Annotated in this window: 48 protein-coding genes, 1 tRNA gene and 1 riboswitch (2 of these 50 running past the window's edge); of the genes, 29 read left to right on the top strand and 20 right to left on the bottom strand. The window is 70.4% G+C overall.

The window, feature by feature from the left end:
• Positions 1-1,136: the 3' end of a phosphoenolpyruvate carboxylase gene (gene ppc, locus OG210_RS19015; RefSeq protein ID WP_328327384.1), read on the top strand. It extends 1,600 nt beyond the left edge of the window; only the last 1,136 of its 2,736 coding nucleotides appear in the window; its start codon lies off the left edge, out of view; it ends in the stop codon at positions 1,134-1,136.
• A gap of 50 nt (positions 1,137-1,186) precedes the next feature.
• On the opposite strand, the gene OG210_RS19020 is transcribed toward ppc, so the two are convergent.
• The 7 genes from OG210_RS19020 to OG210_RS19050 form a co-directional block, all read right to left on the bottom strand.
• Entirely contained in the window at positions 1,187-1,651 is a 465-nt protein-coding gene (locus OG210_RS19020) for a hypothetical protein (RefSeq protein WP_328327382.1), read from the bottom strand.
• 76 nt (positions 1,652-1,727) lie between these two features.
• Positions 1,728-2,324, bottom strand: a complete 597-nt coding sequence (pth, locus tag OG210_RS19025; RefSeq protein ID WP_328327380.1) for an aminoacyl-tRNA hydrolase — start codon at positions 2,322-2,324, stop codon at positions 1,728-1,730.
• Between the two features lie 181 nt (positions 2,325-2,505).
• On the bottom strand, positions 2,506-3,096 hold the full coding sequence (locus OG210_RS19030) for a 50S ribosomal protein L25/general stress protein Ctc (protein WP_328327378.1): 591 nt from the start codon (positions 3,094-3,096) through the stop codon (positions 2,506-2,508).
• A 179-nt stretch (positions 3,097-3,275) separates the two neighbouring features.
• Positions 3,276-4,253, bottom strand: coding sequence for a ribose-phosphate diphosphokinase (locus OG210_RS19035; protein ID WP_328327376.1), 978 nt, complete (start codon positions 4,251-4,253; stop codon positions 3,276-3,278).
• A 139-nt stretch (positions 4,254-4,392) separates the two neighbouring features.
• Entirely contained in the window at positions 4,393-5,886 is a 1,494-nt protein-coding gene (gene glmU, locus OG210_RS19040) for a bifunctional UDP-N-acetylglucosamine diphosphorylase/glucosamine-1-phosphate N-acetyltransferase GlmU (RefSeq protein ID WP_328327374.1), read from the bottom strand.
• Positions 5,887-5,995: 109 nt separating this feature from the next.
• Positions 5,996-6,066: transfer RNA gene (locus OG210_RS19045), tRNA-Gln, on the bottom strand.
• 11 nt (positions 6,067-6,077) lie between these two features.
• On the bottom strand, positions 6,078-6,944 hold the full coding sequence (locus OG210_RS19050) for a hypothetical protein (protein WP_371540369.1): 867 nt from the start codon (positions 6,942-6,944) through the stop codon (positions 6,078-6,080).
• A gap of 152 nt (positions 6,945-7,096) precedes the next feature.
• Here OG210_RS19050 and OG210_RS19055 point away from each other — a divergent pair, with 152 nt between their 5' ends.
• Positions 7,097-8,413: a histidine kinase gene (locus tag OG210_RS19055; RefSeq protein WP_328327372.1), complete on the top strand. Its 1,317-nt coding sequence runs from the start codon at positions 7,097-7,099 to the stop codon at positions 8,411-8,413.
• A 129-nt stretch (positions 8,414-8,542) separates the two neighbouring features.
• Here OG210_RS19055 and OG210_RS19060 read toward each other — a convergent pair whose 3' ends face one another.
• On the bottom strand, positions 8,543-9,061 hold the full coding sequence (locus OG210_RS19060) for an SUKH-3 domain-containing protein (protein ID WP_328327370.1): 519 nt from the start codon (positions 9,059-9,061) through the stop codon (positions 8,543-8,545).
• A gap of 10 nt (positions 9,062-9,071) precedes the next feature.
• Positions 9,072-9,632, bottom strand: coding sequence for a YwqJ-related putative deaminase (locus OG210_RS19065; protein WP_328327368.1), 561 nt, complete (start codon positions 9,630-9,632; stop codon positions 9,072-9,074).
• A gap of 263 nt (positions 9,633-9,895) precedes the next feature.
• Here OG210_RS19065 and OG210_RS19070 point away from each other — a divergent pair, with 263 nt between their 5' ends.
• The 3 genes from OG210_RS19070 to OG210_RS19080 all read left to right on the top strand — a co-directional run bounded on the left by OG210_RS19070 (position 9,896) and on the right by OG210_RS19080 (position 14,846).
• A complete protein-coding gene (locus tag OG210_RS19070) occupies positions 9,896-10,879 on the top strand; it encodes an SMI1/KNR4 family protein (RefSeq protein WP_328327366.1) in 984 nt (327 codons plus the stop codon).
• Between the two features lie 7 nt (positions 10,880-10,886).
• A complete protein-coding gene (locus OG210_RS19075) occupies positions 10,887-13,631 on the top strand; it encodes an SUKH-4 family immunity protein (RefSeq protein WP_371537828.1) in 2,745 nt (914 codons plus the stop codon).
• Positions 13,632-13,949: 318 nt separating this feature from the next.
• Positions 13,950-14,846 carry a cellulose-binding protein gene (locus tag OG210_RS19080; protein WP_328327362.1) on the top strand — a complete coding sequence of 299 codons (897 nt, stop codon included), beginning with the start codon at positions 13,950-13,952 and terminating at the stop codon, positions 14,844-14,846.
• A 75-nt stretch (positions 14,847-14,921) separates the two neighbouring features.
• Here OG210_RS19080 and OG210_RS19085 read toward each other — a convergent pair whose 3' ends face one another.
• Positions 14,922-15,179, bottom strand: coding sequence for a hypothetical protein (locus OG210_RS19085; RefSeq protein ID WP_328327360.1), 258 nt, complete (start codon positions 15,177-15,179; stop codon positions 14,922-14,924).
• Between the two features lie 523 nt (positions 15,180-15,702).
• Between OG210_RS19085 and OG210_RS19090 the strand changes: the two genes are divergently transcribed.
• Together OG210_RS19090 and OG210_RS19095 are read left to right on the top strand one after the other, a co-directional pair.
• Positions 15,703-16,491, top strand: coding sequence for an ABC transporter ATP-binding protein (locus tag OG210_RS19090; protein ID WP_328327358.1), 789 nt, complete (start codon positions 15,703-15,705; stop codon positions 16,489-16,491).
• Positions 16,488-19,061 (top strand): ABC transporter permease, encoded by a 2,574-nt coding sequence (locus OG210_RS19095; protein ID WP_371537832.1) that lies wholly within the window; start codon positions 16,488-16,490, stop codon positions 19,059-19,061. Before OG210_RS19090 ends, OG210_RS19095 begins: the two co-directional genes overlap by 4 nt.
• 130 nt (positions 19,062-19,191) lie before the next feature.
• On the opposite strand, the gene OG210_RS19100 is transcribed toward OG210_RS19095, so the two are convergent.
• Positions 19,192-19,641 (bottom strand): hypothetical protein, encoded by a 450-nt coding sequence (locus OG210_RS19100; protein ID WP_328327354.1) that lies wholly within the window; start codon positions 19,639-19,641, stop codon positions 19,192-19,194.
• Positions 19,634-20,125, bottom strand: a complete 492-nt coding sequence (locus OG210_RS19105; protein ID WP_328327352.1) for a SigE family RNA polymerase sigma factor — start codon at positions 20,123-20,125, stop codon at positions 19,634-19,636. The genes OG210_RS19100 and OG210_RS19105 overlap by 8 nt, the downstream gene beginning before the upstream one ends.
• A gap of 260 nt (positions 20,126-20,385) precedes the next feature.
• Between OG210_RS19105 and mfd the strand changes: the two genes are divergently transcribed.
• The 3 genes from mfd (at position 20,386) to OG210_RS19120 (ending at position 27,069) form a co-directional block, all read left to right on the top strand.
• A complete protein-coding gene (gene mfd, locus OG210_RS19110; protein ID WP_328327350.1) occupies positions 20,386-23,925 on the top strand; it encodes a transcription-repair coupling factor in 3,540 nt (1,179 codons plus the stop codon).
• A 120-nt stretch (positions 23,926-24,045) separates the two neighbouring features.
• Positions 24,046-26,337: an MMPL family transporter gene (locus OG210_RS19115; protein ID WP_328327348.1), complete on the top strand. Its 2,292-nt coding sequence runs from the start codon at positions 24,046-24,048 to the stop codon at positions 26,335-26,337.
• Positions 26,338-26,382: 45 nt separating this feature from the next.
• Entirely contained in the window at positions 26,383-27,069 is a 687-nt protein-coding gene (locus tag OG210_RS19120; protein ID WP_371537837.1) for an HNH endonuclease family protein, read from the top strand.
• Positions 27,070-27,174: 105 nt separating this feature from the next.
• Here OG210_RS19120 and OG210_RS19125 read toward each other — a convergent pair whose 3' ends face one another.
• The 6 genes from OG210_RS19125 to OG210_RS19150 form a co-directional block, all read right to left on the bottom strand.
• On the bottom strand, positions 27,175-28,365 hold the full coding sequence (locus tag OG210_RS19125) for an MFS transporter (protein ID WP_328335458.1): 1,191 nt from the start codon (positions 28,363-28,365) through the stop codon (positions 27,175-27,177).
• A 130-nt stretch (positions 28,366-28,495) separates the two neighbouring features.
• Positions 28,496-28,990, bottom strand: coding sequence for a GNAT family N-acetyltransferase (locus OG210_RS19130; protein ID WP_328327344.1), 495 nt, complete (start codon positions 28,988-28,990; stop codon positions 28,496-28,498).
• Positions 28,990-30,255, bottom strand: a complete 1,266-nt coding sequence (locus tag OG210_RS19135; protein WP_328327342.1) for a type III PLP-dependent enzyme — start codon at positions 30,253-30,255, stop codon at positions 28,990-28,992. The genes OG210_RS19130 and OG210_RS19135 overlap by 1 nt, the downstream gene beginning before the upstream one ends.
• Positions 30,245-31,552, bottom strand: a complete 1,308-nt coding sequence (locus OG210_RS19140; protein WP_328327340.1) for a DUF6271 family protein — start codon at positions 31,550-31,552, stop codon at positions 30,245-30,247. The genes OG210_RS19135 and OG210_RS19140 overlap by 11 nt, the downstream gene beginning before the upstream one ends.
• The gene (locus OG210_RS19145) at positions 31,534-32,598 is read right to left on the bottom strand and encodes a phytanoyl-CoA dioxygenase family protein (RefSeq protein WP_328327338.1); all 1,065 of its coding nucleotides are present in this window, start codon (positions 32,596-32,598) and stop codon (positions 31,534-31,536) included. The genes OG210_RS19140 and OG210_RS19145 overlap by 19 nt, the downstream gene beginning before the upstream one ends.
• Positions 32,599-33,017: 419 nt before the next feature.
• Positions 33,018-34,520 carry a glycoside hydrolase family 3 protein gene (locus tag OG210_RS19150; RefSeq protein WP_328327336.1) on the bottom strand — a complete coding sequence of 501 codons (1,503 nt, stop codon included), beginning with the start codon at positions 34,518-34,520 and terminating at the stop codon, positions 33,018-33,020.
• A gap of 774 nt (positions 34,521-35,294) precedes the next feature.
• On the opposite strand from OG210_RS19150, the gene OG210_RS19155 reads away from it, so the two are divergent.
• From OG210_RS19155 to OG210_RS19180, 6 genes are all read left to right on the top strand, one after another.
• Positions 35,295-35,483: a hypothetical protein gene (locus OG210_RS19155; RefSeq protein ID WP_328327335.1), complete on the top strand. Its 189-nt coding sequence runs from the start codon at positions 35,295-35,297 to the stop codon at positions 35,481-35,483.
• A 10-nt stretch (positions 35,484-35,493) separates the two neighbouring features.
• On the top strand, positions 35,494-36,180 hold the full coding sequence (locus OG210_RS19160) for a hypothetical protein (RefSeq protein ID WP_371537842.1): 687 nt from the start codon (positions 35,494-35,496) through the stop codon (positions 36,178-36,180).
• Entirely contained in the window at positions 36,177-37,226 is a 1,050-nt protein-coding gene (locus OG210_RS19165) for a hypothetical protein (RefSeq protein WP_371537845.1), read from the top strand. Before OG210_RS19160 ends, OG210_RS19165 begins: the two co-directional genes overlap by 4 nt.
• Positions 37,223-38,239, top strand: coding sequence for a hypothetical protein (locus tag OG210_RS19170; protein ID WP_371537848.1), 1,017 nt, complete (start codon positions 37,223-37,225; stop codon positions 38,237-38,239). Before OG210_RS19165 ends, OG210_RS19170 begins: the two co-directional genes overlap by 4 nt.
• A 62-nt stretch (positions 38,240-38,301) precedes the next feature.
• Entirely contained in the window at positions 38,302-39,435 is a 1,134-nt protein-coding gene (locus OG210_RS19175; protein ID WP_371537852.1) for a serine hydrolase domain-containing protein, read from the top strand.
• Positions 39,436-39,806: 371 nt separating this feature from the next.
• A complete protein-coding gene (locus tag OG210_RS19180; RefSeq protein WP_371537855.1) occupies positions 39,807-40,277 on the top strand; it encodes a winged helix-turn-helix domain-containing protein in 471 nt (156 codons plus the stop codon).
• Between the two features lie 13 nt (positions 40,278-40,290).
• On the opposite strand, the gene OG210_RS19185 is transcribed toward OG210_RS19180, so the two are convergent.
• Entirely contained in the window at positions 40,291-41,193 is a 903-nt protein-coding gene (locus OG210_RS19185; protein WP_328335456.1) for a class I SAM-dependent methyltransferase, read from the bottom strand.
• Positions 41,194-41,492: 299 nt separating this feature from the next.
• Between OG210_RS19185 and OG210_RS19190 the strand changes: the two genes are divergently transcribed.
• Positions 41,493-42,932, top strand: a complete 1,440-nt coding sequence (locus OG210_RS19190) for an ATP-binding protein (protein ID WP_328327330.1) — start codon at positions 41,493-41,495, stop codon at positions 42,930-42,932.
• On the opposite strand, the gene OG210_RS19195 is transcribed toward OG210_RS19190, so the two are convergent.
• A complete protein-coding gene (locus OG210_RS19195; protein WP_328327328.1) occupies positions 42,895-45,450 on the bottom strand; it encodes a YfhO family protein in 2,556 nt (851 codons plus the stop codon). The genes OG210_RS19190 and OG210_RS19195 overlap by 38 nt on opposite strands.
• 184 nt (positions 45,451-45,634) lie before the next feature.
• On the opposite strand from OG210_RS19195, the gene OG210_RS19200 reads away from it, so the two are divergent.
• From OG210_RS19200 to OG210_RS19255, 12 genes are all read left to right on the top strand, one after another.
• Positions 45,635-46,087: a GtrA family protein gene (locus tag OG210_RS19200; protein ID WP_328327326.1), complete on the top strand. Its 453-nt coding sequence runs from the start codon at positions 45,635-45,637 to the stop codon at positions 46,085-46,087.
• Between the two features lie 109 nt (positions 46,088-46,196).
• Positions 46,197-46,868, top strand: a complete 672-nt coding sequence (locus OG210_RS19205) for a SurA N-terminal domain-containing protein (RefSeq protein WP_328327324.1) — start codon at positions 46,197-46,199, stop codon at positions 46,866-46,868.
• A 9-nt stretch (positions 46,869-46,877) separates the two neighbouring features.
• Positions 46,878-47,936 carry a nucleoside triphosphate pyrophosphohydrolase gene (locus OG210_RS19210; RefSeq protein WP_371537860.1) on the top strand — a complete coding sequence of 353 codons (1,059 nt, stop codon included), beginning with the start codon at positions 46,878-46,880 and terminating at the stop codon, positions 47,934-47,936.
• On the top strand, positions 47,933-49,294 hold the full coding sequence (locus OG210_RS19215) for a cytochrome P450 (protein ID WP_328327322.1): 1,362 nt from the start codon (positions 47,933-47,935) through the stop codon (positions 49,292-49,294). The genes OG210_RS19210 and OG210_RS19215 overlap by 4 nt, the downstream gene beginning before the upstream one ends.
• A gap of 136 nt (positions 49,295-49,430) precedes the next feature.
• A complete protein-coding gene (locus tag OG210_RS19220) occupies positions 49,431-50,474 on the top strand; it encodes a transglycosylase family protein (RefSeq protein ID WP_371537863.1) in 1,044 nt (347 codons plus the stop codon).
• Between the two features lie 257 nt (positions 50,475-50,731).
• A riboswitch (cyclic di-AMP (ydaO/yuaA leader) is annotated at positions 50,732-50,918 on the top strand.
• A gap of 3 nt (positions 50,919-50,921) precedes the next feature.
• On the top strand, positions 50,922-51,632 hold the full coding sequence (locus OG210_RS19225) for a transglycosylase family protein (RefSeq protein ID WP_328327318.1): 711 nt from the start codon (positions 50,922-50,924) through the stop codon (positions 51,630-51,632).
• A 286-nt stretch (positions 51,633-51,918) separates the two neighbouring features.
• Complete coding sequence (gene eno / locus OG210_RS19230; protein WP_327297204.1) at positions 51,919-53,208, top strand: phosphopyruvate hydratase; 1,290 nt, start codon at positions 51,919-51,921, stop codon at positions 53,206-53,208.
• Between the two features lie 171 nt (positions 53,209-53,379).
• Positions 53,380-53,856: a septum formation initiator family protein gene (locus tag OG210_RS19235; protein WP_328327316.1), complete on the top strand. Its 477-nt coding sequence runs from the start codon at positions 53,380-53,382 to the stop codon at positions 53,854-53,856.
• A gap of 148 nt (positions 53,857-54,004) precedes the next feature.
• Complete coding sequence (locus tag OG210_RS19240; RefSeq protein ID WP_328327314.1) at positions 54,005-54,553, top strand: DUF501 domain-containing protein; 549 nt, start codon at positions 54,005-54,007, stop codon at positions 54,551-54,553.
• 57 nt (positions 54,554-54,610) lie between these two features.
• Positions 54,611-55,540: a Ppx/GppA phosphatase family protein gene (locus OG210_RS19245; RefSeq protein WP_328327312.1), complete on the top strand. Its 930-nt coding sequence runs from the start codon at positions 54,611-54,613 to the stop codon at positions 55,538-55,540.
• Between the two features lie 468 nt (positions 55,541-56,008).
• Complete coding sequence (locus tag OG210_RS19250) at positions 56,009-57,406, top strand: NAD(P)/FAD-dependent oxidoreductase (protein WP_266856287.1); 1,398 nt, start codon at positions 56,009-56,011, stop codon at positions 57,404-57,406.
• Between the two features lie 215 nt (positions 57,407-57,621).
• A protein-coding gene (locus OG210_RS19255) for a class I SAM-dependent methyltransferase (RefSeq protein WP_371537867.1) crosses the window boundary here: on the top strand, positions 57,622-57,671 show its beginning. It continues 1,246 nt past the right edge of the window; only the first 50 of its 1,296 coding nucleotides appear in the window; the start codon lies at positions 57,622-57,624; its stop codon lies off the right edge, out of view.

Below are 57,671 nucleotides of genomic sequence, written 5' to 3' on the forward strand. Positions count from 1 at the left end.
CCGACGTCATCCTCGACGAAATGCTCGCCGACCCCTCCTACCGGCGCCTCGTCTCCCTGCGCGGCGACGTCCAGGAGGTCATGCTCGGCTACTCCGACTCCTCCAAGTTCGGCGGCATCACCACCAGCCAGTGGGAGATCCACCGCGCCCAGCGCCGACTGCGCGACGTCGCCCACCGCTACGGCGTACGGCTCCGGCTCTTCCACGGCCGCGGCGGCACCGTCGGCCGCGGCGGCGGCCCCTCGCACGACGCGATCCTCGCCCAGCCCTGGGGCACCCTCGAAGGCGAGATCAAGGTCACCGAACAGGGCGAGGTCATCTCCGACAAGTACCTCGTGCCGTCCCTTGCCCGCGAGAACCTCGAACTGACCGTCGCCGCCACCCTCCAGGCATCCGCCCTGCACACCGCGCCCCGCCAGTCCGACGAATCACTCGCCCGCTGGGACGCCGCCATGGACGTCGTCTCCGACGCCGCGCACGCCGCGTACCGCAAGCTGGTCGAGGACCCGGACCTGCCGACGTACTTCCTCGCCTCCACGCCGGTCGACCAGCTCGCCGATATGCACCTCGGCTCCCGGCCCTCCCGTCGCCCGGGATCGGGCGTCTCGCTCGACGGCCTCCGCGCCATCCCCTGGGTCTTCGGCTGGACCCAGTCCCGGCAGATCGTGCCCGGCTGGTACGGCGTCGGCTCCGGCCTCAAGGCGCTGCGCGAGACCGGACTCGACACCGTCCTGGATGAAATGCACGAAAAGTGGCACTTCTTCCGGAACTTCATCTCCAACGTCGAGATGACCCTCGCCAAGACCGACCTGCGGATCGCCAAGCACTACGTCGACACCCTCGTGCCCGACGAACTCAAGCACGTCTACGCCGACATCGAGGCCGAACACGAACTGACCGTCCGGGAAGTACTGCGCATCACCGGCGGCCAGAAGCTGCTCGACTCACACCCGGTGCTCCAGCAGACCTTCGACATCCGCGACGCCTACCTGGACCCGATCTCGTACCTCCAGGTCTCCCTGCTCGCCCGCCAGCGGGCAGCGGCCGAACGCGGCGAGGAGGCGGACCCGACACTCGCACGGGCACTGCTGCTCACCGTGAACGGAGTCGCGGCCGGTCTCCGCAACACGGGGTGACCTCCGGTCGGGGGCCGGGGGCGCACGCCGCCCCCGGCCCCCTCGGGCACTCACAGCGCCACGAACGCCGCCACCAGCAGCCCCGCCCCCGCCACTCCCACCGCCCACGCCGTACGCGTCAGCCGTAGCCCGCCGCCGATCACCAGCGCCGCCAGCAGCAGCGCGCCACCCAGCGGCACCCACGCGTGCAGCGCCCCCGCCCAGCCCGTCCTGATCGCCTCATTGCTCCCGGGACGGACCACCACCGGCAGCCGCTCGCCCTTCTCCGCCGCCGTCGACTTGTCGATCACCAGCCCGCTGTGCGCAGCCGAACCGGCCGACGGCACGAACGGCCCCGAGCACGTGGCGCCCGCACACGAGGCCACCGTCAGAGTCCCGTGGTCGCGGCCCTTCGCGAGAATCACATGCTGAGCCGTGCCCCACGAGGACCAGAAACCGGCCACCAGGATCAGCACCGTGACACAGCCCATGGCTGCCCGGCGCGCGTACATCAGGACGCCGCGACTCCGCTTCATGGGGCGCGATCCTTGGCCATGGGACCACGCCAGGTCAACCCGTCAGGGCGGCGCCGGGATCACATCAGAAGCAGCGTCAGGAGTTGTACGTGGTCTGCGCCCGGTCCAGACCCTCGATGATCAGGGCCTCCACCGCGTCCGCCGCCCGGTCCACGAAGTACCCCAGCTCCTTGCGCTCCGCCGACGAGAAGTCCTTCAGCACGAAATCCGCGACCTGCATCCGGCCCGGCGGACGGCCGATACCGAACCGGACCCGGTGGTAGTCGGGACCCAGCGACTTGGTCATCGACTTCAGACCGTTGTGGCCGTTGTCCCCGCCACCCAGCTTCAGCCGCAGCGTCCCGTAATCGATGTCCAGCTCGTCATGGACGGCCACGATGTTCGCCGTCCCCACCTTGTAGAAATCGCGCAGCGCGGTGACCGGGCCACCCGAGAGATTCATGTACGACATCGGCTTGGCCAGCACCACCCGCCGATTGGCAGGACCCGGCGGACCCAGCCGGCCCTCCACCACCTGGGCGCGGGCCTTGTGCGCCTTGAACCGGCCCCCGATGCGCTCGGCGAGCAGATCGGCCACCATGAAGCCCACGTTGTGGCGGTTGGCCGCGTAGTCGGGGCCGGGATTGCCCAGGCCCACGACAAGCCAGGGAGCGGTCGGGTCGGGCGTCGTCATCTGCACGTCTCCCTCTGCACGTGTCCGGCCACCCGTTGAGCCGGCAGGCCGGTGAAGCCGGTGAACAGCCAGCCGCCGCCCGCGCCTTGCGGCACGGACGGCGGTTTTGGACACACTCCGGGAACTCTGCGACAAACAGGCCCCGGACCGCCGGAACAGCCGGCGGAAATCAGCGCGAGGCTCAGGCCTCGGCGCCCTCGGCCGCCTCGGCGGACTCCGCGGCCGGCTCCTCGGCCTGCGCGGACACGACCTGGATGACCACCGCGTCCTCGTCGGTCGCAAGGGTCGTACCGGACGGCAGCGGAACATCCTTGGCCAGGATCGAGTCGCCCGCGTCCATGCCCGCGACCGAGACGGTGACCGACTCGGGGATGTGGGTGGCCTCGGCCTCGACGGTCAGGGTGTTCAGCACGTACTCCAGCAGGTTGGCGCCCGGCGCCAGGTCGCCCTCGGCGTGCACCGAGACCTCGACCGTGACCTTCTCGCCCAGCTTGACCGCGAGCAGGTCGACGTGGGTCAGGTTGCGCTTGATGGCGTCACGCTGGATCGCCTTGGGGATGACCAGCTCGGTGCGGCCCTCGATGTCCAGACGGAGCAGCGCGTTCGCGGTCTTGAGCGCCATCATCAGCTCGTGGCCCGGAAGCGTGATGTGCACGGTGTCGGCGCCGTGGCCGTAGATGACCGCGGGAACCTTGTTCTCACGACGGATCTGGCGGGCAGCGCCCTTGCCGAACTCGGTACGGACTTCAGCGGTGAGCTTGACCTCAGCCATGTGGCACTCCTCGGAGGTGACGAAAACGGATGGGTCACCCGGCCACGTATCGCGGCCTGCTACGAAGAGCGCGTCGATAACGGAGTCCCGTACCCATGAGTACGGCCTCCCTCGCCGAGCAACTCCGTGAGTCTACCCGGCGGGGAGGCCGTCCCAGAAATCGATCTTTCAGACCGCTGTCACGCCTGCTCCTCGAAGAGGCTGGTGACCGAACCGTCCTCGAAGACCTCGCGCACCGCGCGGGCGATCGTCGGCGCCATCGAGAGCACCGTGATCTTGTCGAGCTCCAGGTTGTCCGGGTCCGGCAGCGTGTTCGTGAAGACGAACTCGCTCACCTTGGAGTTCTTCAGACGGTCCGCGGCCGGACCGGACAGCACGCCGTGCGTCGCCGTCACGATGACGTCCTCGGCACCGTTCGCGAACAGCGCGTCCGCAGCGGCGACGATCGTGCCACCCGTGTCGATCATGTCGTCGACCAGGACGCAGACGCGGCCCTTCACCTCACCCACGACCTCGTGCACGGTGACCTGGTTGGCGACGTCCTTGTCACGGCGCTTGTGCACGATGGCCAGCGGCGCACCCAGCCGGTCGCACCAGCGGTCGGCGACCCGCACCCGGCCGGCGTCGGGCGACACGATGGTCAGCTTCGAACGGTCCACCTTGGCGCCCACGTAGTCCGCCAGTATCGGCAGCGCGAACAGGTGGTCCACCGGGCCGTCGAAGAAGCCCTGGATCTGGTCGGTGTGCAGATCGACCGTGAGGATGCGGTCCGCACCCGAGGTCTTCATCAGGTCCGCGATCAGACGGGCCGAGATCGGCTCACGGCCACGGTGCTTCTTGTCCTGCCGCGCGTAGCCGTAGAACGGCACGATCACGGTGATGCTCCTGGCCGAGGCCCGCTTCAGAGCGTCGATCATGATCAGCTGTTCCATGATCCACTGGTTGATGGGGGCCGTGTGGCTCTGCATCAGGAAGCAGTCCGCGCCGCGGGCCGACTCCTGGAAGCGGACGTAGATCTCGCCGTTCGCGAAGTCGAAAGCCTTAGTCGGCACCAGGTCGACCCCCAGCTGGGATGCGACCTCCTCGGCCAGCTCGGGGTGGGCGCGGCCGGAGAAGAGCATCAGCTTCTTCTCGCCGGTCGTCTTGATCCCGGTCACAGCACAGTCTCCTCAGACGTGTTGATCGCTGCTGGGCGAGCCAGCCGGCGGTATGTACGGGGGCGTATCCCGGAGTCCCGGCCCATGAGCCGAGCATGCGTCTATCACGGTACGCGCAGATGAACGCACGTGTTTCCGGTCAGCTTTCGCCACCGGGCTCATCAGAGGCGGCCTGAGCGGCCCGCGCGGCGGCACTTCCCGGCCGCTTCCTGGCCACCCAACCGTCGATATTCCTTTGCTGGCCCCGGGCGACGGCCAACGCACCGGCCGGCACGTTCTTCGTGATCACGGAGCCGGCAGCGGTGTAGACACCGTCCCCGACCGTGATGGGAGCCACAAACATGTTGTCCGAACCGGTCCGGCAGTGCGACCCGATCGTTGTGTGGTGTTTGTCCTGTCCGTCATAGTTCACGAAGACACTCGCCGCACCGATGTTGCTGAACTCACCGATCGTCGCGTCACCGACATACGACAGATGCGGCACCTTCGAACCCTCACCGATCGTGGCGTTCTTCGTCTCCACATACGTCCCGATCTTGCCCCGCGTACCCAGCCGCGTACCGGGCCGCAGATAGGCGTACGGACCCACCGTCGCATGCTCCCCGACCTCCGCGCCGTCCGCCACCGTGTTGTCCACCCGCGCGTACGCACCCACCACGGTGTCCTTCAGCCGCGAGTTGGGACCGACCTCCGCGCCCTCGGACAGATGCGTCGTACCCAGCAGCTGCGTACCGGGATGGATCACCGAATCCGGCTCGAAAGTCACCGTCACATCGACGAACACCGACCCCGGATCGATCACACTCACCCCGGCCAGCATCGCCCGCTCAAGCAACCGGGCATTCAGCAGCGCACGCGCCTGCGCCAACTGCACCCGGTTGTTGATCCCGACGATCTCCCGGTGATTACCGGCCACCGACGCCCCGACCCGGTGACCGGCCGTCCGCAGGATGCCGAGCACATCGGTCAGATACTCCTCACCCTGGCTGTTGTCGGTGCGCACCTTGCCCAGCGCCTCCGCCAGCAGCCGCCCGTCGAAGGCGAACACCCCCGAGTTGATCTCCCGGATCGCCAACTCCGCCTCGGACGCGTCCTTGTGCTCGACGATCGAGATCACCGCACCGGTGGCATGGTCACGCACGATCCGCCCGTACCCGGTCGCGTCGGGCACCTCGGCGGTCAGCACGGTGACGGCGTTGCCGTCGGCGGTGTGCGTGGCGGCGAGCGCCGCCAGCGTCGCCCCGGTGAGCAGCGGGGTGTCGCCGCAGACGACGAGAACGGTGCCTTCGGGGGCCGCGCCCAGCTCTTCGAGGGCGGTACGGACGGCGTGCCCGGTGCCGTTCTGTTCGAGCTGCACGGCGGTCCGTACGTCCGTGTCGGTCTCGGCGAGATGCGCTTGGACCTTCTCGCGCTCGTGCCCGACGACCACGACGAGCTGCTCCGGCTCCAGCTCACGGGAGGCGGCGACGACATGCCCGACGAGCGAGCGCCCGCTGACCTCGTGCAGGACCTTCGGCGTGGCCGACTTCATCCGGGTGCCCGCACCTGCCGCGAGAACGACGACGGCGGCGACCGAGGGAGCCTCTCCCCCTGTTCGCGCGGATCCGAGACCTTGGGGGGGATTGGCGCTCACGGTGGTGCCCTTCGGGTGCGGGTGGGTGGATATCCGCAGAATACCGGGGGGCGAGGGGGTGGAAATGGGGGCGGGTCCTGACCTGGCAGGTCAGGACCCGAACCTTGTGCTCCCGGAGAAGGAATCGAACCCTCATTCATCGGACCAAAACCGATTGTCCTGCCTTTAGACGATCCGGGATGGAACGCCCTCTATGTCCGATTCGAGTGACCGGCTGATTGGGCAGCCCCTACTATGCCGTACCACCAGCCTTCGATGCGACGGTAGAGGTCGGCGCTTTGGTTCACGCGGACCACCAGGCAGCCGTGATAGCGCTCACCCATGTTCTTGCGGTTGGTCAACGGGTTGTGTTTCTTGACGGTCGTCTTGCCGAACGAGCCGACGCCGCCCACCGCATCGGCCCAGTACCGCTCGGACGCTGAGGCGTCAGCCGTCTCGTGAATGTGTACGTGAAACCTCAGGTTGTCCGGGTCGACTTTCAGCAGGCGCAGCCATGCGAGGAAGACCTTGATCATGTGGGGGTCGCTATTGATGAAGGTCACCCGCTCCTGGGGCCGGTGAGGCTTGCTCTTGGTCCCCTCGGCCCAGTAGAGCGCGGCCCCCGTGATCATCAGCTCCCGCTCGGAGAGGTCGCCGATCTCGTCCCTGGCCGCTTGCTTGGTCTTCTGGCGCTCCACCTCGCGCCGCTGGAGCGTGAGCTCCCAGCCGCGCTTGGCGATCGCCGACGCGTCCTCGCGGGTGCGGCGCGGCGGTTTCGGCAGATCCCGCACCCACAGCGAGATCGAACTCTTCGAGCAGCCCAGTTCCAGCTGTATCTGGTCGTACGTCATGCCCTGTCGTCGGAGTTCGCGGGCCGCTGTCCGCAGGTCGTCCTTCGCGTTCGGGCGCTTGGTCCAGTCAGGGGCGGGCTCGCCGTCCAGCAGGCGGTTGAGGATGTCGTTGTTGTCGACGAAGAGCCGGTCGCGGATCTGGCGGCGGCTGAGCCCCTCGCGGCGCAGCGCCATGGCCTGTTCGCGCAGTCCTTCGAAGTCGGAGTACTTGCTGTTTTTGTTGCGGATACCGGTCACGGAATCAGCATCGTCCGGAATGCGGACGTCCGGTTCGAATGTCTGCTCGATTCACTGGATCGAGTGATCCGGGCGTATTGCGCGTAACCTCCCACATCGAAATTCGTGGGGCAGGGGGTGCGCCCGCCCGTACGCTGGTTGCCATGACCGCAACGGGGGCGCACGACGCCACGGCCACAGGGCTGACCGCCCGTGGCTGGTGGTGGTGGGAACGGCGACGCAGTGCCGTGCTGGATGTGGGGCTGGGTGTCGTCTCGGCTCTTGAGTGTGCGTTGGAGGGTGTCGATTTCTCCGGGCAGGCCGGGCTTCCCGTGCCGTTCGGGGTGGTGTTCGGGCTGTTGGCCGGATTCGTACTGGTGCTTCGGCGGCGGTGGCCGATCGCGGTGGTGCTGGTGTCGATCGCCACCACGCCCGCCCAGATGGGTTTCCTGATGGGCATCGTCGGGCTCTACACGCTCGCCGCGTCCGATGTGCCGCGCCGGCTGACCGGTGCGCTGACGGTGATGGCGACGCTCGGCACGCTCATCGTGACGTTCGTGCGGCTGCGGCACGGCATGGGGGCCGAGGACGGCAGTCCGGGATCGCAGTTCGTCGTGCTCGGGTCCGTCTTCATGTCGCTGGGGCTGACGGCCCCGCCCGTGCTGCTGGGGCTGTACACCGGGGCGCGCCGCCGGCTCATGGAGAGTCTGCGGGAGCGGGCGGACAGTCTGGAGCGTGAGCTGTCGCTGCTGGCGGACCGGGCCGAGGAGCGGGCGGAGTGGGCGCGTACGGAGGAGCGGACGCGGATCGCGCGGGAGATGCACGATGTGGTCGCGCACCGGGTGAGTCTGATGGTGGTGCATGCGGCGGCTCTGCAGGCGGTGGCGTTGAAGGATCCGGCGAAGGCGTCGAAGAACGCGGCGCTGGTGGGGGACATGGGGCGGCAGGCGCTGACGGAGCTGCGGGAGATGCTCGGGGTGCTGCGTTCCGGTGAGCCGGTGAGGGCTCCGGCGGCGGTGCCGCTGGCGGCGGTCGGGGTGGCGGCTGCTGCGGCTGCCGCGGCGGTGGAGGACGGGCCGTGCCTGGATGAGCTGGATGTGCTCGTGGGGCAGTCGCGGGCGGCGGGGATGGTGGTGGAGCTGCTGGTGGAGGGTGCGGCCGGGCCGTATGACGCGCTGGTGGAGCAGACGGCGTACCGGGTGGTCCAGGAGGCGCTGACGAATGTGCACAAGCATGCTGCCGGGGCGAAGACCCGGGTGCGGCTCGCGCACCGGACCGCGGAGGTCGCGCTGCAGATCGAGAACGGTCCTTCGGGCGCGGGTGCGGCCGATGCGGGGCTGCCCAGTGGGGGGAACGGGCTGCTGGGGATGCGGGAGCGGGTGACGGCGCTGGGTGGGGTGTTCGTGTCGGGGCCCACGGAGGCCGGGGGGTTCCGGGTGTCGGCGGTGTTGCCGGAGCAGCGGCCGGCCGGACCGAGCTGACCTGACCGGACTTCACTGACCTGACCTGACCTGACCTGACCTGACCTGACCTGACCTGACCTGACCTGACCTGACCTGACCTGACCTGACCTGACCTGACCGGACAGGGGCTTTCTGTTGCCGCTTCCGTTACCCAGAGCCCAGTCTGACTGCCTGGAGTCCGGTGATGAGGGTGACGAGGCCCTGGTCGATGTCGTGGCCGAGGTACCAGTCGCCGGTGTGGTCGATGCTGTAGATGCGGCCTTCGGAGTCGATGGCGAGCAGTGCCCGGCCGTCTCCTTCGTCGCCGAGCGGGGCGATCTCGGTGTCGAGGGCGCGGCCGAGGTCGGCGAGGGTGCGGGCGAGGTGGAGGCCGCTGAGCGGGTCGATCAGGACCGGGGCGGGGGCTGTCTGGCGGCCGGGTGCGGGGCCGGTGATGCGCAGTCCGCCGAATTCGGCCCAGGCCTCGACGGCTGCGGGGAAGACCGCGTGCTGGTGGCCGGCGGGTGAGACGTGGGCGCGGAGGGTGTCGGCCCACTGTTCGGCGCCCCGGATGTCCCAGCGGCCGGGCAGCCAGCCCGCTTCGCGCAGTGTGGTGTCCACGGTGTCGGGGAAGCGGGTGCTGGGGGCGGCGGGTGCGTCCGGCGCGTCCTGCGGGTGCGGCGGCATGGGCGGTGGTTCAGCCCTTCTCGGTGGTCGGGTCGACTGCGCGTACGCCGAAGTGGGCGAGCATCGCCGTACAGGAGCGGCAGGGTGGTGCGTAGCTGCCGTGGAGCGGGTCGCCGTCCTCGCGGATGTGGCGGGCGGTGATTTTGGCGTGCTTGAGGGTGCGGCGGGCTTCGCCGTTGGTGAGGGGTTTGCGGGAGGCCCGTTTGGAGCGGGTGCCTTCTACGGCGGTGAGGTGGCGGGAGAGCAGGATCGCTTCGGGGCAGCGTCCGGTGAATCGTTCGCGCTGGCCGCTGGTGAGGGTGGTGAGGAAGTCGTGGACCAGCGGGTGGAGTGTGGGTGGCTGGTCGGCCTTGCCCGCGGTGGAGGTGAGGGTGTCGGCGCCGCGGACGGAGAGTGCGGCGGCGACTGTGGGGAGGATGCCGTCTCTGCGGTGGCGGAGTTCGGGCGGGCGGGTTTCCGTACTGCTCCAGCGCAGGCGTGGGTCGCCGGCGGGCCCGGTGTGCGGTGACGGCGCTCCGGACTGCGGTGACGGTGCTGTCTGTGGCGTGTGCGGTGTCTGTGCGGTGTGCATGGTCGTGCTGCCCCTCCCACCCCCGCGGCGGCTGCCGCCGGTGTCGCGCCCCCGTGTTGCGGGGTCAGCCTGCCAAATGGGGCGCCGGATGGGGAAGCTGGGGCCGGTGATCGGGGTGGTGTGTCGGCTGCGGGTCACTCGAACGTGACCGTCCGTTACGTCGGCGGACGGGGCGCAGGACTGTGCGGTGACGGGGCGGGACCGCCTCTTGCACCACCGCATAGGCTGTCGTTCCAAGCCATTCGCAGCAGGGGGCAACCGCCATGACGACAGGTCGGCTCGGGCAGCAAGCCGCGCCACCGAACGCGGCCTATGCCGGGCAGCTCGTGAGCTTCCCGGACCCGGTCCGGGCCGCGCGCCACCCTCGCGGGGTGCGGGTGGACGGGAACGGCTTTCCGGATTTCTCGCCGTACGCGCGCGCGGCCGCGGAGATCGCGGAGCCTCCGGAGGGGTTCGGCGTCGACGAGTTGAGGCTGACGGACTATGTGTCGGCCAATGCCGCGCTGGCGGCCTCGGGGCACGAGTTGTGGGACACGATCCCGGCTGTTGCCACGCCGCACGGCTGGACCTGGCACCACGTGCCTGGTGGTCGGCGGCTGGAGCTCGTACCGGTCGAGGTCAAGGCGCTGCTGCGGCACCACGGCGGGCTCGCGACGGCGGCCGTCGACCAGAACAAGCGGGGTACGCGTCCGCTGCAGGACACCCGGCCGGTCCATTTCGGGCTGCCCAGGGGGGCGGTGGCGGTCGGCGAGCAGCTGGTTCTGGGTGCCGAGGAGGATCTGGGGTACCGGTTGCCTGCCGCGTACCGGTCGTTCCTGAAGGCGGCGGGTGGCTGTGCGCCGGTGGGTACGGCGCTGGACGCGGAGTTGGGCCTGCTGGTGGACCAGCCGTTCTTCACGGTGCGCGACGAGGCCGCCGTCAATGACCTGGTGTACGTGAACAAGTGTCTGCGGGACCATCTGACGAAGGATTATCTGGGCGTCGGTTTCGTCCAGGGCGGGATCGTCGCCGTGAAGGTGAAGGGCGGCGGTGTCGGCACGGTCTGGTTCTGTGCGTACGACGATGCCCGCGACCAGGACGCGTGGCCGCCTGCGGAGCGGGTGGAGCGGTTGCTGTTGCCGTGCGGTGAGGATTTCGACGCGTTCCTGGAGCGGCTCGCGGGGAATCCGCCGGAGCTGGAGACAGTGGCGAACCTGATGGTGGACGGCGGCTTCGCGCAGGCCGTCCCGGTCTCGGCCGAGGAGTGAAGAGCCGATGGTGACCTTTGCGCAGGCGCAGGAGCGCGCGGAAGAGTGGGTTAACGGCGACGTTCCCGCGTATCAGCACCGTGAGGTGCGGGTACGGGAGTTCGAGCTCGGTTTCGTGGTGTGGGCGGAGGACCGCGCGGAGGGCCCTTCGGGTGGTGGCGGCCGTCAGCGGCTGGTGATCGCGCGGGACGGCGGTGAGGCGACGCTGTGGCCCGGGCTGCCGGTCGGCGAGGTGGTGCGGCGGTACGAGGAGGAGTACGGGGCGGCGGGCGATGCGCCTGCGGCGCCGGAGCCGCCGCAGCGGATCGATCTGAACCAGACATCGTTCCTGCTGACTCCGCCGGAGTGGCTGCAGGACGCGGCGGACAAGCTGGGCATCCCTGACCGGCGGTCGGGGTCCGGTGCTGATTCCGGCTCGGGGTCCGGTGCTGATGCCGGCGCTGGATCCGGTTCGGGTGTCGGCGCGGGTGCGCCTGCTGCGGGCGGTAGTTGGGGTACGCCGGGTGGGACCCCGGCTGACGGTGAGGGCGTTCCCGCGGACAGGACTCCCTGGGCCGGGACCGACACCAATGGGGCGCCGGGCGGGCAGGACGGTTCGGTTCCGCTGCCCGCGACCGTGTTCGCGCCGCCGCTGGCCGGTTCGGACGATGAGGAGGCCCCGCCGCCCGGTGTGGCGCCCGAGGCCAAGACGACGCTGATGTCCGGCGGCAGCGGGCTGCCGAGGACGACCATCGCGCCCGCGCTGGACGAGTCCCAGCCGCAGCAGCCTCAGCCACCGCAGCAGTCCCAGCCGCAGCAGCCGTCGATGGGTGGTCAGCCACCTCAGCCGCAGCAGCCTCAGCAGTCCCAGCCGTCCGCGCCGCCGCATCAGCAGCCGTCGATGGGTGGTCAGCAGCCGCCGCAGCCGTTGCCGCAGCCCCCGTCGCAGACGCCGCCGGGGCAGGGTGCGCCTCTGCCGCCCGCGGCCGGTCAGGTTCCGGGCCAGGGCGCCGGTGTCGGTCCTGGTCCCGCTGCCGGCCTCGGTGCCGGTGACATCGCCGACGCCGCGACCAGCAAGGCCACGGCGCCCCCGCGGTCGGCGCGCGGCAGTGGTGTGACCACGCCGCCCCCGCCCGGCGCCCCGGGCACCCCGGGTGCGCGGCCCGATGCGCCGCCGCTGCCGCCGGGTGTTCCGGCCGGTGGTTACGTACGCACGCAGGTGGTCTCGCACCTCGGCCCCGGGGGCCCGCAGCCGCCCGGCCCGCCCGGTGCCCCGGGTGCGCCGCAGGCTCCCGGGCAGCAGCCCCCCGGTCAGCCCGGTCAGCCCCGTCAGCCCGGCGTGCCGCCGGGGCCGCCGGCGCCTCCGCCGCCCGGCGGGAGCATCGGTGGCGATGTGCACCACGCGGCGACGATGCTGGCCGGTCCGAGTCTGGGCGGCCAGGGCAGTCTGGGCGGCGGTCACGGCGGTCACGGCGGTCACGGCGGTCACGGCGGTCACGGCAGTCTCGGCGGTTCCAGGCCTGCCGGTCCGCCCGGTGCGCCGCAGCCGCCGGGTCCGCCCGGTGTGCCCGGCGCGGGTGTGCCGCAGCCGCCAAGTCCGCCGGGACGGCCCGGTCAGGCCGGTCCGCAGGCGCCTCCGCCGCCCGGCGGGAGCGTCGGTGGCGGTGTGCACCAGGCGGCCACCATGCTGGCGGGTCCCGGGAGCACGCCGCCGCCCGGCCGGATGCCGCCTCCCGGTCAGGTGCCGCCGCCGCAGGGTGCCGCGTACGGGTATCCGCAGCAGCCCCCGGGCGGGCTGCCGACGGTGGGCCCCGGCTACCAGGCCGTGCTGCGCTACCGCGCGCAGGACGGCTCCGAGCAGCAGCTCATCCGCCGTTCCGCGCCCGGCACCCCGCACCCCGAGTGGCAGATGCTGCACGAGCTGCGGGGCATGAACGTGCCGCCGCAGCAGGTCATCGAGCTGCACACGGAGCTGGAGTCGTGCGAGCTGCCCGGTGGGTACTGCGCGCGGATGATCCGGGAGACCTGGCCGCAGGTCCGGATCACCAGCGTCGCCCCGTACGGCAGTGATCACGCCGGCCGCCAGCAGGGGATGCAGCATCTGCTGACCCATCAGGGCGAGCTGCACCAGGTCGCGGACGGCCCGGCGCGGCCGGCGCCGGTGCGGGCTCCGCTGCCGGCGGTGCAGCCGGTGCAGCCGATTCCGCCGCAGGGTGTCGCGCACGAACTGGCGCAGGCCTTCGGGCCGCAGGGCGTCTTCCGCTTCGACCAGCGGGCGGTGTCCCGTCAGGGTGTGCCGGACGCGGTGGCGCAGACACTGGTGTGGGCGGGGCTGCCGGTCGATTTTGGCCCGTTCTTCTGGGCGCAGGCGGTGCCGGGCCAGCCCGTTCCGACGCTGGCCGAGCTGGCAGCGCAGCGCCAGGTGCAGCCCGCGTCCGACGCGGGGTCGTATCTGGTGATGGGCTCCGACTTCGGACGGGCGATCTGTGTGCAGTACGGCACGGCGAACATCGTGGCCGTGCCGGTGGAGGCGGGTCCTGGCGGCCGGCCGGTGGCGCCGCAGTTCGTGAACTCCGGACTGCCCGAGTTCGTACGGTCGCTGGCGCTGCTCGGCCGGATGTGGCGGCTGCGCTTCGGCCTCACTCCGGAGCAGGCGGGCCGGTGGACGGTCGACTTCCAGGCGCAGCTGCTGATGCTGGATCCGGCGGCGCTCGGTTCGCCGGAGAGCTGGTGGTCGGTCCTGCTGGAGCAGATGTGGGACGGGCTGCTCTGACGTAGTCCCTGGCACGGCCCCTGCGGGCTGTACGAGGCGCCCGACCGCGAGCCGCGGCCGGGCGCCTCTGCTGTGTGCGCACGTGCGGGGTCACCGGTCCGTCCGTACGTGGGGCCCCTCCGTACGCCGGTCACGCGGGGTCCGAAATCAGCCGTCCCGGACGGCGGTGCCGACTTCCCGCGCCGAGTGACGCATCCTGGGTGGATGGGATGGGCGGAGTGTCGCGGTATGGGCACTTCGCGATGATCTACGAAGATGTGCGCCGGGACGCGTGGGGCGGCCCGTCGCACATCGTGTTCGAAGAGGGGCTTGAAGAGGATGAGTTCAGCAGCGGTGTCACCTCATGGCTTCACGGGCGTCCGGGGCCGTGGGTACCGGCCCGAGCAGGTCGACCGGTTCGTCGCGGAACTCTCGGAGGACCGCGACGGGGCCTGGGAGCGAGCGGCGCGCCTGACCGTCCTCATGAAGGAGATGGAGGCCGCGTCCGCCGCGCTGGCCGAGCAGGTGGCCGGGCTCGCACCGCAGACGTACGAGACGTTGGGGGAGCGGGCCCGGACGCTGCTCACGCTGGTCACCGAGGAGGCGGCCGGGCTGCACAGTGAGGCGCTGGCGGCGGCCCAGCAGCTCCACGACGAGGCGGGCGTGGCCGAACGGGGGCTGCGGGACGCGGCGCGGGCGGACGCGGACGCGGCGCTGGCGGCGGCCGAGGCGTATGCCCAGCAGGTGCTGGCCGCCGCGCAGGGTACGTCCGACGAGCTGCGCATCGGTTCGCGCAAGGACGCGAAGCAGTGGCGCGGTGAGGCGCTGGGTGTGCTGCGGGAGATGCGGGAGCGCACGTCGGCGGCGCTGGCGGAGCTGGAGAAGGAGCACGGCGTGCGCGCCGATGCGGCTCAGCGTGAACTGGCTGCCAGGGAAGCCGACTTCGCCGCCCGTCACACAGACCTGGTCGCCCGTGCCGAGGCCCGTCTGGCGGAGGCGCAGCGGGCGCTGTCGGTGACGGAGGAGGCGGCGCGGCACGGCCAGGAGGACGCGGAGGCGCAGGCGGCGCAGCTGGTCTCGAACGCCAGGGCCCGTGCGGAGCGTACGGAGCGCGAGACGGAGCGGGTCCTGCGCGAGAACGGCGAGGCGCAGGACGAACTGCGGGCGCACATGTCCCATGTGAGGAGCAGCCTGGCCTCACTGACGGGAAGGGCCCCGGCGACAGAGGGCAGCTGACCGACGGCCCTGCCCTCCCGCCGCGGTGCCCCCTGCGGCGGGAGGGCGGGGCCTCACAGGCGGTGCGGCAGGGTCTCAGGGCCGGGTGAAGAGTTCCTCGGCCGCGCCGGCCGTCCAGGCCCGGTCCAGCCAGTCGGCGAGCGTGGCGAGGTCCGTGCACGCGGTGACGCGGGCCCGTGTCGCGGGGGAGACGGCGACACCGCGCCGTTCCAGCACCATGAGCACCGCCCCGGCCTGCGCTTCCGCGCGGCCTTCCTGCAGCCCTTCTTCGCGCCCTTCCTCACGGACCTGCTGGGCGGCCTCGGACTGGAAGAAGTAACTCAGGGTGGTCATCAATTCTCTCCAGATCTGTCGCGCCCGGGTGTTTCCCAGGCCGGCCTCGGTGAACTCGGCGAAGATCGCCGCCGTGTCCGGGTTTGTGCTGAACGCTATGCCGCTGGCATGTGCCCGTACGCATTTCATGGCCCTCCTTCACCCCAACGGGCCTCGCACGCCCCCAGGTTGACGTCTCGACGCCCTGCGGACGCGTTCCCCGTACACCTTGTGCGGTCGGGCGGCCGCCCCTTGCGTCTTCAGTGGTGCCGGGGTTCGGCCTTCCCTGAGAGGCGGGGCTCCCGGGGGTGGAAACCCCCTAGGGACCGACCCCTACTTACGGCCCGGGCGCGTTCGTCCGGCCGGAGGAGGTGGTGGGCCGGGCCGGTCCTTAACGTTTGTTTATGGCCGCCCGTAGCAGTGGGGGTGGGGAAAACCCCAGGGCGGATGCGGCTACGTGCACCAGTGTGCTGCGCGCTTCGGATCGACAGACTTCAACCATGCCTGCTGACAAGCAGGGCAGGACCGACATAGGAGACTTACCGTGACAACGGCTGTGACCATTCCCAGGCACGGGGGTACTGGAGGGCGTACGGCCGTTGCCGCGCGAGCGCGGCAGGTCGTCAAGGCGTACGGATCGGGCGAGACCCGGGTCGTCGCGCTCGACCACGTCGACGTGGACATCGCCCGTGGTCAGTTCACCGCGATCATGGGCCCATCGGGCTCCGGCAAGTCGACGCTGATGCACTGCCTCGCCGGCCTCGACACGGTGAGCGGCGGCCAGATCTACCTGGACGAGACCGAGATCACCGGGCTCAAGGACAAGAAGCTCACCCAGCTGCGCCGGGACCGTATCGGCTTCATCTTCCAGGCGTTCAATCTGCTGCCCACGCTCAACGCCATGGAGAACATCACGCTGCCGATGGACATCGCGGGGCGCAGGCCGGACGCGCAGTGGCTGCGGCAGGTGGTGGAGACCGTGGGGCTCGCGGACCGGCTCAAGCACCGGCCGACGCAGCTCTCCGGCGGTCAGCAGCAGCGGGTCGCCGTGGCACGCGCCCTGGCCGCGCAGCCCGAGATCATCTTCGGTGACGAGCCGACCGGGAACCTCGACTCCCGTGCGGGGGCGGAGGTGCTGGGCTTCCTGCGCAAGTCCGTCTCCGAGCTGGGCCAGACCATCGTGATGGTCACCCACGACCCGGTGGCCGCCTCGTACGCGGACCGGGTGCTCTACCTCGCAGACGGCAGGATCGTGGACGAGATGTACGGTCCGACGGCCGACCAGGTCCTCGACCGGATGAAGGACTTCGACGCGCGCGGGCGGACGTCATGACCGTCTGGAAGACCTCGATGCGCAACTTCTTCGCGCACAAGGGGCGGATGGCGCTCTCCGCCGTCGCGGTTCTGCTGTCGGTCGGCTTCGTGTGCGGCACGCTCGTCTTCACCGACACCATGAACGCCACGTTCGACAAGCTCTTCGCGGCGACCGCGGCGGACGTCACGGTCAGCCCCAAGTCCGCCAAGGGCACCGACAACAGCACCCAGAACGGCAAGCCGGATTCGCTGCCCGCCTCCGCCGTGCGGCAGGTCGAGAAGGCCGACGGGGTGCGGTCGGCGCAGGGCGGCGTCAGCAGCATGAGCGTGACGGTCGTCAACAGCCACAACACGGACATGGGCTCCAGCAGTGGCGCTCCGACGATCGCCGGCAACTGGACGGCCGGCGACAACAAGTCGATGGAGATCACCTCCGGCCACGCACCGCACGGTGCCACCGAGGTGATGGTCGACGCGGACACCGCGAAGAAGCACCACCTCAAGCTGGGTGACGAGCTGCGCACGATCACCGTCAGCGGTGACATCAGGGCCCGGATATCCGGTATCGCCACGTTCAAGGTGACCAACCCCGGTGCGGCCATCGTGTACTTCGACACCGCCACCGCGCAGCACGAACTGCTGGGCGGCCCCGGCCTCTTCACGAGCATCTCCGTCAACGCCGAGTCCGGTGTGAGCGATGCCCAGTTGAAGCAGAACGTGCAGGCGGTGCTGCACGGCCCGTACAAGTTCGAGACACAGAAGGAGAACGCGGACGCCAACCGCTCGGAGGTCGGCTCGTTCCTCGACGTGATGAAGTACGCGATGCTCGGCTTCGCCGGAATCGCCTTCCTCGTCGGTATCTTCCTGATCATCAACACCTTCTCGATGCTGGTCGCCCAGCGCACCCGTGAGATCGGCCTGATGCGGGCCCTCGGCTCCAGCCGCAAGCAGGTCAACCGCTCGGTGCTGGTCGAGGCGCTGCTGCTCGGTGTCTTCGGCTCGGTCCTCGGTGTGGGCGCCGGTGTCGGTCTCGCGGTCGGGCTGATGAAGGTGATGAGTTCCGTGGGCATGGACCTGTCCACGGAGGATCTGACGGTCAAGTGGACGACTCCGGTCGTCGGCATGCTGCTCGGTGTCATCGTGACGATCGTCGCCGCGTACATCCCGGCCCGCCGGGCCGGGAAGATCTCCCCGATGGCGGCGCTGCGGGACTCCGGTACGCCTGCCGACGGCAGCGCCGGCCGGGTCAGGGCGGCGATCGGTCTGGTGCTCACCGGAGGCGGTGGGGCGGCGCTGTTCGCCGCGGCCGCTGCGGACAAGTCCGGCCAGGGTTCGGCCTACCTCGGCGTGGGCGTGGTCCTCACGCTCATCGGCTTCGTGGTCATCGGCCCGCTCCTCGCGGGTGTGGTGGTCCGGGGGATCAGCGCGGTCGTGCTGCGGTTCTTCGGCCCGGTCGGGCGGATGGCCGAGCGCAACGCGCTGCGGAACCCGCGGCGTACGGGAGCGACGGGCGCCGCGCTGATGATCGGGCTCGCACTGGTCGCCTGTCTGTCGGTGGTCGGCTCGTCGATGGTGGCCTCGGCCACCGATGAGCTCGACAAGTCGGTCGGCGCGGACTTCATCGTCCAGAGCGGCAGCGGCCAGCTGATCGTGCCGCAGGCCCAGAAGGCCCTGGAAGCAGTGCCGGGCATCGAGCACGTCACCAACTACAAGGCGGTCGACTCCAGGCTGACCGCGCCCGACGGGAAGAGCGAGGACGAGTCGGTCATCGCGGCCGACCCGACGTACTCGCAGGACCTGCGGCGCGAGACCGTCTCGGGCAACCTCTCGGCGGCGTACGGCAAGGACGCCATGTCCGTCGGTGACGCCTACGCCAAGAAGCACCGCATCAAGGTCGGCGACACCATGTCCGTCGCGTTCAAGGGCGGCCGGACGGCGAAGCTGAGGATCGCGGCCATCACCTCGGACGATACGAACGTCGACAAGGGTGCGATGTATCTGAACATCACGACGGCCGCGCGGTATGTGCCCGCCGACAGGATGCCGCCGAACGTCATCATGTTCGCCAAGGCCAAGGACGGCCAGGAGAAGGCCGCCTACGCCGGGCTGAAGAAGTCCCTGGCCAAGTACCCGCAGTACAAGGTGCAGAACCAGACCGACTTCAAGCAGGACCTGAAGGACCAGATCGGGCAGCTGCTCAACATCGTCTACGCGCTGCTGGCCCTGGCGATCATCGTCGCGGTGCTCGGTGTGGTGAACACGCTGGCCCTGTCGGTCGTCGAGCGGACCAGGGAGATCGGCCTGATGAGGGCGATCGGCCTCTCGCGCCGGCAGCTGCGCCGGATGATCCGGCTGGAGTCGGTGGTCATCGCGCTCTTCGGTGCGCTGCTCGGCCTGGGGCTCGGGATGGGCTGGGGCACATCGGCCCAGAAGATCCTCGCCCTGGAGGGCATGGGGGTTCTGGAGATCCCGTGGCCCACGATCATCACGGTCTTCGTCGCCTCGGCGTTCGTGGGTCTGTTCGCCGCCCTGATCCCGGCGTTCCGGGCGGGCCGGATGAACGTACTGAACGCCATCGCGACCGACTGACGCGGTCCGTTCCTGTTCAGCCCCGGTGGACGCCAGACGCGTCGGCCGGGGCTGGATCGCGTCCGCCCCGGACGGGGTGTGTGCGGCGTGCGGTGTGTCCGGGCGTGCGGTGTGTCCGGGCGTGCCGTCATCAGGGGGGAGGGGGTGACCACCGGGGCGAGGTGGCCGGGGCGGTGGGCTTCTGCCGCACTGTGCCGACGTGTGTGGCGCCGGGCGGGGCGGACAGTGAGGGCGAGCCGAACCCCATTGACGGGCCCGGGCGCTCGCTGTCCGCGGAGTGCCGGGGGCTCGGCGGCGCGGCGGGCAGCGCGGGAGCGCTGGGCTGGAACTGCAGCACCGCCGCCACGACCCCGCTCGCCAGGACGCACACCGTGCCGGCGGCGGCCGAGGCCAGGACCCGGCGCCTGCGTCCGGCGCCCCGGGCCGAGACATACGCGGCCGGTGCGGGTGCGGCCGTCCGGCCCGCCGATTCGGCGGCCTGCTTCATCGCACGGGCCAGTGCGTGATCGGATGCGCCTCCGTGCCAGGAGCCGCCTCCGGGCCCGTTCTCGTACGTGGGCTGGTACTCGGTCTCAGACACCGTGTTCCTCCTCGGAGAGATGCGGCGCGAGCGAGGCGCGGGCGCGGGAGAGATGGGTCTTGACGGTTCCCGCCGCTATCCCCGTCTCGGCGGCCACCTGCTCGACGGTGAGGTCGCACACGTAATGCAGGACCGCCACCCGCCGCTGCCGCTCGGTCAGCTGCCGCAGCGCGGAGACCATCGCGACGGTGCCCGGATCGGGCTCGGGCACGGTCGAGGGGCGGGAGTCGCTGTGCCGGCGCCAGGCCTCGGCGCTCCGGCCCCGCCTGCGCCAGCGGCTCACCGCGAGCCGCCAGGCCACGGTCCGTATCCACGCCTCGGGGCCGGCTTCCCGGTACAGCGCGGAGCGCCGGCCCCAGGCCCGTACGAACGCCTCCTGCACCACGTCCTGGGCCTCATGGAGGTCGCCGGTCATCAGGTAGACCTGTCCCACCAGCTGTTTCGCGGAGTGAGCGTAGAACTCCTCGAACTCCTCGACGGTCATGCGGCTCCCAGGCGTGGACAGATCTCAGACGTGGACAGGTCTCATGGATGAATACGACGAGGAGGCCGGTCCGGTTGACATGGGACGCCGACTTCTTCGTGAGGTCGTACGCTGGAGAGCCCCCGGCCCGTAAGACGTGTCGGGCCCTTCGCGTTGTACACCGCACCACCTGAACCACCCGCACCACCCCCGCCCGATGCCAGCCCGCCCCTGCCCGCCACCATCTGATTTCCGGATCCACCGGACGGAAAGCGTTCTTCATGAGCCTGCACGGTCTGCTCGATGCCGCCATCTCGGACCCCGCGCTCGCCGAAGCGGTGAAGGCCGCCGGCGACGGGCACCGGATGCATGTCGACCTGGTCGGCCCGCCCGCCGCCAGGCCCTTCGCCGTCGCCGCGCTGGCTCGCGAGACCCGCCGCACGGTGCTGGCGGTCACCGCCACCGGCCGCGAGGCCGAGGACCTGGCCGCCGCGCTGCGTTCGCTCTTCCCCGCGGACCAGGAGGACGCGGTGGTGGAGTACCCGTCCTGGGAGACGCTGCCGCACGAGCGGCTCTCGCCCCGGTCCGACACGGTGGGGCGGCGGATCGCGGTGCTGCGCAGGCTGGCGCACCCGAGCGCCGACGACCCGTCCGCCGGTCCGGTCAGCGTGGTCGTCGCGCCGATCAGGTCCGTACTCCAGCCACAGGTCAAGGGGCTCGGCGACCTGGAGCCGGTGGCTCTGCGCCAAGGTTCGTCCACCGATCTGGGCGAGATCACCGAGGCGCTGGCGGCCGCCGCGTACGCGCGGGTGGAACTGGTCGAGAAGCGCGGCGAGTTCGCCGTCAGGGGCGGCATCCTCGATGTGTTCCCGCCGACCGAGGAGCACCCCCTCCGGGTGGAGTTCTGGGGTGACGAGGTCGAGGAGATCCGTTACTTCAAGGTCGCGGACCAGCGCTCCCTGGAGATCGCCGAGCACGGGCTGTGGGCGCCGCCCTGCCGCGAGCTGCTGCTGACCGACGACGTACGGGAGCGGGCGGCCGCGCTGGCGCTGGCCCACCCCGAGCTGGGCGAGCTGCTCGACAAGATCGCCGAGGGGATCGCAGTCGAGGGCATGGAGTCCCTGGCTCCGGTTCTGGTCGACGACATGGAGCTGCTGATCGATGTGCTCCCCGCCGGTTCGATGGCCGTGGTCTGCGACCCGGAGCGGGTCCGCAGCCGGGCGGCGGACCTGGTGGCGACCTCGCAGGAGTTCCTGCAGGCGTCGTGGGCGGCCACCGCAGGTGGAGGGGACGCGCCCATCGATGTGGGCGCCGCCTCGCTCCGGGGTATCGCCGACGTCCGGGACCGGGCGCGGGAGCTGGGCATGATGTGGTGGGCGGTGAGCCCGTTCGCCGCGGACGAGGACATCGCCGACGACACGATCAAGCTGGGGATGCACGCCCCGGAGACGTACCGCGGCGACACCGCGCGGGCCCTCGCCGACACCAAGGGCTGGATCGCCGACGGCTGGCGCACGGTGTATCTCACCGAGGGGCACGGCCCCGCGAGCCGTACGGTCGAGGTCCTGAGCGGCGAGGGCATCGCCGCCCGGCTCGACGCGGACCTGGCCGAGCTGACGCCCTCGGTCGTGCACGTCTCGTGCGGCTCCGTCGACCACGGGTTCATCGACCCGGCGATCAAGCTCGCGGTGCTCTCCGAGACCGACCTCACCGGACAGCGCACCACGTCCAAGGACCTGGGCCGGATGCCGGTCAGGCGCCGGAAGTCCATCGACCCGCTGACGCTGGTGACGGGCGACTTCATCGTCCACGAGCAGCACGGCGTGGGCCGCTACATCGAGATGGTGCAGCGCACGGTGCAGGGTGCGACCCGTGAGTATCTGCTGGTCGAGTACGCCCCGGCCAAGCGCGGCCAGCCGGGGGACCGGCTGTACATCCCCACCGACCAGCTGGAGCAGGTCACCAAGTACGTGGGCGGCGAGGCCCCCACGCTGCACCGGCTCGGCGGCTCCGACTGGACGAAGACCAAGGCGCGCGCCAAGAAGGCGGTCAAGGAGATCGCCGGGGACCTCATCAAGCTCTACTCGGCGCGGATGGCGGCGCCCGGCCACTCCTTCGCCCAGGACACCCCGTGGCAGCGCGAGCTGGAGGACGCCTTCCCGTACGTGGAGACGCCCGACCAGCTCTCCACCATCGCCGAGGTCAAGGAGGACATGGAGAAGACGGTCCCGATGGACCGGCTGATCTGCGGCGACGTCGGGTACGGCAAGACCGAGATCGCGGTGCGCGCCGCCTTCAAGGCCGTCCAGGACGGCAAGCAGGTGGCGGTCCTCGTGCCGACCACCCTCCTCGTACAGCAGCACTTCGGCACGTTCACCGAGCGGTACGCGCAGTTCCCGGTGGTCGTCAGGGCGCTGAGCCGTTTCCAGTCGGACACCGAGGCGAAGGCGACCCTGGAGGGCCTGCGGGACGGCTCGGTCGACATGGTCATCGGTACGCACCGGCTCTTCTCGTCGGAGACGAAGTTCAAGGACCTGGGCCTGGTCATCGTGGACGAGGAGCAGCGGTTCGGTGTCGAGCACAAGGAGCAGCTGAAGAAGCTGCGCGCCAACGTCGACGTCCTGACGATGTCCGCGACGCCCATCCCCCGTACGCTCGAAATGGCCGTGACCGGCATCCGCGAGATGTCGACCATCACGACGCCCCCGGAGGAGCGGCACCCGGTGCTGACCTTCGTCGGCCCGTACGAGGAGAAGCAGATCGGCGCGGCCGTCCGACGTGAACTGCTGCGCGAGGGGCAGGTCTTCTACATCCACAACCGGGTCGACTCGATCGACCGTGCCGCCGCCCGGCTGCGCGAGATCGTCCCGGAGGCGCGCATCCAGACCGCGCACGGGCAGATGGGCGAGAGCGCCCTCGAACAGGTCGTGGTCGACTTCTGGGAGAAGAAGTTCGACGTGCTGGTCTCCACGACGATCGTGGAGTCCGGGATCGACATCGCGAACGCCAACACACTGATCGTGGAGCGCGGCGACAACTTCGGCCTCTCCCAGCTGCACCAGCTGCGCGGCCGGGTCGGCCGTGGCCGCGACCGCGGGTACGCGTACTTCCTGTACCCGCCGGAGAAGCCGCTCACCGAGACCGCGCACGAGCGGCTCGCGACGATCGCCCAGCACACCGAGATGGGCGCGGGCATGTACGTCGCGATGAAGGACCTGGAGATCCGCGGCGCGGGCAACATGCTCGGCGGCGAGCAGTCCGGCCATATCGCGGGCGTCGGCTTCGACCTGTACATCCGGATGGTGGGCGAGGCGGTGGCCGACTACCGTACGGCGGTCGACGGGGGAGCCGAGGAGGAGCAGCCGCTGGAGGTCAAGATCGAGCTCCCGGTCGACGCGCACGTCCCCCACGAGTACGCGCCCGGCGAGCGGCTGCGCCTCCAGGCGTACCGCTCGATCGCGTCCGCGACCACGGACGAGGACATCAGGGCGGTACGCGAGGAACTCACCGACCGGTACGGCAAGCTGCCCGAGCAGGTCGAGAACCTGCTCCTCGTGGCGGGGCTGCGGATGCTGGCGCGGGCCTGCGGGGTCGGCGAGATCGTCCTCCAGGGCCCCAACATCCGGTTCGCGCCGGTGGAGCTGAGGGAGTCCCAGGAGCTGCGCCTCAAGCGGCTCTATCCCCGTACGGTCATCAAGGCGGCGGCCCACCAGATCCTGGTGCCGCGCCCGACGGCCGGGAAGATCGGCGGCAAGCCGGTGGTGGGCCGCGAACTCCTGTCGTGGACCGGGGAGTTCCTGGCGTCGATCCTGGGGTCGTGAGGCCCGTTCCCCCGGGCGGGACGCGCCCGACAGTCAGGCAAAGCGGTCATTGAGCCCTAAAAAGCTATAATCGCCGCATTTATCTCTGCTGTCGGATCTCCGCACCCTCCAGGGGAACGTATGAGCGCGCAGAACGGTACGGACACGGGGGCGACAGCGGCGCCGGGCGCCGGGGCCCGGAGGGGCCGGCTGTACCGGCTCGGTACGTGGTGCGCCCGCCATTTCGTCATCGTCATCGTGGCCTGGCTGGTCGTACTCGGCGTGCTCCACGCCCTCCAGAGCAGCTTCGGCGGCACGTACTCGGACGACTTCTCGCTGCCGGGTACGCAGTCGAACAACGGCGCCGAGGTGCTCAGCCACCACGACCCGGCGGCGGGCGGGATCGGCGCGCAGGTGGTGCTGCACGACGGGCAGAAGTCCCTGACCGGCTTCCAGAGCCAGATCGACCAGACCGTCAGCTCGCTGCAGAAGCTCCCGCACGTCCTGTCGGCGGTGAACCCGCTGCCCGCCTCGCCCTCGTCGCCGCCCACCGGTGCGCTGTCGTCCGACGGGAAGACCGGCTACATCACTGTCCGCTTCACCGCGAACCCCACCTCGTTCGGGACGTCGTACCTCCACGGCGTGGACTCCGCGGTGCAGCCGCTGCGGGCCGCGGGCGTCGAGGTCGAGTACGGCGGGCCGCTCGGGGAGCTGGCCCGGCCCAAGGCCACCGATCTGACCAGCGAGGGCATCGGGTTCGCGGTGGCCGTGGTCGTCCTGCTCATCGGCTTCGGCAGCGTCATCGCCGCGGGGATCCCGCTCGTCACCGCGCTGATCAGCGTCGTCGTCGGGCTGAGCTGCCTGGCGCTGCTCGCCGCCGCGTTCACCTTCGCCAGTGTCTCGCCGACCCTCGCCACGATGATCGGGCTCGGCGTCGGGATCGACTACGCACTGTTCCTGATCACCCGTCACCGGCAGCAGCTCATCGACGGCGCCGACCCGGTCACCGCGGCGGGGCGGGCGGTCGCCACCAGCGGCCGGGCCGTCCTGGTCTCCGGCTGCACGGTCATCGTCGCGCTGGCCGGGCTGTATGTGTCGCAGGTCAGCTTCATCGGCAAACTCGGGGTCGCGTCCGCCGTCACGGTCGTCACCGCGGTGATCGGCGCGGTCACCCTCGTACCGGCGCTGCTCGGGCTCGCGGGATGCCGGATCGACCGCCTCCACGTACGGAAGCCGGTCGCCGAGGGCCTCGCTGTACCCGGGGCAGAACCGGCACCGGAGTCCGCGGGGTCCGGGGGCAAGGGAGGCGGCTGGCACCGCTACGCGCAGCGCGTGGAGCGCCGCCCGTGGTGGTTCCTGGTGACCGGAGTGGTGATCGCCGGGGTGCTGGCGATTCCCCTGTTCTCCATCCGGCTCGGCCACATCGGCGACGGCGCCGACCCCACCAGCTTCACGGACCGGCGCGCGTACGACCTGATCGCCAGCGGGTTCGGACCCGGCGCCAACGGCCCGCTGACCCTCGTCGTCGACCAGAGCAAAGTGCCGTCGAGCGACCGGTCCGCGCTGGCGGACAGCCTCAAGAAGGCGCTCACCGACGTCCCTGGCGCGGCGAGCGTCAGCAGCCTCATGCCTACCAGCGACGGCCAGGTGCTGACGGGTACGGCGGTCTCCCGCACCTCACCGCAGGACGCCGGAACCAGCACGCTGTTCAAGAACCTCAAGAACACCATCCTGCCCAACGCGGTGGCCGGGACCGCCGCCACGACCTATGTGACCGGCACGACCGCGGCCCAGCAGGACTTCCTCGACATCATCGCCGCCCGCCTCCCGCTCATCATCGGAGTTGTCGTCGCGGTCGCCTTCGTCATCATCCTGGCGGTGTTCCGCGGGCTCCTCGTGGCGCTCAAGGCCGCCGTGCTCAACCTCCTGTCCATCGCGGCGTCCTACGGGGTGGTCGTCGCCGTCTTCCAGTGGGGGTGGGGCGGCCCCTCGCTGGGCGTCCACGGGACGGTGCCGATCGAGAGCTACGTCCCGATGATGATGTTCGCCATCGTCTTCGGGCTCTCCATGGACTACGAGGTCTTCCTGCTCTCCCGGGTGCACGAGGCCTGGGTGCGCACCCGCGACAGCAGGGGCAGCGTCGCGCACGGCCTGGAGATCACGGCACGTGTCATCAGCTGCGCGGCGCTCATCATGGTCAGTGTGTTCGCCGCGTTCCTCCTCAGCGACAACATCGTGGTCAAGATGCTCGGTCTCGGACTGGCTGTCAGCGTCCTCATCGACGCCACGGTCGTCCGGCTGCTGCTGGTCCCGGCCGTGATGACCCTGCTCGGCAGGAGCGCGTGGTGGACGCCGCGCCGGCTCGACCGGGTGCTGCCGCACATCGACACCGAGGGCGAGCAGCAGGGGGCTGCCGGGGCCGGCCGGGCGTAATTAGGATTGTGCGGTCCCGACCCCAATCCGCCAGGACGGCTCTCCTTGATACGTACGCGCTCCGCCCTCCCCGCAGTTGTGGCCGTCGCCACCGCACTCGCCCTCGGCGGCTGCAAGGCCGGCGACGGCTCCTCCGGTTCGTCCGGGTCCGCGGGGAAGGCGCCGCACGGCTCCGCGCTCGCCGCCGCCGACGCCCTGACCGTCAAGGGGCGTGCGCCCAAGACCGGTTACGCGCGCAAGGAGTTCGGCAGCGCGTGGTCGGACACCGACCACAACCACTGCCCGACCCGGGACGACGTGCTCAAGCGCGATCTCCGGGACATCCGGTACAAGAGCGGTGACTGCCAGGTCACTTCGGGAACGCTGGTCGAGGACCCCTACACCGGGACGACGATCAAGTTCGTACGCGGGCACAGCAAGGTCGACATAGACCATGTCGTGGCACTCTCCGACGCCTGGCAGAAGGGCGCGCAGCAGTGGGACAAGGCCAAGCGGACCGCCCTCGCGAACGACCCGCTGAACCTGCTGGCCGTCGACTCCTCCACCAACCGCAGCAAGGGTGACGGTGACACGGCGACCTGGCTGCCCGCGTACAAGCCGGCGCGGTGCGGCTATGTCGCACGGCAGGTGGCGGTGAAGAAGAAGTACGGGCTGTGGGTGACGGGCGCGGAGCAGAACGCGATGAAGCGGGTCCTCTCCGGCTGCCCGTCCGAGAAACTGCCCACCGGCTGACGCGACTGTCGGCGGCCGTGACCGCCGGCTGACGCGACCACCGGCGAGCGCGCGACCGCCGGGCTGTCGCGGGGGCCGGGTGACGTAACCACCCGGCCCCCGCCGTCAGTTCTCGGCCACCGGCACCCAGCGGATCCGGGTCGCGCACACGGAGACCAGGAGGGCCGCGGCCGCCACCGCGCCCATGCCCCACACCAGGCCGCCGGCGTTCGCGATGAAACCGATCACCGCCGGTCCGGCCAGCAGTCCGACGGTCCCCATCGCGGCGACCAGCGCCAGCGCCTCCGGGCCCTGCCGCGCGGCGGCGACGTACACGCAGGGCGTCACGGCCGCCACCCCCAGGCCGACACAGGCGAACCCGATGAGCGCCGGTACCACCCCGCCGGCCAGCAGGGCGACCGCGAGGCCCGCGCCCGCCAGCACGCTGCCGGTCAGCACGATCCGCCCGTCGCCCCAGCGGGTGCGCCAACCGTCGGCGAAGACACGGGCCAGCACCATCATGACCGAGACGACGGCGATGCCCAGCGGGGCCACCGAAGCCGCCGCCTTGAGCACGTCCTTCATATAGAGCGCCGACCAGTCGTTCATGGCGCCCTCGGTCACGGTGCCGAACGCCATCGCGCACCCCATCCACAGCGTCATCCGCGACGGTACGGACAGCCGGCGGCGGGCCGTCGCCTTCTTCTTCTCCGGCTGACGGCTCTCCGGCTGTCTGCCCTCCGGTTGCTGGTCCTCCGTCAGCAGCCCGGTCTGGGCGAACCCGACCAGCAGGAGCAGGACCACGGCCGCCACACCGAAGTGGGCTGCCAGCGATGGGGTCACCGTGTTCATGCCTGACGCCAGCAGCGCCGCGCCCAGCGACCCGGCGCTGAACGTCGCGTGCAGTTTGGCCATGGCCGTACGCCCGTACGCGGTTTCGAGCGCGGCTCCCTGCGCGTTCATGGCCACGTTCAGACAGCCGACGGCGATTCCGTCGCAGCCCACGATGACCACGGCGACCGGATAGTCCGGCACCGCGGCAAGCGCCAGCAGGAGCAGTCCGAGGCAGAGCGCGGACAGCGAGGCGAGGCGGCGGGAGCCCAGACGCCTCATCAGTACGGTGACGAGCGGGAACGAGACCGCCGCACCCGCACCGCAGGCCATCAGCAGCAGGCCCAGTTCCGCCTCGGTCAGATGGAGTTGCGCCTTGAGGGTGGGCAGCCGCGATGCCCAGGTGCCGTACTGGAAGCCCAGGAAGCAGAACAGCGCGGCGATCGCCACTTGCGCCCGGCGGAACGGATCGCGCACCCGGATCAGGTCGAGCGGCCGCCGCCGGGCTCCGGCGGTGATGGCGGTGGTGGCGGCAGGGCCGGCCGGACTCGGCTCGATGACCGAATCGGTGACCGGTTCGATGACCGGCTCGGTTCCGACGTCTTGGTGGGTCATTTCATACCGCCTTGGACATGTACACCGCGTTCGTCCCGTAACTCCCCGGGAGTGCGATGTCGCGATGGGCCGCGTATCCGTTCGCCGACCAGAAGGTCTCGCTGCCCGCGACGGAGATGAGGGAGATGCGTTCGTGCGTCTTCGACCTGGCGGTCGCCGTGAGGCGGTGCAGCAGACGCTTCGCCAGCCCTCTGCCACGGAGGTGTTCGGCGATGACGAGATCGTGCAGATGCAGGTTGGGCGAGTGGAAGACGGTCCTCTCCGCCCGGTTCAGGTCGGGGTACTGGAACAGCGGGTAGGGCAGGGCCAGCAGATAGCCCGCGATCTGCCGGTCGAGGCGCAGCACGAAGCAGGTGGCGGGCGAGGGGCGGGCCCGGGACTCCAGCGCGGCCCGGCCCTCCGAGAGGGCGCTGTCGGTGTACGTACTGGCTTCCAGCGCCGCGATGCCGTTCCAGTCGTCGGCGGTGATGTTCCGTATCTGAACGTCCTGGCCCATTACGGCAGATCCTCCGTGGCTGTCCCGGTGGCCGGTGTCCCGGCAGCCGCGTTCCGGGCACCGGACGGCAGCCCGCGAATCACGGTGTACGGAAGCGGGCTGAAACCGTTGAAGCCCTGCGTCGCGTAACTGGTGGCGTAGGCGCCGGACGAGAGGACCCAGACCGGGTCCCCCGACGCCACGGCCTCGGGCACCTGGACGAGGCGGTGCTCATGGGCGTAGGCGTCGTCGCTGTCGCAGGTGGGTCCCGCGACCACGGCCGGTACGGAGGGCGCTCCCGGGTGGGAGGGGAAGACCAGCCGGTACTGGAGCTGGTCCATCTCGTACAGGCCGTTGAACTTTCCGCAGCTCAGGTACAGCCAGTGCTGACGTTCACCGTTCAGCTGCTCCCGCGTGGACAGCCGCGCCACATGGGCCCGGATGGCGCCGTGGTCGGCGACCAGGTGGCGCCCCGGCTCCATGACGAAGTCCAGCGGGGTGTCGGAGACCGCCCGCAGGTGCCGGGTGCCCTCCCGGATCGCCGCGAAGATCTTGTCCAGCGGCGGATCCAGCGGCCTGCCCCGGCTGTCGAGATATCCGAGTGCGGGCAGCCCGCCGCCGAGATTGATGTGGTCGAGGTGGATCCCCCGGTCCCGCAGGGCCCCCAGCACGCCGGCGATGCTCGCGAACGCGCTCTCCCAGGCCTCGGCCGTCATCTGCTGGGAGCCGACGTGCACGGAAAGACCGGCAGGCGTCAGCCCCGCGGCCCGCGCTGTCTCCAGTACCCGTACGGCATCGGTGCCCGAGCAGCCGAACTTCTTGCTGAGTCCCCACAGCGCGCCCTCGCCGCTGGTGGCCAGCCTGCAGAACACCCGTGCGCCGGGGGCGTGCGCCGCGATGGCGGCCACGTCCTCCACGCTGTCGGTCGCGAAGTCCCGGATGCCGAGCCGGTGCGCGTCGCTGATGTTCCGGTCGGACTTGATGGTGTTGCCGTAGTGGATCCGGCCGACCGGCACGCCGGTCCTGATGGCCCGCTCGATCTCGTGGGGGCCCGCCGCGTCGAACCCGGCACCCTGCTCGGCCAGACAGGCGAGCACCTCGTCCACCGGGCAGGACTTCATCGCGAACCGGACGGCGATGTCCGGCAGTTCCCAGGTGAGCGTCTCGTACTGCTGCCGGATTCCGCCGAGATCGTAGACGATCCGGTCGTCGGAAGCCGCCGCCAAGGCTTCGTGCAGGGGGGTGTTGAGGTGCCCGATGCTGTTGTTGAGGGGGCTAGTGCTCATGGATGCCTGCTTCCCTGCTCACCCGTATCAGTGGTTCCCAGGCCTGGATCAGCAGCGCGAAGTCCTCCATGTCCCGCTGGGCCTCGTTGAGCAGCCGGTCGCCGCGTGCCGCCAGCGCGTCGGCGAACTCCGCGTACCGGCCGCCGAGTTTCCGGTAGGAACGGTCGAGGCTGCGCAGCCGCTCCTCGTTCTCCTCCCGGTCCAGCCAGCTGCTCTCCCGGGCGAACTCGGCCACCATGTCGGCACGCAGCCGCAGCCGGTCGTCGAGCAGCGAGTCGCCGGCCTCCGCCATCCGCTCGTACACCGAGTTGAAATAGAGCATGGACAGGAAGAACTTCACCAACCGCAGCTGGTACGCCATGAATCCGGCGTCGGTGCGCCGTTCCCCGGTGTAGAAGTTCACGATGTGGCGGTTGTGCAGGACGCCGGGCAGTCCGGCGTCGTGGACCAGGTGCATCAGGAAGTAGTCGCTGCCGATGGTGTCGGTCGCGGGCGGCAGCGGCACGCTCTCGTACACGTCGCGGTGGAAGCTGATGTTGCACATGTCCACCCGCATGGGATCGACCAGGCCGACGGCCGAGTGATCGTACGTGAACGGGTCGGTGCCCGCGCCCTTGAACGCCTCGGCGACCAGCTGTTCCCTGGCCTCGTCCGACCACGTACGCGGGGCCCACAGGCTGACGACGTCGTGGTAGACGGCGGGGTCGAGCTGTTGGATCTCACTGATGTCCACGGACAGTTCGCCCACGAAGGAGCTGCCCACCAGGGACACCGTCCGCTGTGCGTGGGCGGGGTCGAGGCGGGTGTCGGACACGTTGTCCACCGTGTCGATCGCGCGTTTCCCGAGCGACATCAGCTCGTGGTGGACGGGGAACAGCGGCACGCCGTTCAGCGTCTGATAGGTGCTGTCCGAGTCCCTGCGGTGCAGTGATGCGCAGCCGAGCGCGGCCGCGATCAGGAAGGCGCGGTTCGTGCAGGCGCCGTACGAGACCTCGGAAGGCAGCATGAGGTCGAGCAGCAGATCGGGCTTGGCCACATCGGCGAGGCTGATCAACCGCCGCAGTAACGACCGCTGTTCCGCTTCGTCCAGGTGGTGCACGATCACGTTCGGTGTTCCGGTGGCCTCGCCGGCGACTTCCGCGTGCTCGGCGAAATCCCGCTCGTCCGAAGAGTCCAGGATCAGCAGGTGCACTTCGACGTCGAAGTGCGCGGCCGCGTACTGCGCCTCGGCACGCATGGCCGAAATCGTCGCGGCGCACGCCCTGTTGGTGGGAAGGGTCAGACAGATTCGGTGCATGTCAGTTCTCCGGTAAACCGCTCGGCGTTCCGGCCGCCCCAGGATTCGAGTCCCAGGAGCTTCGCGCCGAGGTCGCTCAGTTCGGCGGCGCCGTACCTGAGGGATTCGTGCCGGTCCGCGTCGCCGACCAGCGTCTTGTTCCAGTCCGGGGTGGAGAGGGTGCGCCAGGATTCGATCCGGGACTTCCGCATCTCCTGGTGGGACTCCAGCGCGGGCATCATCGAGAGGTACTGGACGGCGCGTACGCCGCTCTGCGAGATGTTGCGCGCCACACCGTGGGCGAGCAGGCCGTTCCAGATCAGCAGATCGCCCGCCTTCAGTTCCGGCTGCACGACGGGGAACTCCGCGCGGTCGGTGCCCGGCCTGATCGGATCCCGGCCGTCGGGCTGCGCGATCCGCCACCGGTCGAACTGGCGGAACAGCTCGGGCGAGCACTGGAATCCGCCCCGCTCCGGGTCGGTGTCGTTCAGCGCGATGATGCCCTGGACGCGCTGGGGCAGCACGCTGAGCGTGGTGTCGACGTCCCAGTGGAGCTCGATGTCGAACCCCTCGTCCGTGGGCGCGATCAGCGCGCGGTCACGGTTCTTGATGTTGGGCGGGTTCAGATTGAGCCGGTCCAGGGTGACCCACAGCTCCTCGCAGTCCCACACGTCGGCGAACGCGTCATGGACGCGCTGCGCCTGGCGGCTGTCCCAGATGAGCTGGTGGTGGTACGCCTCCACGAAACCGTAGATGTGCAGTTCACGGTCCAGGTCCGACCGGAAGTTCCGGTCCGCGTACCAGGTGTCGGGCCGGTCCGGATCGAGGCCCTGGAAGTCCCAGGTGAAGTCCAGCAGGCGCTGCGCCGCGGCAGCCGGTATCGCCTCTTTCACGACGACGTAGCCGTAGGTCTGCCAGAAGGCGAAGTCCTCTTCCGACAGCACGCGCAGCGGCTGCGACTTCTTGATGTCCCGCAACGGGGTCTGCGCCAGGTACATCTCCCCGTCCGTACTGAAATAGGGGAGGTCCGATGCGGCTCGATACAGGTAGGGGTCGGACGTCGACATGCAACCACTCCAGATATGAAGGTGCTGGTTCTGGTTCTGCTTCTCGTTCTGGCCGGAAAGTTCGGGCGCGGCCGTCCGGCGGCGCGTCACGCGCGGCGGAATCATGGGCCGGGCCGGGCCGCGGAAGGATGCCGTCGGCGGACCGTGGGTCCGGCGGGACGGCTGCGGGGTGGGGGAGTTCACCCGTGCGACGGCGGATGCGGCGGCGTTGCCGCGTACGCGCTCCGGGCCCGCACCGCACGGCGGGATGCGGTCCCGCGGTGCGGTGGGTGCCGGGTGTGCGGGTGGGAGGTGGTGAGTGGGGTGCCGCCCCCTGGAATTCGCCGGGGGGGCTTCCAGATGTGGGTCTTCCGGGGCGGTGCCGGCCGGTGGGTGTGGTCCGGTGGTGCGGTCCGCCAGGTGCGGTCCGCCGGGTGCGGTCAGCCGGCCAGTACCTCGGCCGCGGCCACGCCCGACGCGGTGGTGGCTCCGTAGGTCGTGATGTGCACCGCGCCCTGGGTCGCGGAGGCCGGCAGGCCCATCTCGATCACGACGGAGTCGGGCCGCGCGGTCAGCAGGTACTTGAGGGAGTCCGTCATCCAGGTGTGCCTGCAGGCGTCCCGGACCACGACGACCAGCGGCCGTTCGGTGGCGGGGTCCAGCGCGTACTGGTCGAGTACGGTCAGATCCGCTGTCACGTCCTCCTCGTGGATCCCGACGGAGGTCGTTCCGGCCAGCCGCTCGCGCAGCGGGGCCGCGACGCCCCAGGGCGTCTCCTTGGCGATGGCGAGGTTCATCGACGGGATGAGCTCCACGACGTGCGGTGCCGTGTCGAGCGGCAGGGGCCCGCCGTCCGCCGGGGTCAGGCGCAGCGCCCGCCGGGCGGCCGCGAAGCCGATGTCGGACTTGATCCGGTGCGGCTGCGTGGCGTGGAAGATGCCGTTGGACCAGGCCGAGAACTCCTCGACGCGTGCGGCCGCTTCTCTCAGCCGCTCCTCGGACAGCTCACCGTTGTGGACGGCGGACACCAGGGCCGCGCTCAGCAGGCCGACCACCTCCGGGTCGGCGCTCTCGCCGCCGACGCACACCGCGTCGGCGCCGCCCGCCACCGCCCGCACCGTGGCGCCGTCGATACCGTAGAGACCGCTGACGGCCCCCATCTCGATGGCGTCCGTGATGACCAGGCCGTCGAAGCCCATCTCCTTGCGCAGCAGGTCGACGAGGAGGCGCGGGCTCAGCGTGGCGGGGAGGTCGGCGTCGTAGGCCGGTACCAGCAGATGGCCGCTCATGACGGCCCGTACACCGCTCTCCATGGCCGCGTGGAACGGCGGAAGCGCCTGCTCCCTGACGTCTTCGGCGGTCGCGTCGTAGCGGGGCAGCCCGAGATGGGAGTCCACCGCGGTGTCGCCGTGGCCGGGGAAGTGCTTGGCGCAGGCGGCCACTCCGGCGGACTGGAGACCGCGGATCCAGGCACCGGTGTGCCGGGCCACCAGATCCGGGGTCGAGCCGAACGACCTGACGCCGATGACCGGGTTGTTCGGATTCGAGTTGACGTCCGCACTGGGTGCGTAGGTCAGGCTGATGCCGGCGGAGTGCAGCTCGTGGCCGATGTCCCGGCCGACCGCTTCGGTCAGGTCCGTGTCGTCGATCGCGCCCAGCGCCAGATTCCCCGGGCGGGTGCTGCCGGTCAGCGACTCGATCCTGGTGACGTCGCCGGCCTCCTCGTCGATGGCGATGATGAGGTCCGGGTTCTCCGCGCGCAGTTGCCGGGTGAGCCGGATCAGCTGACCCGGGTTGGCGATGTTGCGCGAGAAGAGGACAACGCTGGACAGTCCCTCACCGATCCGGCGGAGCAGCCAGTCCGGTGCCTCGGTGCCCTTGAAGCCAGGCTGGAGGATCTTGTAGGCGAGGTGCGTCAGTTCACTGCTTGGTGTGCTGGGCAAGGTCAGCCGGGCCTTCCTGGCGTGCCGATAGGGGACCGAGCCGCCACGTGCAGGCCATGTGCTCGGCCATGTGCTTGGTCCAGACCAATTGGATAGTGGCCTGGACCAAGCGTCACGTCAAGTGCCGTGATGGTGTGCGCTCGCCCCTGTTCGCCCGGAATGACTGCCCGTCAGTACCGTTCTGTCTGCCCCGAAATGGGACCGCGGGGCTCTGGTGTTCCGGCGGGGGTGAGGGGTGGATTCCGGCACTGCGGGACTGGGTTCATGACCGAACTCGGCCCGTTCTGGCGGGAGTTCATGGCGCGCCGCGCTGCCGGATGCTCTCCTCCGCCCGGCCACCGCGCGGCACTGGCCCTGCTCGGCCCCCTGCCCGGCCCCCGGCTCGGCCGGGACGGCGATCTCGTACGGGTCCGCCGGGGCGTCCGGCAGGGCGGGGTCCGGTGTACGGAAGGCGCGCTGTTGCGGGTCGCAGGGGCCCCGGGGCCGGACGGGCCGACACGGGGCCGGGCGGCGAATGGCCCGCCGGTGGACGGCCATAGGGGGAATGCGCACTACGAGGTCATGCGCCAGCCCCCTCGCCGGGCTGCGGGCCGTCGCTGGGATTCCCCCGTGAGTGCCTGTGAACACCGCCTGCGAACCCCATGGTCACCCCGCCGTTCACCATTCAATTGAAGCCTGGAGGATCGGGATTCCTGGCTCCCTTTGCGTGCGTCCGGTTCCTGGGTTTGACGGAGACCGCAAGGCACAAATCCCCCTATACGGATGGGAAGCCTCATGTACTCCACTGAACCGGTGACGGACCGCCTGGCAACCGACCTCGACGAGGACGTCGAGGCCGCGCTCAACCCGGGCGAGGCCGAAGGCGTCTTCCGCGACTCGCGTGAGTGCGCGAGCCTGGCGCTGATCGGCGGATCGGGCGCGTTGCTGCTCTCGCCGCCGACTCCGCGCCCGAAGAAGGCGTAAGCAGTCGCACATGGACCAGTCAAGTGCGTCCTCCCGCATCGCGGGGGCTGTGCGTGACCTGGCATCCGAGGTGGTCTTCGCTCTGCAGAGCGAAGACCACCTCTCCACGGTCTGCGGCGCCGCCGGAATCGGCGAGGACGACAGAACCGGGATCGCCGCGGTCAGGGTCATCGGGGCCGATCTGCTGCTGCCGAGCCTGCTGTACGGACGTGATCCGCACCCCGGTGACATGGCGGTGCTGCAGCGTGCCGTGATCGACTTCCCGCCGCGCGCGGGCGCCCCGGCGGCGTCCGCCTGGAGCCACTGGGCGATGGCGTCGGCGCTCGGCACGCCCCGGATGGACGACGCGGTGCTGGAACCCGATACCGCGTGGCTCGAACAGGCCCCCTGGCAGGCGTTCACCCACCAGCTCTCCGTACTCGCCCCGCTCGCCCGGCCCGCTTCCGCCTCGGCGGTCAACCGGGTCGCGAGCCACCGGCCGGCCGACGTGGCCCGCGGATTCGTCCGTGCCGTACGGCGCCGCGACTGGCTCCAGACGGCCCGGGCCGGCCGCTGGCTCGCCACGCTCGACAGGGTGCCCGACACCCTGGGCCTGGCCGCCGGCCTGGACTTCGTCCAGCTCATGGGCGGTCAGGACCCCCGGGTGGCCCTTCATCTGCGCGCGGCCGGACTGATCAGGTCGGGACAGGCGCGGTGACGGCGGCCCCGGAAGCGGGAACCCCGCGAACACAGCCCCTGGGCCCCGGACTTGTGCACGGTGTCGCGGGCGCCGCCCTGGACTGGGTGCGGGACAACCGCTCCGGCTTCGTGCTGCCCGACGACGTCCTCGAACCCCACACCGACGTCAACCGCACCATGAAGCCCCTGGGCGAACTGGCGCAGCTGTGCACCACGGTCCGCCGCCGCACCCACCCCGACGACCCGCACCGTGCGGCGGCTGCCGCTCTCGTACGGTTCGCCTGGGAGCAGGTCCGCGAGGGGGAGCTGCTCCTCGACCTGGCCCGTAACGAGCCGTTCGCCACGTATCCCTTCGAGATCTACGCGGCCTTCGCGGGCGAAGGGCTGCGCCACGAGGGCTTCGAACGCCTCGCCTCCGTCGTCGCCGCCACCCGGGGCTGGGCGCTCACCGAGCAGCACGCCAACCGCGAGCTGGGGCTGCTCAACTCCGAGCGGCGGATCGGCGTTCCCGCGCATACGGCGGCGGACCCGGTGCTGCGCCGCACCTGGCTCGGCGGGCTGCCCGAGCCGTGGGCCTTCGAGCGCGCTTCCGGGTACGCGCTGACGCATGTGGTGTTCCACCTCACGGACTGGGGCAACGCCCCGCAGCGGATGCCGTACGACGTCGCCGGGTATCTCGGCACCTGGCTCCCGGCGTGGATCGACGGCTGCTTCGAGAACGGCCAGTGGGACCTGGGCGGCGAGCTGCTCGCCGTCGCCGCCTGTCTGCCGGGCCCGCCGCCGGTGGAGCTGGTGGAGACCTGCTGGCCGGTGCTCGCCGCCGTACAGGACGGCACGGGCGCCGTCCCCGAGACGGGCCCGCCGCTCGTACGGGGCGGGGGAGGGCACCAGGCCGGCGAGCCGGGAGCCGCAGCCGATGCCGATGCCGATGCCGATGCCGATGCCCGCGAGGCTCCGCGTGAGTTCCTGAACTGCTACCACTCGACGCTGGTCACGGCCTTCGCGGCCGCGCTGACCCTGGCCCGGCACAGCCCGGCCGGCCCACCGGACGGAGGCGCCGCATGAACGACGGCGAGCAGACAGCAGACGCGGCAGCCGGTACCGGCACGGGCACAGGCCCGGGCAGTACAGGCACAGGCCCGGGAGCAGCCACCGCCACCGGCATCCGGCAGATCCACGAGGTCGGATCACGCGCCCTGGAGTGGCTGTACGCCCACCGCGACGGCTTCCGCCTGGAGGACGACCCGGACCCGGAGACCGGCGCGCTGGACCGCTTCAAGCCGCTCGGCGAGCTGGCCCTCATCGGGAAGGTCATCTTCCGCGAGGGCGTCGCGGGCTCGAAGCAGGCCACGACCGCGCACAAGCTGCTGGACCACGCCTGGCACGAACTGCTGGAGTCCGGGGCCAGGCTCGCCGAGGGCCAGACCCATGAACCGCTGTCGCCGGTGCCCTTCGAGGTCTACGTACCGTTCAAGGAGCTCGGCTACAGCAACCCGCAGGTCGAGGCCGCCGCCCGGCTCAACCACCGGCTCGTCAGCCGGCAGGTGCTGGAAGTGCTGCCGGTCCGCCGGCTCGGGCTCTCCGCCATGGAGCGCCGCTTCGGTCTCCCGCCCGCCGTGCCGGAGGACGAGGCCGCCGCCCGCACCTGGCTCGCGCACCGCCCGGAGCCGTGGACGGTGGAGGGCCACATCGGCTACGACATCACGCACACGGTCTTCCACCTGACCGACTGGGGTGAGAATCCCTCCGGTCTGCCCCCTGCCGTCGCCGACTATCTGGCCCTCTGGCTGCCGGTCTGGCTGGACGACTGGCTCGACCTCGGGCGGTGGGACCTGCTCGGCGAACTGCTCGTCGTGGACGCCTGCTTGCCGCAACCGACGCTGGACCCGGCGGCCTGGCGCGGCTTCGCGGCCGCCCAGCAGCCCGACGGTGCGATGCCGGTACGGGGCCCGATGCCCGAGGGCGACGCGGAGTACGTCTTCGATCTCGTCTACCACCCGACCCTGGTGGCCGCGTTCGCCTCCGCGCTGGCGCTCTCCCGAGCCATGGCGGACCTGACCGCACCGGCCCCTTCATGACAGGAACGGAACCGGGGCCGGGACCTGAGACGGAGGCGACGGAGACACAGACACAGTCACAGATGCGGACACGGACACGGACACGGACGCGGACACGGACCGGCATCGCCGCCCGCCTGGCCGCCGCCGCGCAGGCCGTCGACACCCCGGGCATCGTCATCGCGGTGAGCCACCGTGGCCACCGCACGGTCCACTGCGGGGGCAGCGCCCCTCCGCCGGCCGTCCCGCGCGACCAGCAGCGGTACGAGATCGGCTCGGCGTCGAAGACGTTCACCGGCCTCCTCCTCGCGGAACTCGTAGGCACCGGCCGCCTCTTGTACGACGACGTGGCCGCCCACCACCTGGCGCCGGGCCGGACGCCGGACACCGCCCCCAGGAACCCGGCGACCCTGCGGCACCTGATCACGCACACCGCCGGGCTGCCCGCGCTGCCGGCCGACTTCTACCCGCAGGCGGTCCGGCGCTGGTCGACCGACCCGTACGGGGGCTACCCGGCCGAACGCGTCGTGGCCGCCTACCTCCGCACCCGGCCACGCCACCGCCCGGGCACCCGCTGGCACTACTCCAACTTCGGCGCCTCGGTCCTGGGCCACACCCTCGCCGCCGCGACGGCCACCCCGTGGGAGGAGCTGATCACCCACCACGTCCTGGCCCCGCTCGGCCTGACCGACACCCGCCTGCACCCGGAGGGCACACCCGGCGCGGGCGCTGACGGGCCGTGCGCCGACGGCCCGTGCGCCGGCGGCGCGGATACGGGCGGACCGGCCCCGGGCCGGCCGGGCGCCGACGCCACGGGGCACCGCCCGAACGGCGTCACTCCCGTACCGGGTCTGGTCATGGGCGGCTTCCAGCCCGCAGGCGCCGTGCGCGCGACCCCCAGCGACCTCCTGACCTACCTGGAAGCACACCTGGATCCGTCCGGCACCCCGCTGGAGACCGCCCTCCACGCGGTCCGCCGCCCCGTACTCCGCCGTGGGCTGGGCCACCGCCACACCCACACCCTCACCTGGTTCCAACACCCCTCGCCGCAGGGCCCGTTGTACTTCCACGCGGGCGCCACCACCGGCCAGCAGGCCTTCCTCGGCTTCCGGCCGGCCACACACACGGCGGTGGTGGCCGTGGCCACCCGCCGTATCCGCCTCCGGGACACGTTCATCGCGACGGCGTACGCACTGCTCAGCGAGGAATCCGGCTGAGTCGCGGCCGCACTCGCAATAATTCCTGGATGAGGGCCGGTTGAGGAACAAGGGGATTCGGGTGATCCCCACAGGCCGCGAGGATCAGGCCGAAATGGCCGGCCCTTCGAGGCGATGTGCCGGCTATCCGATTTCTGATATCGGTGCCCGGGTGTCGTGACATCCACTATGTGGAGGTTACTTTCCGAACTTATGCCATCACGTGTAGTGTTTGGCGCGCCGCTGTCGAACGCGGCCGTATTTCCGTGAACGTCTGCTCTGCACACCCCGATGGGAATGAGTAGCCAATGTCCACAGGCACTTTCACAGCACACGGTCCGGACCGGACTGGATGGCACGCTGTGCCAGGTCGCCCGCCGACTGACCCCGCGGTGACCGTCGAACCGATTTCCCGCGGGCGATGGATGCTCGCGGCTCAGGGGTATGTCCCCGTCTCGGTGCACCAGACATCCTCAGAGGTCCACCTCGTGTTCGCGCCTTCCCCGGAACCGGAGGCCATTCCCGGGTACATGGCTGAAAGAGCCGAATCGGCCGCGCCCCCGGAACCCCTTACGGACCCCATCCAAGTCGACCACGATGCACGCACGGTGCATGTCGCGGGGCGTCAACTCGAACTGCCCAAGCTGGAGTTCGACCTGCTGGCATATTTCATTTCCCGGCCGCTCCACGTCCATACGCGCCATCGGCTCATCGCTGCGATCTGGCCCGATTCGGCAGGCAGTGAACGAACGGTGGACGTACATGTCGCCCGTCTGCGCCGACGCCTCGGCCCGCAGTACCGAAAGGCCATCGCGACGGTTGTCGGCGTGGGCTACAAGTACGTTCCGGCCCTCGCGGGGTAACCAGCGGCTCCCTCTACCCGCGCCGCCGCGCGGACGCCGCCGCCTTGGCGAGGAACGGGGGCAGGACGTTCGCCGCGAACCGGTGCAGCGGTGGGCGGCTGCGGGGTGTCGTGGCCGGGCCGGGTGTGCGGGCTGTCGTGGTCCGCGGTGGTGCGGGGTGGCGGGACACGGGCTGCGGCGGGAGCTGCGCCTTCTTGCCGCTGATGCGGATGAGCGGTTCGCCCGCGACGGACTCCTCGCCGTGCCAGAGGTCCTTGCGGGTCGCGAGCCAGGCCGCCAGTTCGGCGCGCAGGGCGGTGGGGTCGCCCCAGGTCCCGTAGAGCTTGGTGCCGGTGATGCAGAGGACGTGCAGACCCCCGCTGGTCACGGCCTGCCAGGCCGCTGCGGCGACGCCGGGGCAGTGCTCGGCGCGGAAGTCGTCCAGGACGACGACGCCGTACGGCTTCAGTACCGCGCGGGCCGTCGCGATGTCGGCGTGGACGTGTTCGTACAGATGCGAGGCGTCGACATGCACGAAGCGGCAGCTGCCGTCGGCCACCCGGCCGGGCACCATCGACGACAGGCCCTGCAGGACGGTCGGCAACTCGTCGTGGAAGGACAGGTAGTTCGCCTCGAACGCCCGCCGGGTGAGTGTGGAGTACGACTTGGCCATCTCGGCGTCGTTCGCGGAGTCGTCGGCGGGGCCGTCGAACAGGTCGCAGACGGTGAAGCGTTCGCCGGGGCGCAGATAGGAACCGGTGAAGATCGCGCTCTTGCCCATGTACGCGCCCACTTCCAGCAGGTCGCCGGCCTCGGCGAGGCCCTTCTGCCGGGTCAGGAGCCAGTCGAAGAGCAACTGGTCCGCCGCGAAGAACCACCCCTTCACCTCGTCCAGCCCGGCGGGGGCCGGAAGCTGCTCGGTGTCGTCCGCGGACATGTGGTCCGAAGGGCTGCTGCCCGACGGCGTTGCGCCGGGTGTGCTGCTGGTCATGAGGGATCCGTTCGGAGATCGCTGAACCCGCCAGTACGTGTGCGTCGCGCGCCGGACGCGCCGCGCTGTGGGTTCGGCGGGCCGCGCCGGCTGCCCGAGAGCCTGGTGGCTTCCGGTGTCGTCGCGGTGAGATCCACCCGTCCGCCCCGTGAATGGGCGGTGCAAGGCCGGGTCGTGCTTAACGTACATTGATGTATGATACGTCTTTGTATGTAGCGAGAAGTGAGAAGTGATACGGGGCCTCCATGGACTTCTACGGACGCCGATACGTCTTCGACGATCTGCACCGCCGTCTGGACCGAATCCGGGAGACCGGCACCGGCCAGTTGCTTGCCGTGCGGGGGCGGCGTCAGGTGGGGAAGTCCCGCCTCTTCACGCGCTTCGTCGAGCGGGCCGGACTCCCGTACCTCTACTTCACGGCTGTCAAGAACGCGCCACCGACGGCCCAGCTGCAGACCCTCACCGCAGACATGCACACGTCGACCACTCCGCTCAAGGACGCCGAGACGCTGTTCGCCGCTCCGCCGGCGGACTGGCGGGACGCACTCGGCCGTATCGCCGTCGCCTGCCGGGACACTCCATCCGTCGTGGTCATCGACGAGTTCCCCTGGGCGGCCGGCGTTGATCCCACCCTTGAAGGGCAGCTGCAGAACGCCTGGGACCGGCAGCTTGAGCACGCGCCCGTACTCTTCGTGCTGATCGGTTCCGACGTCACCATGATGGAACGGCTCACCGAGCACGACAGGCCGCTGTACGGACGGGCGAAGAACCAGACGATCTCGCCGTTCAATCCGGCCGAGTGCGCCGAGGCGTTGGGGCCTGACACCGACCCCATGGCAGCGTTCGACGCCGCTCTGGTCACCGGCGGTTACCCCCGGCTGGTGGCGGACCGGGCGCGCGTGGCGAGCACCGCGACTTTTGTGCACGAGCAGCTGGGCGACGAGAACAGTGATCTCGCGGTCATGGGGCAGCGCTCACTGGACGCCGAATTCCCTGACGCCCAGCAGGCCCGGCGGGTGCTTTCGGCGATCGGCGGTACGGAGGTCGGTTCCGGCACCTTCAGCCAGGTCGTCGGCAGGCTCCCGGAGGCGGGGACCACCGCGCAGACCGCGGTGACGCGTGCGATAAGAGTGCTTTCGGAGAAGGGGGTCGTGGCTGTCGACGTCCCCGTCGGAAGCAGCCCCGGCAGCAGGCTGCGCCGTTACCGCATCGCCGACCCATGTCTCCGGTTCTGGTTCCGCTTCGTCGAGGAGCAACTGCCCCACATCGCGCGGGGGCGCCCGGACATCGCCCGCAGCGCTTTCGACCGGGGCTGGCCGAGTTGGCGGGGCCGGGCGGTCGAACCGCTGGTCCAGGACGCGGTGTCGCGCCTCAGCCTCGGAATGCCCGGTCTTCAGGGAGCGGGTCAGGCCGGCAGCTGGTGGAACCGTGACAACAGCGTCGAGTACGACATCGCCCTGCCGGCCGCCGCCGGGAGGGAAGTGCTGCTCGTCGGGTCGGTGAAGTGGCGCGAGAACAAGCGGTTCGGCGCACGGGACCTGGACCGTCTCGCCGATGCGCGGCACCGAGTCCCCGGCGCCGACACTGCCCGGCTGCTGGCGGTGTGCCCGGCCGGGCTCGCCGACGGCGTACGCCCGGACCTCGCACTCACCCCCGCCGACCTGCTGTCCGCCTGGCAGAACTGACCGCCGCGGCAACTCCACTCCCCGCAGCCGGTGTTGCGGCGGTGAGCGGCGGGCCTGCGGCCGTCGTCGGCGCGGCAGCTCCCCGGCCGGGTCCCCGGCGCCGCACTCCCCGTACGACCGCCGCCCCGATCAGCAGGGCCAGCGCCAGACCCCCCACCGCCGAGCCGATCCGCAGTCCGGGCGGGCGGAAACCGCAGCTCACGCTTGTCGCGTCGCCGGTCAGCGGTACCGCCACCAGGCCCAGATACGAGCGCGCCGGGTGGTCGGCCCCGTGGCCCGTGTGGCACTGCCAGCCGGAGATACGGGGCATCGCGAACACCGCGGTTCCCTTTGAACCCGGCGGGAGTTGGGCCCGTACCCCGTCGTCCGTGACCTGGACCGAGGTCGCGCCCGTCTCCGTCAGATGGTTCACCGCGCGGGCCAGTTCCGGGCGGGACAGGCAGCCCGTCCTGCCGTGCGGGTGCGGGGTGACCGCCGCGCCGCCCGGAGCCCGGCCCATCGGCTGGAGTGCGGCGCGCCGGCCCCGCTGACCGCCGCGCAGTTCCACCGGTTCGCCGCTGCCCAACTGGGCGGAGCCCGTGAAGTCCGGTGCCGAGTAGAAGACGTCGGTACCGGCCGGGCACTTGTCCGCGTACGTGTACACGTCCGCGCCGAGCAGCAGTTCCTGGTTCCGGAACGGGGAGCGTCCGAAGTGCGGCGCCGGGCCCGGCGGCCGTACCGTCACCAGCGGAGGCGCGGCCGCCCGCGTCACCGTCACGGCACCGGCGCCCTTCGGGTCCGGCGCCGACCGCACCCGCGCGCCCACCGAGAAGATCGCGTCCGTCACCGGGTTGTCCAGCGACTGTATGTTCCGCCCCCGCGAGGTCCAGCCGGCCCCCAGCGCGGCCATCGTCCGGGTGTACGGGTCCGGCGTCATGCTGCTGTAGTACGAGCCGCCCTCCCCGCCGACCAGCAACGGGTCGTTCCCGGTGGTCTGCTGGCGCCCCGGGTCGGTGCGGTAGTGCGGCCAGCCGTCGGCCCGGGCGACCGCTGCCGCCTCATCGTCCAGGTGGCGGCCCCAGGGCGCGTAGTCGTCGAGCCGGTGGATCTTGACCCGGTCCGCGTACGCCGTCGTCGCGGCCGCCTGACCCGCCTGCGCCCCCACGAGCAGCAGCACGGCGACGACCGGCTGCCAGCGACGGACCCGCACCCCGGGCCGCGCGTCGCCGGTCCGCCCGGTGCCCGGTTGCCGCCCCGCCCTCCTCAGCAGCACCAGCCCGGCCACCGCCGCGGCCAGGCCGAGTCCGAAGAGCGGATACGTATATACAGTCACCGTCCGCGAGAAGGCGGCGAAGGCCGCCCCCACGGTGAGCACCCCCGCCCCGCCGGCCAGGGCCCGGCCGCCCGGCACCCCGTACGAGAGCGCTGTCCAGGCCGCGATCACCAGCAGGCCGCTCAGGACGAACGTCTGCCGGTACGGGCTGCCGTTCGGCGTCGCGAACACATGCCAGAACAGATGCGTGGGCTTCCACTGCATCGACAGCGCGACCAGCACCACGAGCCCCGTCCACGCGGCCCGCTCCCGGCGCGGCACCGCCCGGTGGAAGGCCAGCGCGCAGACCAGCAGCAGGGTGCCCGTGCCGAGGAACAGCGCGGGCGTGGAGAAGCTGTACGTGGCGGGGAGCGTGCGCGCGAACACATCCGTCCAGGAGGCGGGCGCGAAGTTCCGGGTCCAGCCCGGGTACGCGTGCCGGGTCCCGAGGAAGACCGTACAGAGGAGCGGGGCCGAGAGGCCGATGCCGAGCAGGACCGTTCCGGCCGCCCGGAGCAGCACCCGGACCGGACGGTGCGCTCCCGTCCCCTCTCCCCTGATCAGCAGCAGCCGTACCAGCAGCACCAGCGCCGCCCCGATGGTCGCCATGTACGCGGTGTAGAAGTTCGCGGTCCAGGCGAGCGCGACGACCACCGGTCCGAGGAGCGGCCGGCGCCCGTTCCGCACCCACTCGCCGACCAGGCACAGCAGCGGGAAGGCGACCAGCCCGTCCAGCCACATCAGGTTGTACGACGCCTCCAGGACCGACCAGCCGCAGAGCGCGTACGAGGCGCCGAGCAGCCCGGCCGCCCACCAGCGGCCGGGCCGCAGCGTGAGGAGCAGTGAGGTCATCGCCGCCGAGGCCGCCGCCATCTTGAGCAGGGTGACCACATACACCGCGAGGTCGATCCGGTCCTTCGGGAAGGCCGCCACAAGCAGCGCGAACGGGCTGCTCAGATACGTCCCCAGATCCGGCAGGAAGGACGTGCCGAACCCCGACTGCCAGTTGAGCAGCAGCCCGCCGTGCGCCCTGCCGTGCAGCAGATCCTGGAGGTGGGCGTGGAAGGGGATGTACTGGTTGCCCAGGTCGCTGATGCTCCGGTGGCGCGGACCGTAGGGATAGATACGGGCGGCGGCGTCCCCGGTGCACACGGCCAGTACGGTGAGCAGCGTGGCCAGTACGGTGGCACGAAGGCGGGGTGTCACTGCCGGACGGCGGGGTCTCATGCCCCGAATATGGCAGTGAATACGCGGAATTGGCCTGGAATATGGTGAGTTCACTCAGCCGTCACCGGGACTTCAACTTCACCGGGGGCCGGGTGTGTCCTCCTGTACCCCTGCCCGCACTCCCGTCCTCTCGCCTCTTCTCCCCTTCTCTCCCTTCCTCCCGCTTTCAGGAGCGCGTACGCAGATGAACACCGCACGGCTGGCCCCTACGGCGAAGCTGGGCCAGCTGGTCCGCTTCGCTCTCGTCGGTGTGGTGAACACCGGTACGTACTACGGCTGTTACCTGCTCCTGCTCACGCGGCTCCCGTACCTCGCCGCGCACACCGTCGCCTTCTGCCTCAGCATGGTCGGCTCCTTCTTCATGAACGCCCGGTTCACCTACCGGATCCGGCCGACCTGGCGGAAGTTCCTGCTCTTCCCGCTGACCAACGCGGCCAACTTCGTGATCACCACCGGTGGGGTGTACCTGCTGGTGGACGTGGCCGGCCTCAGCGCCTCCTACGCACCACTGGTCGCGGCGGCTGCCGCCATTCCGCTCACTTTTGTCATCTCGCGGACGATCATGCTCCGCCCCGACAACCGGGAAGCCCCTGAATCGTTGGTCGAACCAGTGGCCCCCGCCACGCCAAGTGCCTAACATCGATCAACGCAAGGCCTTGTGCCCACCCGTCACCCGGCCGCCACCCCGCAAGGAGGCGCCGGGCGCCGCACCCGAGTTAGCACAAACTCGCCGCCAGGAGGCTCCTTTGCACCGCCGCCGTCGCACTGCGCTCTCCGTATCCGCCGCGCTCGTCGCCGCAGCCCCGCTCCTCGCCGCCTGCGGCAGCCAGCCCCATCCGGGCGCCGCGGCCGTCGTGGGCAAGGACCGGATCACGGTCGCCGCCCTGCAGACGCAGGTGAACGACGTACGCGCGGCGCAGAACAAGTCCCCGCAGGCCGCCGAGCTGATCAGGAGCAGCAACAACCTCAGTGGCATGAAGCTCGGCAACATGATCTTCGACCGGGTGCTCGCGAAGGCGGCGGCGGACGCCGGGGCGAAGGTCACCCGCAAGGACATCCAGGACGCGCGCGCCCAGCTGGTCAAGCAGGCCGGCAGCGAGCAGCGGCTCCAGCAGGTCTACCTCCAGCAGAACGGCATCGCACCCGGCCAGATCGACCAGGCGCTCCAGGAGCAGGTCACCGCGTCGAAGCTGGCCGAGAAGCTGGGCGCCTCCCTCAGCACTCCGCAGGGCCAGAGCGCCGTGCTCCAGGCGATGATGAAGACGTCCAAGGCGCTGGGCGTGGACGTCAATCCGCGCTACGGGGTCTGGGACGCCAAGAAGAGCCAGCTCGGCGCGTACAAGACGCCGTGGATCACCCAGGTCACCAGGGAACAGGCCGACACGTCCGCCGGAACCGGAGTCAGCGCGGCGGGGTAGTTTCGACGGGTGACCGCTGAAAACACCCCTGACGCCACCGGCTCCGCGCCCGCCTTCGCCGCCGTTCCCGAGGCGCTCGACGCCCCCGGCCGGGTCGTCCTGCTCACCACCAGCCACCGGGTCGCGCCGGGGCTGCTGTCCTGGCCGGCCTGGCAGCTGCTGCACACGGCGGACCGGGTGCTCTGCGTGGACCCCGAGCACCCGCAGCTGCCGTATCTGCGTGAGGCGGGGGTGACCGTCGAGCACGCGGCGCCCGACGCGCACCAGCTGGTCGAGGAGTGCGCGGGCGGCCGCACGGTCGTCGTCCTCCCCTCGGGCGAGGGCGACCGGCAGCTGACCGACGGGCTGGCCAGGCTCGCGGGCAGCGGCCGGGTGCGGATGCCGGACCTGGAGCTGCTGCCCGGTTCGTACGATCTGCCGGGGGCCCGCCTGCTCGACCTGGTGCAGGTGATGGACCGGGTGCGGCGCGAGTGCCCGTGGACCTCCCAGCAGACCCACCGGGGGCTCGCCAAGTACCTGATCGAGGAGGCGTACGAACTCGTCGAGGCGATCGAGGACGGCGACCGCGACGAACTGCGCGAGGAGCTCGGGGACGTGCTGCTCCAGGTCGTCTTCCACGCGCGGATCGCGCAGGAGGGCACCGGGGAGGAGGGGGACGAGCCGTTCTCCATCGACGATGTCGCGGGCGGCCTGGTCGAGAAGCTGATCCACCGCCACCCGCATGTGTTCGGTGACGAGACGGCGGAGACCGCCGAGGAGGTCCACGCCCACTGGAACCGCACCAAGGCGATCGAGAAGCAGCGGGCGTCGGTGACGGACGGCGTCCCGGTCGGTCAGCCGGCCCTCGCGCTCGCGGCGAAGCTGACGTCCCGGGTGCGGGGCTCGGAGCTCGACGTGCCGCTCCCGGCGGGGGAGGGCGTCGGCTACCGGTTGCTCGCCCTGGCCGCGAGCGCGGAGGCGGCGGGCACGGACCCGGAGGCCGCGCTGCGCGCCGCGGCGCGGGCGTACCGGGACGCGATCCGGGCCGCGGAGAGCGCGGCAGCGGGTACGGCTACCGTCGAGGAGTGACCGACAACAGCACCGCAGGCCCGGCCCCCACCCTTTTCACCTGGGAGTTCGCGACCGACCCGTACCCCGCGTACGCCTGGCTCCGCGAGAACGCGCCCGTCCACAGGACCGCGCTCCCGAGCGGGGTGGAGGCCTGGCTCGTGACGCGGTACGCGGACGCGCGGACGGCACTCGCCGAGCCCCGGCTGTCGAAGAACCCCGCGCACCACGCGGAGTCCCCGCACGCCAAGGGCAAGACCGGCATTCCGGGCGAGCGCAAGGCGGAGCTGATGACGCATCTGCTGAACATCGACCCGCCGGACCACACCCGGCTGCGGCGTCTGGTCTCCAAGGCGTTCACCCCGCGCACCGTCGCGCTCTTCGCACCGCGCGTGCAGGAGCTGACGGACCAGCTGATCGACGCCTTCGTGGCGAGGAGCGCGGGAGAAGAAGGGGGAGAGGAGGAGCCCGAGGGAGAGCCCCGGGAAGAACCCCGGGGAGGGACCCGGGCGGAGGCCGGGGGACAGGCCCGGGGGCAGGCCGGGGGCCAGGCCGACCTCATCCATGACTTCGCCTTTCCGCTCCCCATCTACGCCATCTGCGACCTGCTCGGCGTCCCCCGTGAGGACCAGGACGACTTCCGCGACTGGGCGGGCATGATGATCCGTCACGGCGGCGGGCCGCGCGGCGGGGTCGCGCGGTCGGTCAAGAAGATGCGGAACTACCTCGCCGAACTCATCCACCGAAAGCGGGAGAACCCCGGCGACGACCTCATCTCCGGGCTCATCAGGGCGAGCGACGACGGCGAGCACCTGACCGAGAACGAAGCGGCGGCGATGGCGTTCATCCTGCTCTTCGCCGGGTTCGAGACGACGGTCAACCTCATCGGCAACGGTATGTACGCGCTGCTCCGCAATCCGGACCAGCGGGCGCGCCTGGAGGCGTCACTGGCGGCGGGCGAGACCGGCCTCCTCGCCACCGGTGTGGAGGAACTCCTGCGGTACGACGGGCCGGTGGAGCTGGCGACCTGGCGGTTCGCCACCGAGGCGCTGACCCTGGGCGGGCAGTCCATCGCGGAGGGCGATCCCGTACTGGTCGTGCTGGCCGCCGCCGACCGCGATCCCGAGCGCTTCGCCGAGCCCGACACACTCGACCTCTCACGCACCGACAACCAGCATCTGGGGTACGGGCACGGCATCCACTACTGCCTCGGCGCGCCCCTCGCCCGGCTGGAGGCGCAGACCGCGCTCGCCACACTGCTGCGCCGTCTGCCGGACCTGCGACTTGCGGCAGAACCTGGCGATTTGCGCTGGCGTGGCGGGCTCATCATGCGGGGATTGCGCACGCTTCCGGTGGAGTTCGGTACGCCGCCGAACTGACGGCCTGACCGGTGCATGACTGACGGGGTGTCAAGAACGTGACTTTCATGTGATCTCCACTGCATCGACTTGTGACTGGTGTTCGAGTGCGGCTACGTTCACCCCTCGACTCATCCGTCACACGGAAGGCCACCGCATGCGCACCGGGAACGGTCGGCACCGCCGCCCCCGTCAGGCCCCAGCTCTTGTCGTAGCGGCAGGAGTTACGGGCTCGGCCATCGCCCTTCCGCTGCTGGCGTCGACCGGCGCCCACGCGGCTGACGCCACGACCTGGGACCGGGTGGCGCTGTGTGAGAGCGGCGGCATCTGGAGCACCGACCTCAACAACGGGCACTACGGCGGCCTCCAGTTCTCGCAGGCGACCTGGGACAAGTACGGCGGCGGGCAGTACGCGGCCCGCCCCGACCTGGCCAGCCGCTCCCAGCAGATAGCCGTCGCCCAGAAGGTGTACGCGGCCGAGGGTGCGACCCCCTGGGCCAGTTGTGCGGCCATCGCCGGGCTGACGAAGGACGACGCGGACACGGCCACGGTGGACCCGGGCTCCCCGGACACCGCGAGCCCCAGCCCCACGAAGCCGTCCGCGTCCACCAAGCACCCGTCGGGCGCGGACACGGGTGCGGACGGTTCGAAGGGGACGCCGTCCACGCGGACGCCGTCGAAGCAGGCGAGTCCGAGCCCGTCCGATTCCCCCTCGGGCCCTCCGTCGGGTTCCCCTTCCGGATCGCCGACCCCATCATCACCGTCATCTCCGGCATCTGACCCTTCATCGGATGCATCGGACTCTTCCAGCAATTCGGGCCATTCGGGTTCTTCGGATACTTCGGGCTCCAGTACATCCGTCACGCCCGGCCCGTCGGACTCCGCGTCTCCCGCCCCTTCCGGCTCGGCGCACTCGGGGGTCGGCAGGCACCGGGGCGGCGAGGCCGCGGGCGACTCCGGTGCGAGCCATGACGAGACCGGCCGGCACGCTTCACGCGGCGGGGAGACGTCCCGGGATGACGCCCGTACGGACGGCAGCTACACCGTCCGCGCGGGTGACAACCTCTGGTCCATCGCGGAGGCGCACGATCTGCCCGGCGGATGGCCCGCGCTCTACGCGGCGAACCATCGGACCGTCGGAGGCGATCCGGACTTCATCGTTCCTGGCCAGAGCCTTGATCTCGACCGAAACCAGGGGTAGTTCGGGATTGTATGTCCGCTTCTGTTCGAGTGAGACATGACTCTCGTCGGCCCTGCTGAATGTCCGGACTGTCCGCCCGGCGTACGCCGTCCCTCACCTGCAGAAACGGGTAACGCGGGGTCGTAAACCAGGGATTTCTCCCCCGATGTTCATCTTTGAATATCGGGGGGTCCTGTGATTACGGTCAGACCGCTCGCACCGCGGGCCTCTTCGATCGCCACGCCGAATCCTGCCATCGGTCGAAGGGAAGCAGTTGACGCTAAGAAGCGCCGCAGGCAGGAGCGGGGGACCCAGGTAAGCGCCGGGGCCGGCCGTCCGTTCAGAGTCAGAGAACGGCACGAACCGGGACCGGCTTGGGGTGAAGCTGTGCGCTAGGTCGCGCAGCCGGGCAACTCATTGGCCCGAACCCGACAGCTCACCTCGTAGGCGTCGGTGAGGAGATCCGTCATGCTGTTTTCCAGCAAGTCCAAGCACCGTCGCCCCTCGAAGGCCGTTCGCGTCGCCACGCTCGCCGGTGTTGCCGGTGCCGCTGTGGCCGTTCCGCTGATCGGGGCGACCTCGGCCTCCGCCGCTTCGGTCTCCACCTGGGACGCCGTCGCGCAGTGCGAGTCCGGTGGTAACTGGTCCACCAACACGGGCAACGGCTACTACGGCGGCCTCCAGTTCAACAACTCCAGCTGGGCCGCCGCCGGCGGTACGCAGTACGCCCCGCGTGCCGACCTCGCCACCAAGGGCCAGCAGATCGCCACCGCCGAGAAGCTTCTCGCCATGCAGGGACCGGGCGCCTGGTCCTGCGCCGGTGCCGGCAACCTGACCAGCGGCGGTCCGAGCCCGGACGTCTCCACCGGTTCGAACAGCGGCTCCTCCTCGTCGAGCGCCGGCCAGCAGAGCAGCCACAGCGACCAGCAGTCCGCTTCGCGCAGTGAGGCCCGCACCAGTGCGCCGGCCGCCCCGAAGCACGCCGCTCCCCGCCACGCCGCGCCCACCACGGTCCAGAAGGGCGACGGCGAGTACAAGGTCAAGGCCGGCGACACCCTCGCCAAGATCGCCAAGGCCGAGCACGTCTCCGGTGGCTGGAAGAAGGTCTACGACCTGAACAAGGACATCGTGAAGGACGCCAACCTGATCTTCCCCGGTCAGCAGCTCCACCTGAGCTGATATCAGCTCTCCCCAGCACCCCCGGCCCGGCGCGACTCCCCCGTACGCGCCGGGCCGGGGGTCTCTCCGCCGGAGCCGCGTCCTGGTTCGTCCCGCGGCCCGTCCGGGGAGGGTGGCGTGGTCACCATCTGGTAAATTTGGTGACTTTCACACCGTCATACAAGCTTTTGGGCCCTTTTTCGTCCCAGGGTCCGGGCGCCCTGCCGGCTGATGGCTCCGAGCCGGTTAGGCTCATGCCGCAAGGCCACAGAGACCCTGCGCCCATAGCGTCACATCCCAGAAGGAGATGCTAGTGCCGTCCATCGACGTCGTCGTAGCCCGGGAAATCCTGGACTCCCGAGGCAACCCCACGGTCGAGGTCGAGGTCGGCCTCGACGACGGCAGCACGGGCCGTGCCGCCGTCCCGTCCGGCGCCTCCACCGGTGCGTTCGAGGCCATCGAGCTCCGCGACGGTGACCCCAACCGTTACCAGGGCAAGGGTGTCGAGAAGGCAGTCCTCGCCGTCATCGAGCAGATCGGGCCGGAGCTCGTCGGCTACGACGCCACCGAGCAGCGCCTGATCGACCAGGCGATGTTCGACCTGGACGCGACGGAGAACAAGGGCTCGCTCGGCGCCAACGCCATCCTCGGCGTCTCGCTCGCCGTGGCGCACGCCGCGTCCGAGGCTTCCGACCTCCCGCTCTTCCGCTACCTGGGCGGCCCGAACGCGCACCTGCTGCCCGTTCCGATGATGAACATCCTGAACGGCGGGTCGCACGCCGACTCCAACGTCGACATCCAGGAGTTCATGATCGCGCCGATCGGCGCCGAGTCCTTCTCGGAAGCGCTGCGCTGGGGCGCCGAGGTCTACCACACCCTCAAGAAGGTCCTGAAGACCAAGGGCCTGTCGACCGGTCTCGGCGACGAGGGCGGCTTCGCGCCGAACCTGGAGTCGAACCGCGCCGCCCTCGACCTCATCCTCGAGGCCATCAAGGAAGCCGGTTACGCGCCGGGCAAGGACATCGCGCTCGCGCTCGACGTCGCCGCCTCCGAGTTCTACAAGGACGGCAAGTACGAGTTCGAGGGCAAGTCCCGCTCGGCCGCCGAGATGACCGAGTACTACGAGGAGCTCGTCTCCGCGTACCCGCTCGTCTCCATCGAGGACCCGCTGTACGAGGACGACTGGGACGGCTGGAAGGTCATCACCGACAAGCTGGGCGCCAAGGTCCAGATCGTCGGCGACGACCTCTTCGTCACCAACCCGGAGCGGCTGGCCCGCGGTATCGAGGAGGGCTCCGCCAACGCCCTGCTTGTCAAGGTCAACCAGATCGGTTCGCTGACCGAGACCCTGGACGCCGTCGAGCTCGCGCAGCGCAACGGCTTCAAGTGCATGATGTCGCACCGTTCCGGCGAGACCGAGGACGTCACCATCGCCGACCTCGCGGTCGCCGTGAACTGCGGCCAGATCAAGACCGGCGCCCCGGCCCGCTCGGACCGCGTCGCCAAGTACAACCAGCTGCTGCGCATCGAGGAGATCCTCGACGACGCGGCGGTCTACGCGGGCCGTTCGGCGTTCCCGCGCTTCCGCTCCAGCTGACACAGTGACGCAGCCGGAGAGCAGCTGAATCGAACGAAGAACAGCTGACACGGCCGAAGAACTGAATAAAGAGCTGAATCAGCAGCAAAGGCGCAGCCACGCGCAGCCGTCCCCGTCCCCGGTCCCGTACCGTGTCCGGGGACGGACGTGCGTGTGTAACGGGGAGGCGGCATGGCAGGGAACCGGGACCGGTTCTCCACCGCGACCAGACTCAAGGTGCTCGGTGAGCAGACCGCGGCCCGTGTCTACCGCTCCCAGTCCAGGCGCCAGGCGCGCAGGCCCCGGCTCACCGGCCGGGCCGCGATACTGCTGATGGTGCTCTGCACCCTGGTGGTGGCGCTCGCGTATCCGATGCGGCAGTACGTGTCGCAGCGCGGCGACATCGCCGACCAGCGGCGCCAGGTCAGCGACGCGAGAGCGCGGGTCGAGGAGCTGCGGGACGAGAAGGCCCGCCTCCAGGACAACGCGTACGTGGAGCGGCTGGCCCGTGAGCAACTGCACTACGTGCGGCCGGGGGAGACCAACTACACCATGATCGACCCCGACGCCCGTACCCAGCGCTCCGGCGGCAAGGGCGCGGCCGACCGGCCGTGGTACTCGAACCTGTGGGACGGCGTGGACAGCGCGGACCGCACCAAGGCCCCCTAGGCGGGGCCGTACCGGCCGTCAGCTGTTCGCCGCCGGCCGCCGCCCCACCGGCACTCACTCCGCAGGCACTCACTCCACAGGCAACTCTCTTCCCGGCACCCCACTTCACCGGCACCCCACTTCACAGGCACTCAGATCCAAGGCAGGCATGGAAACGCCCCCTCCGCAGACCGACCGTACCGAGCCCACCGACGCGGACATCAGCGCGTTCAAGGAGCAGCTCGGCCGACCGCCCCGCGGGCTGCGCGCCATCGCGCACCGCTGCCCGTGCGGCAATCCCGACGTCGTCGAGACGGCCCCGCGTCTGGAGGACGGCACGCCGTTCCCGACGACTTACTACCTGACGTGCCCGCGTGCGGCCTCCGCGATCGGCACGCTGGAGGCGAACGGCGTCATGAAGGAGATGACCGAGCGCCTGCGCACCGACCCCGAACTGGCCGCCGCCTACCGGGCAGCGCACGAGGACTACCTCGCCCGCCGCGACGCGATCGAGGTCCTGGAGGGCTTCCCGAGTGCGGGTGGCATGCCCGACCGGGTCAAGTGCCTGCATGTCCTGGTCGGTCACTCGCTGGCCGCAGGGCCGGGCGTCAACCCGCTGGGGGACGAGGCGATCGCGATGCTGCCCGAGTGGTGGGCGAAGGGCCCGTGCGTGCCGCGGGCGCGGGACGGCGAAGACTCCACCCCGCTCGGCGACTGAGGACCGGGCCGGGGATGGAACCCCACTCCCCTTTCACACATCCGTGAGGACACCCATATGACCCGCGTCGCTGCCATTGACTGCGGTACGAACTCCATCCGTCTGCTCGTCGCGGACGCCGACCCCGCCACCGGCGAACTCGTCGACCTGGACCGGCGGATGACCATCGTCCGGCTCGGCCAGGACGTCGACCGGACGGGCCGGCTCGCCCCCGAGGCGCTGGAGCGGACCTTCGCGGCCTGTACGGAGTACGCCGAGATCATCAAGGCCCACGGCGCCGGACACCTCCGCTTCGTCGCCACCTCCGCGTCCCGCGACGCCGAGAACCGCGACGAGTTCGTCAGCGGGGTGCGCGACATCCTCGGCGTCGAACCCGAGGTGATCACCGGCGACCAGGAGGCCGAGTTCTCCTTCACCGGCGCGACGAAGGAACTGGCCGGGCAGGGCGGCGAGTACCTGGTGGTGGACATCGGCGGCGGCTCCACCGAGTTCGTCGTCGGGGGCGAGACCGCCAAGGCGGCCCGCTCGGTGGACATCGGCTGCGTACGGCTCACCGAGCGGCACGTCCGCCACGACCCGCCGACGCTCGGCGAGATCACCGCGATGCGGGCCGACATCGACGTCGCGCTGGACGAGGCGGCCAAGACGGTCCCGCTGTCCGGGAACCGCACGCTGGTCGGTCTCGCCGGTTCGGTGACCACGGTCAGCGCCATCGCACTGGGCCTCGACGCCTACGACTCGACGGCGATCCACCACTCACGGATCACCGCCGCGCAGGTCGGCGAGATCGCCGGAAACCTGCTGATCTCGTCCCACGAGGAACGAGCGGCGATCCCGGTGATGCATCCGGGACGGGTGGACGTCATCGGCGCGGGCGCGATGATCCTGCACTCGGTCATGAAGCGGACAGGCGCCGGCGAGGTGGTCGTCAGCGAGCACGACATCCTCGACGGCATCGCGTGGAGCTGCGCGCGCGACGCCGGATAGCGACGCCCGACAGCGACGCCGGGCCGTCCGCGAGGGCGGCCCGGAAGCGCGTCAGGGGAGCACGTCCGGGAGGGTCGATGACAGCGTTGTCAGCCTTCCGGGGCGCCCCGGTGAGCCGTCCCGGCGGCCGGCCGCGAGAAAGTTCGTGAAGTTCTTCACAAGGAATTGGGGCCCGTCGGCCGAAGATCTGAGGACATTGGTCGCTGCCGGGTGCCCAGAGGTCTCTGTTCCGCCTGTCGCGCGCGGTCTTGTACGTGTTGCGGGGGGCTGTCATCGGGCAGTGGTCCACTCGCCGCAACGCCGTGAGGGCCAGCTCAAGAGGGGTGGACAACGTCCAGTGGGGCGTGCTGGTTCCCTTGTGGAGGAGTGACCTCCGTCATGTGGGCCGCGCAGTGTAGCAGAGGTGCCCGTCGACCTTGTGAAGGGGCGCACGAGGTACCCCCCCTCAGGAGGTGGATACTCGTTGCCATGAGCACCACGGAGCGTCCCAGGATCCTCGTAGTTGGAGGCGGGTACGTAGGCCTGTACGCAGCTCGACGCATTCTCAAGAAGATGCGCTACGGCGAAGCGACCGTTACGGTCGTGGACCCGCGCTCGTACATGACGTACCAGCCCTTCCTCCCCGAAGCTGCTGCCGGCAGCATCTCGCCCAGGCATGTCGTCGTCCCGCTGCGACGCGTGCTGCCGAAGGCCGAGATCCTCACCGGCCGAGTCACCACGATCGACCAGGACCGCAAGGTCGCCACGGTCGCGCCGCTCGTCGGCGAGGCCTACGAGCTGCCCTTCGACTACCTGGTCATCGCGCTCGGCGCGGTCTCCCGCACCTTCCCGATCCCCGGCCTCGCCGAGCAGGGCATCGGTATGAAGGGTGTCGAGGAGGCGATCGGCCTGCGCAACCACGTCCTCGAGCAGCTCGACAAGGCCGACTCGACGACCGACGAGGACGTCCGCCGCAAGGCGCTCACCTTCGTCTTCGTCGGCGGTGGCTTCGCAGGTGCGGAGACCATCGGCGAGGTCGAGGACATGGCCAGGGACGCCGCGAAGTACTACACCAACGTCAAGCGCGAGGACATGCGCTTCCTGCTGGTCGACGTGGCGGACAAGATCCTTCCCGAGGTCGGGCCGAAGCTCGGCGCGTACGGCAAGGAGCACCTGGAGTCCCGCGGGGTCGAGGTCTACCTCAAGACCGGCATGGACTCCTGCATCGACGGCCACGTGGTGCTGAACAACGGCCTGGAGGTCGACGCCAACACGCTCGTCTGGACCGCCGGCGTCAAGCCGAACCCGGTCCTCGCGCGCTACGGTCTGCCGCTCGGCCCCCGCGGCCACGTGGACACCTCCGAGAAGCTCCAGGTCCAGGGCACGGACTATATCTGGGCCGCGGGTGACAACGCGCAGGTCCCGGACATGGCCGCCCGCAAGGCCGGCGTCGAGAACGCCTGGTGCCCGCCGAACGCCCAGCACGCGCTGCGCCAGGCCAAGGTCCTCGGCGACAACGTCATCTCGGGTATGCGCGGCTTCCCGCAGGGCGACTACGAGCACGCCAACAAGGGTGCGGTGGCGGGTCTCGGCCTCCACAAGGGCGTCGCGATGATCGTCATGGGCAAGATGAAGATCAAGCTCAAGGGTCGCCTCGCCTGGTACATGCACCGTGGTTACCACGGCCTCGCGGTGCCGACCTGGAACCGCAAGATCCGCGTCGTCGCCGACTGGACCCTCGCGATGTTCCTCAAGCGCGAGGTCGTCTCGCTCGGCGCGATGGAGACTCCGCGCGAGGAGTTCTACGAGGCGGCCAAGCCGGCGCCCCGTCCTGCGGCGCCGAAGGCCGAAGCGGGCAAGTCCGACGCCGAGAAGGCCAAGGCCTGACCCGGTAGCGCAGCAGGTTCGTTCACGTTCGTTCAAGTCGAAGAGGCCGTCCGCCATCCGTGGTGCGGGCGGCCTCTTCGACGTACCGGGACAGATGTACATGTATCCACCACGGATTTTACGCTCCCGTTATGTGGTATTGGGACTGTGGCGGCGGGTGTTCGGTGTTTACCTACTGCTGAGCCTTTCCCATCTGTTGTACGGAGGTGTGCGCCATGGCCGACGCCGCGCTGCGGCTGACCACTCTCGCCGAGGAGCTGCTGGG

The organism is Streptomyces sp. NBC_00466 (assembly GCF_041433995.1).
Lineage (GTDB): Bacteria > Actinomycetota > Actinomycetes > Streptomycetales > Streptomycetaceae > Streptomyces.

Bases quoted from the DNA above. Each gene is read 5' to 3' on its own strand.
- OG210_RS19250 (WP_266856287.1), top strand. From the start codon at position 56,009: ATGAGCACCACGGAGCGTCCCAGGATCCTCGTAGTTGGAGGCGGGTAC.
- OG210_RS19225 (WP_328327318.1), top strand. From the start codon at position 50,922: ATGCTGTTTTCCAGCAAGTCCAAGCACCGTCGCCCCTCGAAGGCCGTT.
- OG210_RS19060 (WP_328327370.1), bottom strand. From the start codon at position 9,061: ATGCCGCCGCACCCGCAGGACGCGCCGGACGCACCCGCCGCCCCCAGC.
- OG210_RS19235 (WP_328327316.1), top strand. From the start codon at position 53,380: ATGGCAGGGAACCGGGACCGGTTCTCCACCGCGACCAGACTCAAGGTG.
- eno (WP_327297204.1), top strand. From the start codon at position 51,919: ATGCTAGTGCCGTCCATCGACGTCGTCGTAGCCCGGGAAATCCTGGAC.
- OG210_RS19065 (WP_328327368.1), bottom strand. From the start codon at position 9,632: ATGCACACCGCACAGACACCGCACACGCCACAGACAGCACCGTCACCG.
- OG210_RS19080 (WP_328327362.1), top strand. From the start codon at position 13,950: ATGAGTTCAGCAGCGGTGTCACCTCATGGCTTCACGGGCGTCCGGGGC.
- OG210_RS19085 (WP_328327360.1), bottom strand. From the start codon at position 15,179: ATGACCACCCTGAGTTACTTCTTCCAGTCCGAGGCCGCCCAGCAGGTC.
- OG210_RS19030 (WP_328327378.1), bottom strand. From the start codon at position 3,096: ATGGCTGAGGTCAAGCTCACCGCTGAAGTCCGTACCGAGTTCGGCAAG.
- OG210_RS19240 (WP_328327314.1), top strand. From the start codon at position 54,005: ATGGAAACGCCCCCTCCGCAGACCGACCGTACCGAGCCCACCGACGCG.
- OG210_RS19155 (WP_328327335.1), top strand. From the start codon at position 35,295: ATGTACTCCACTGAACCGGTGACGGACCGCCTGGCAACCGACCTCGAC.
- OG210_RS19075 (WP_371537828.1), top strand. From the start codon at position 10,887: ATGGTGACCTTTGCGCAGGCGCAGGAGCGCGCGGAAGAGTGGGTTAAC.
- OG210_RS19055 (WP_328327372.1), top strand. From the start codon at position 7,097: ATGACCGCAACGGGGGCGCACGACGCCACGGCCACAGGGCTGACCGCC.
- OG210_RS19135 (WP_328327342.1), bottom strand. From the start codon at position 30,255: ATGAGCACTAGCCCCCTCAACAACAGCATCGGGCACCTCAACACCCCC.
- OG210_RS19105 (WP_328327352.1), bottom strand. From the start codon at position 20,125: ATGACCGTCGAGGAGTTCGAGGAGTTCTACGCTCACTCCGCGAAACAG.
- OG210_RS19170 (WP_371537848.1), top strand. From the start codon at position 37,223: ATGAACGACGGCGAGCAGACAGCAGACGCGGCAGCCGGTACCGGCACG.
- OG210_RS19070 (WP_328327366.1), top strand. From the start codon at position 9,896: ATGACGACAGGTCGGCTCGGGCAGCAAGCCGCGCCACCGAACGCGGCC.
- OG210_RS19130 (WP_328327344.1), bottom strand. From the start codon at position 28,990: ATGGGCCAGGACGTTCAGATACGGAACATCACCGCCGACGACTGGAAC.
- OG210_RS19115 (WP_328327348.1), top strand. From the start codon at position 24,046: ATGAGCGCGCAGAACGGTACGGACACGGGGGCGACAGCGGCGCCGGGC.
- OG210_RS19190 (WP_328327330.1), top strand. From the start codon at position 41,493: ATGGACTTCTACGGACGCCGATACGTCTTCGACGATCTGCACCGCCGT.
- OG210_RS19140 (WP_328327340.1), bottom strand. From the start codon at position 31,552: ATGCACCGAATCTGTCTGACCCTTCCCACCAACAGGGCGTGCGCCGCG.
- OG210_RS19175 (WP_371537852.1), top strand. From the start codon at position 38,302: ATGCGGACACGGACACGGACACGGACGCGGACACGGACCGGCATCGCC.
- pth (WP_328327380.1), bottom strand. From the start codon at position 2,324: ATGACGACGCCCGACCCGACCGCTCCCTGGCTTGTCGTGGGCCTGGGC.
- OG210_RS19185 (WP_328335456.1), bottom strand. From the start codon at position 41,193: ATGTCCGCGGACGACACCGAGCAGCTTCCGGCCCCCGCCGGGCTGGAC.
- OG210_RS19095 (WP_371537832.1), top strand. From the start codon at position 16,488: ATGACCGTCTGGAAGACCTCGATGCGCAACTTCTTCGCGCACAAGGGG.
- OG210_RS19020 (WP_328327382.1), bottom strand. From the start codon at position 1,651: ATGAAGCGGAGTCGCGGCGTCCTGATGTACGCGCGCCGGGCAGCCATG.
- OG210_RS19160 (WP_371537842.1), top strand. From the start codon at position 35,494: ATGGACCAGTCAAGTGCGTCCTCCCGCATCGCGGGGGCTGTGCGTGAC.
- OG210_RS19220 (WP_371537863.1), top strand. From the start codon at position 49,431: ATGCGCACCGGGAACGGTCGGCACCGCCGCCCCCGTCAGGCCCCAGCT.
- OG210_RS19245 (WP_328327312.1), top strand. From the start codon at position 54,611: ATGACCCGCGTCGCTGCCATTGACTGCGGTACGAACTCCATCCGTCTG.
- OG210_RS19145 (WP_328327338.1), bottom strand. From the start codon at position 32,598: ATGTCGACGTCCGACCCCTACCTGTATCGAGCCGCATCGGACCTCCCC.
- mfd (WP_328327350.1), top strand. From the start codon at position 20,386: ATGAGCCTGCACGGTCTGCTCGATGCCGCCATCTCGGACCCCGCGCTC.
- OG210_RS19195 (WP_328327328.1), bottom strand. From the start codon at position 45,450: ATGAGACCCCGCCGTCCGGCAGTGACACCCCGCCTTCGTGCCACCGTA.
- OG210_RS19200 (WP_328327326.1), top strand. From the start codon at position 45,635: ATGAACACCGCACGGCTGGCCCCTACGGCGAAGCTGGGCCAGCTGGTC.